At 57.0% G+C, this 57671-nt stretch carries 55 protein-coding genes (2 of these 55 only partly in view); 32 read left to right on the forward strand and 23 right to left on the reverse strand.

Annotated features, from left to right (window positions below):
- On the forward strand, positions 1-122 hold the 3' end of the coding sequence (gene yjgA, locus ABFX35_RS13265) for a ribosome biogenesis factor YjgA (RefSeq protein WP_095847065.1). It extends 427 nt beyond the left edge of the window; the window shows 122 of its 549 coding nt (coding positions 428-549); the start codon falls outside the window, past its left edge; it ends in the stop codon at positions 120-122.
- Positions 123-161: 39 nt separating this feature from the next.
- On the opposite strand, the gene ABFX35_RS13270 is transcribed toward yjgA, so the two are convergent.
- The 5 genes from ABFX35_RS13270 to aaeX form a co-directional block, all read right to left on the reverse strand.
- A complete protein-coding gene (locus ABFX35_RS13270; RefSeq protein WP_095847064.1) occupies positions 162-458 on the reverse strand; it encodes a barstar family protein in 297 nt (98 codons plus the stop codon).
- 5 nt (positions 459-463) lie between these two features.
- Positions 464-916, reverse strand: a complete 453-nt coding sequence (locus ABFX35_RS13275) for a ribonuclease domain-containing protein (RefSeq protein ID WP_279025680.1) — start codon at positions 914-916, stop codon at positions 464-466.
- Positions 917-1084: 168 nt separating this feature from the next.
- On the reverse strand, positions 1085-3052 hold the full coding sequence (aaeB, locus tag ABFX35_RS13280; RefSeq protein WP_279025682.1) for a p-hydroxybenzoic acid efflux pump subunit AaeB: 1968 nt from the start codon (positions 3050-3052) through the stop codon (positions 1085-1087).
- 34 nt (positions 3053-3086) lie between these two features.
- A complete protein-coding gene (aaeA, locus tag ABFX35_RS13285; RefSeq protein ID WP_279025684.1) occupies positions 3087-4022 on the reverse strand; it encodes a p-hydroxybenzoic acid efflux pump subunit AaeA in 936 nt (311 codons plus the stop codon).
- Positions 4023-4029: 7 nt separating this feature from the next.
- Positions 4030-4233 (reverse strand): p-hydroxybenzoic acid efflux pump operon protein AaeX, encoded by a 204-nt coding sequence (gene aaeX, locus ABFX35_RS13290; RefSeq protein WP_095847060.1) that lies wholly within the window; start codon positions 4231-4233, stop codon positions 4030-4032.
- Positions 4234-4558: 325 nt separating this feature from the next.
- On the opposite strand from aaeX, the gene aaeR reads away from it, so the two are divergent.
- Positions 4559-5470 carry an HTH-type transcriptional activator AaeR gene (gene aaeR / locus ABFX35_RS13295; protein ID WP_346081580.1) on the forward strand — a complete coding sequence of 304 codons (912 nt, stop codon included), beginning with the start codon at positions 4559-4561 and terminating at the stop codon, positions 5468-5470.
- A 10-nt stretch (positions 5471-5480) separates the two neighbouring features.
- On the opposite strand, the gene ABFX35_RS13300 is transcribed toward aaeR, so the two are convergent.
- The 5 genes from ABFX35_RS13300 to ABFX35_RS13320 form a co-directional block, all read right to left on the reverse strand.
- Positions 5481-6722: a pyridoxal-phosphate-dependent aminotransferase family protein gene (locus ABFX35_RS13300; RefSeq protein WP_121525368.1), complete on the reverse strand. Its 1242-nt coding sequence runs from the start codon at positions 6720-6722 to the stop codon at positions 5481-5483.
- A gap of 45 nt (positions 6723-6767) precedes the next feature.
- A complete protein-coding gene (locus ABFX35_RS13305) occupies positions 6768-7505 on the reverse strand; it encodes an amino acid ABC transporter ATP-binding protein (RefSeq protein ID WP_095847057.1) in 738 nt (245 codons plus the stop codon).
- A complete protein-coding gene (locus ABFX35_RS13310) occupies positions 7483-8172 on the reverse strand; it encodes an amino acid ABC transporter permease (RefSeq protein WP_095847056.1) in 690 nt (229 codons plus the stop codon). The genes ABFX35_RS13305 and ABFX35_RS13310 overlap by 23 nt, the downstream gene beginning before the upstream one ends.
- A complete protein-coding gene (locus ABFX35_RS13315; protein WP_095847055.1) occupies positions 8172-8840 on the reverse strand; it encodes an amino acid ABC transporter permease in 669 nt (222 codons plus the stop codon). Before ABFX35_RS13315 ends, ABFX35_RS13310 begins: the two co-directional genes overlap by 1 nt.
- Positions 8841-8914: 74 nt before the next feature.
- Positions 8915-9733 (reverse strand): transporter substrate-binding domain-containing protein, encoded by an 819-nt coding sequence (locus tag ABFX35_RS13320; protein WP_095847054.1) that lies wholly within the window; start codon positions 9731-9733, stop codon positions 8915-8917.
- Between the two features lie 167 nt (positions 9734-9900).
- On the opposite strand from ABFX35_RS13320, the gene ABFX35_RS13325 reads away from it, so the two are divergent.
- From ABFX35_RS13325 to ABFX35_RS13350, 6 genes are read left to right on the forward strand one after another with little or no spacing between them, the layout of a single operon-like run.
- Positions 9901-10179 (forward strand): (2Fe-2S)-binding protein, encoded by a 279-nt coding sequence (locus ABFX35_RS13325; protein ID WP_121554220.1) that lies wholly within the window; start codon positions 9901-9903, stop codon positions 10177-10179.
- Entirely contained in the window at positions 10172-11596 is a 1425-nt protein-coding gene (locus ABFX35_RS13330) for an FAD-dependent oxidoreductase (protein WP_346081585.1), read from the forward strand. Before ABFX35_RS13325 ends, ABFX35_RS13330 begins: the two co-directional genes overlap by 8 nt.
- Positions 11593-12762 (forward strand): NAD(P)/FAD-dependent oxidoreductase, encoded by a 1170-nt coding sequence (locus ABFX35_RS13335; protein WP_346081587.1) that lies wholly within the window; start codon positions 11593-11595, stop codon positions 12760-12762. Before ABFX35_RS13330 ends, ABFX35_RS13335 begins: the two co-directional genes overlap by 4 nt.
- A complete protein-coding gene (locus ABFX35_RS13340) occupies positions 12756-13715 on the forward strand; it encodes a dihydrodipicolinate synthase family protein (RefSeq protein ID WP_279025700.1) in 960 nt (319 codons plus the stop codon). The genes ABFX35_RS13335 and ABFX35_RS13340 overlap by 7 nt, the downstream gene beginning before the upstream one ends.
- Positions 13715-15142 (forward strand): dihydropyrimidinase, encoded by a 1428-nt coding sequence (gene hydA, locus ABFX35_RS13345; protein WP_279025702.1) that lies wholly within the window; start codon positions 13715-13717, stop codon positions 15140-15142. Before ABFX35_RS13340 ends, hydA begins: the two co-directional genes overlap by 1 nt.
- 10 nt (positions 15143-15152) lie before the next feature.
- Positions 15153-15398 (forward strand): FmdB family zinc ribbon protein, encoded by a 246-nt coding sequence (locus ABFX35_RS13350; protein ID WP_346081589.1) that lies wholly within the window; start codon positions 15153-15155, stop codon positions 15396-15398.
- Positions 15399-15516: 118 nt separating this feature from the next.
- On the opposite strand, the gene ABFX35_RS13355 is transcribed toward ABFX35_RS13350, so the two are convergent.
- From ABFX35_RS13355 to ABFX35_RS13375, 5 genes are all read right to left on the reverse strand, one after another.
- Complete coding sequence (locus ABFX35_RS13355; protein ID WP_346081591.1) at positions 15517-15828, reverse strand: helix-turn-helix domain-containing protein; 312 nt, start codon at positions 15826-15828, stop codon at positions 15517-15519.
- Positions 15828-16121 carry a toxin gene (locus ABFX35_RS13360; protein ID WP_346081593.1) on the reverse strand — a complete coding sequence of 98 codons (294 nt, stop codon included), beginning with the start codon at positions 16119-16121 and terminating at the stop codon, positions 15828-15830. Before ABFX35_RS13360 ends, ABFX35_RS13355 begins: the two co-directional genes overlap by 1 nt.
- A gap of 341 nt (positions 16122-16462) precedes the next feature.
- Positions 16463-17113 carry a GntR family transcriptional regulator gene (locus ABFX35_RS13365; RefSeq protein WP_346081595.1) on the reverse strand — a complete coding sequence of 217 codons (651 nt, stop codon included), beginning with the start codon at positions 17111-17113 and terminating at the stop codon, positions 16463-16465.
- 132 nt (positions 17114-17245) lie between these two features.
- Positions 17246-18688 (reverse strand): 6-phospho-beta-glucosidase, encoded by a 1443-nt coding sequence (locus ABFX35_RS13370; protein WP_279025708.1) that lies wholly within the window; start codon positions 18686-18688, stop codon positions 17246-17248.
- A gap of 222 nt (positions 18689-18910) precedes the next feature.
- Positions 18911-20794, reverse strand: a complete 1884-nt coding sequence (locus tag ABFX35_RS13375) for a beta-glucoside-specific PTS transporter subunit IIABC (protein ID WP_428832194.1) — start codon at positions 20792-20794, stop codon at positions 18911-18913.
- A gap of 584 nt (positions 20795-21378) precedes the next feature.
- Between ABFX35_RS13375 and ABFX35_RS13380 the strand changes: the two genes are divergently transcribed.
- The 7 genes from ABFX35_RS13380 to ABFX35_RS13410 all read left to right on the forward strand — a co-directional run bounded on the left by ABFX35_RS13380 (position 21379) and on the right by ABFX35_RS13410 (position 27943).
- Positions 21379-22944 (forward strand): BglG family transcription antiterminator, encoded by a 1566-nt coding sequence (locus ABFX35_RS13380; RefSeq protein WP_346081599.1) that lies wholly within the window; start codon positions 21379-21381, stop codon positions 22942-22944.
- Between the two features lie 295 nt (positions 22945-23239).
- On the forward strand, positions 23240-23710 hold the full coding sequence (locus tag ABFX35_RS13385) for a PTS sugar transporter subunit IIA (protein ID WP_095847044.1): 471 nt from the start codon (positions 23240-23242) through the stop codon (positions 23708-23710).
- Between the two features lie 22 nt (positions 23711-23732).
- Complete coding sequence (locus ABFX35_RS13390; protein ID WP_346081602.1) at positions 23733-24047, forward strand: PTS fructose transporter subunit IIB; 315 nt, start codon at positions 23733-23735, stop codon at positions 24045-24047.
- A 24-nt stretch (positions 24048-24071) separates the two neighbouring features.
- Positions 24072-25163: a PTS fructose transporter subunit IIC gene (locus tag ABFX35_RS13395; RefSeq protein WP_346081604.1), complete on the forward strand. Its 1092-nt coding sequence runs from the start codon at positions 24072-24074 to the stop codon at positions 25161-25163.
- 11 nt (positions 25164-25174) lie between these two features.
- Positions 25175-26026 carry a class II fructose-bisphosphate aldolase gene (locus ABFX35_RS13400; RefSeq protein ID WP_346081606.1) on the forward strand — a complete coding sequence of 284 codons (852 nt, stop codon included), beginning with the start codon at positions 25175-25177 and terminating at the stop codon, positions 26024-26026.
- A gap of 90 nt (positions 26027-26116) precedes the next feature.
- Entirely contained in the window at positions 26117-26977 is an 861-nt protein-coding gene (locus ABFX35_RS13405) for a ketose-bisphosphate aldolase (RefSeq protein ID WP_346081607.1), read from the forward strand.
- A 54-nt stretch (positions 26978-27031) separates the two neighbouring features.
- Positions 27032-27943 (forward strand): ROK family protein, encoded by a 912-nt coding sequence (locus tag ABFX35_RS13410; RefSeq protein ID WP_121525379.1) that lies wholly within the window; start codon positions 27032-27034, stop codon positions 27941-27943.
- A 51-nt stretch (positions 27944-27994) separates the two neighbouring features.
- On the opposite strand, the gene ABFX35_RS13415 is transcribed toward ABFX35_RS13410, so the two are convergent.
- The 5 genes from ABFX35_RS13415 to ABFX35_RS13435 form a co-directional block, all read right to left on the reverse strand.
- Entirely contained in the window at positions 27995-29479 is a 1485-nt protein-coding gene (locus tag ABFX35_RS13415; protein WP_121525380.1) for a sugar ABC transporter ATP-binding protein, read from the reverse strand.
- Positions 29480-29681: 202 nt separating this feature from the next.
- Complete coding sequence (locus ABFX35_RS13420) at positions 29682-30491, reverse strand: SDR family oxidoreductase (protein WP_346081610.1); 810 nt, start codon at positions 30489-30491, stop codon at positions 29682-29684.
- Positions 30491-31405, reverse strand: coding sequence for a myo-inosose-2 dehydratase (iolE, locus tag ABFX35_RS13425; protein WP_346081612.1), 915 nt, complete (start codon positions 31403-31405; stop codon positions 30491-30493). The genes ABFX35_RS13420 and iolE overlap by 1 nt, the downstream gene beginning before the upstream one ends.
- Before the next feature lie 15 nt (positions 31406-31420).
- Complete coding sequence (iolD, locus tag ABFX35_RS13430; RefSeq protein ID WP_346081614.1) at positions 31421-33265, reverse strand: 3D-(3,5/4)-trihydroxycyclohexane-1,2-dione acylhydrolase (decyclizing); 1845 nt, start codon at positions 33263-33265, stop codon at positions 31421-31423.
- 138 nt (positions 33266-33403) lie between these two features.
- The gene (locus ABFX35_RS13435; protein WP_095847035.1) at positions 33404-34351 is read right to left on the reverse strand and encodes a MurR/RpiR family transcriptional regulator; all 948 of its coding nucleotides are present in this window, start codon (positions 34349-34351) and stop codon (positions 33404-33406) included.
- Between the two features lie 414 nt (positions 34352-34765).
- Between ABFX35_RS13435 and ABFX35_RS13440 the strand changes: the two genes are divergently transcribed.
- The 9 genes from ABFX35_RS13440 (at position 34766) to ABFX35_RS13480 (ending at position 44624) form a co-directional block, all read left to right on the forward strand.
- Complete coding sequence (locus ABFX35_RS13440; protein WP_346081616.1) at positions 34766-36199, forward strand: NAD-dependent succinate-semialdehyde dehydrogenase; 1434 nt, start codon at positions 34766-34768, stop codon at positions 36197-36199.
- A gap of 10 nt (positions 36200-36209) precedes the next feature.
- Positions 36210-37028 (forward strand): HpcH/HpaI aldolase family protein, encoded by an 819-nt coding sequence (locus ABFX35_RS13445; protein WP_346081618.1) that lies wholly within the window; start codon positions 36210-36212, stop codon positions 37026-37028.
- A gap of 1 nt (position 37029) precedes the next feature.
- Positions 37030-38022, forward strand: a complete 993-nt coding sequence (locus ABFX35_RS13450) for a hydroxyacid dehydrogenase (RefSeq protein WP_346081620.1) — start codon at positions 37030-37032, stop codon at positions 38020-38022.
- A 30-nt stretch (positions 38023-38052) separates the two neighbouring features.
- Complete coding sequence (gene iolG, locus ABFX35_RS13455; protein ID WP_095847031.1) at positions 38053-39048, forward strand: inositol 2-dehydrogenase; 996 nt, start codon at positions 38053-38055, stop codon at positions 39046-39048.
- A gap of 11 nt (positions 39049-39059) precedes the next feature.
- Positions 39060-40175: a Gfo/Idh/MocA family protein gene (locus tag ABFX35_RS13460; RefSeq protein WP_279026799.1), complete on the forward strand. Its 1116-nt coding sequence runs from the start codon at positions 39060-39062 to the stop codon at positions 40173-40175.
- Between the two features lie 79 nt (positions 40176-40254).
- A complete protein-coding gene (locus ABFX35_RS13465; RefSeq protein WP_346081623.1) occupies positions 40255-41286 on the forward strand; it encodes an ABC transporter permease in 1032 nt (343 codons plus the stop codon).
- 108 nt (positions 41287-41394) lie between these two features.
- Positions 41395-42321, forward strand: a complete 927-nt coding sequence (locus ABFX35_RS13470) for a sugar ABC transporter substrate-binding protein (protein ID WP_121525389.1) — start codon at positions 41395-41397, stop codon at positions 42319-42321.
- Between the two features lie 67 nt (positions 42322-42388).
- A complete protein-coding gene (locus ABFX35_RS13475) occupies positions 42389-43459 on the forward strand; it encodes a sugar phosphate isomerase/epimerase family protein (protein ID WP_346081625.1) in 1071 nt (356 codons plus the stop codon).
- A complete protein-coding gene (locus ABFX35_RS13480; protein ID WP_230472599.1) occupies positions 43452-44624 on the forward strand; it encodes a Gfo/Idh/MocA family protein in 1173 nt (390 codons plus the stop codon). The genes ABFX35_RS13475 and ABFX35_RS13480 overlap by 8 nt, the downstream gene beginning before the upstream one ends.
- Positions 44625-44672: 48 nt before the next feature.
- On the opposite strand, the gene ABFX35_RS13485 is transcribed toward ABFX35_RS13480, so the two are convergent.
- On the reverse strand, positions 44673-45689 hold the full coding sequence (locus ABFX35_RS13485) for a substrate-binding domain-containing protein (RefSeq protein WP_346081627.1): 1017 nt from the start codon (positions 45687-45689) through the stop codon (positions 44673-44675).
- 159 nt (positions 45690-45848) lie between these two features.
- Here ABFX35_RS13485 and ABFX35_RS13490 point away from each other — a divergent pair, with 159 nt between their 5' ends.
- The gene (locus tag ABFX35_RS13490; protein ID WP_279028344.1) at positions 45849-47000 is read left to right on the forward strand and encodes a phytanoyl-CoA dioxygenase family protein; all 1152 of its coding nucleotides are present in this window, start codon (positions 45849-45851) and stop codon (positions 46998-47000) included.
- A 225-nt stretch (positions 47001-47225) separates the two neighbouring features.
- Here the strand turns inward: ABFX35_RS13490 and ABFX35_RS13495 are convergent, their stop codons facing one another.
- Positions 47226-47810 carry a helix-turn-helix transcriptional regulator gene (locus ABFX35_RS13495; protein ID WP_279028347.1) on the reverse strand — a complete coding sequence of 195 codons (585 nt, stop codon included), beginning with the start codon at positions 47808-47810 and terminating at the stop codon, positions 47226-47228.
- Positions 47811-48284: 474 nt separating this feature from the next.
- On the opposite strand from ABFX35_RS13495, the gene ABFX35_RS13500 reads away from it, so the two are divergent.
- The 6 genes from ABFX35_RS13500 (at position 48285) to ABFX35_RS13525 (ending at position 55246) form a co-directional block, all read left to right on the forward strand.
- Positions 48285-48821 (forward strand): fimbrial protein, encoded by a 537-nt coding sequence (locus tag ABFX35_RS13500; RefSeq protein ID WP_279028348.1) that lies wholly within the window; start codon positions 48285-48287, stop codon positions 48819-48821.
- A gap of 80 nt (positions 48822-48901) precedes the next feature.
- A complete protein-coding gene (locus ABFX35_RS13505) occupies positions 48902-49636 on the forward strand; it encodes a fimbrial biogenesis chaperone (protein ID WP_346081631.1) in 735 nt (244 codons plus the stop codon).
- 20 nt (positions 49637-49656) lie between these two features.
- Positions 49657-52191 (forward strand): fimbria/pilus outer membrane usher protein, encoded by a 2535-nt coding sequence (locus tag ABFX35_RS13510; RefSeq protein ID WP_346081633.1) that lies wholly within the window; start codon positions 49657-49659, stop codon positions 52189-52191.
- Positions 52192-52217: 26 nt separating this feature from the next.
- Positions 52218-53552: a fimbrial protein gene (locus ABFX35_RS13515; RefSeq protein ID WP_346081635.1), complete on the forward strand. Its 1335-nt coding sequence runs from the start codon at positions 52218-52220 to the stop codon at positions 53550-53552.
- A 9-nt stretch (positions 53553-53561) separates the two neighbouring features.
- A complete protein-coding gene (locus tag ABFX35_RS13520; protein WP_279028356.1) occupies positions 53562-54305 on the forward strand; it encodes a fimbrial biogenesis chaperone in 744 nt (247 codons plus the stop codon).
- A gap of 50 nt (positions 54306-54355) precedes the next feature.
- Complete coding sequence (locus tag ABFX35_RS13525; RefSeq protein ID WP_346081638.1) at positions 54356-55246, forward strand: hypothetical protein; 891 nt, start codon at positions 54356-54358, stop codon at positions 55244-55246.
- A gap of 440 nt (positions 55247-55686) precedes the next feature.
- Here the strand turns inward: ABFX35_RS13525 and ABFX35_RS13530 are convergent, their stop codons facing one another.
- Positions 55687-56370, reverse strand: a complete 684-nt coding sequence (locus ABFX35_RS13530) for an O-methyltransferase (protein ID WP_346081640.1) — start codon at positions 56368-56370, stop codon at positions 55687-55689.
- A 172-nt stretch (positions 56371-56542) separates the two neighbouring features.
- On the opposite strand from ABFX35_RS13530, the gene ABFX35_RS13535 reads away from it, so the two are divergent.
- Positions 56543-57671, forward strand: partial view of a TonB-dependent receptor domain-containing protein gene (locus tag ABFX35_RS13535; protein ID WP_346081642.1) — the 5' portion only. It continues 836 nt past the right edge of the window; only the first 1129 of its 1965 coding nucleotides appear in the window; the start codon lies at positions 56543-56545; the stop codon falls past the right edge of the window.

Below are 57671 nucleotides of genomic sequence, written 5' to 3' on the forward strand. Positions count from 1 at the left end.
ATCGCCAGCAGTTGCGCGCGCTCGTACGCAACGCGCAAAAAGAGAAAGCCGGCAACAAGCCGCCTAAGGCTTACCGCCAGATCTTCCAGTATCTGCGCGAACTGGCCGAAGCCACCGACTGATCCCCTGCCGCACTGCCGCTGCGGGATGAACGCTGCCGTTCATCCCCGGTGGTGAGCCGGCTCACGGCTTTCATGCATATTAAAATGCAGGCTGCCGTCCAGCTCTTCTTCGGCTTCTTCAAACAGCAAAATGATCGCGCCGAAGCGGCGTTTGCTACGGGTGCTCAGATTGGTGAACTCGATCTCCACCGGCAAACGGATCTCCCCGGTCACCACGTCCCACAGCGCATCCAGATTGGCGCCAAAGCCTTCATCCAACGCGAATTTCTGCGCAAAGGCACGGTAGAACGCCGGCAGATCGGCTATCTGATTAAAATCGAACTCTACTTTTGCCATCAGACTTACTCCACCCGAATGAAGTTTTTATAATGGTCATGCGTGACGAAAATCAGCCCGTCATTAGAGAACAATAGGCGTTCTGCGCCGCGCCGGCCACAGCGGTAGTTGATATCCGCTTCACGCCAGATGCGGTTACTGGCCGCCGGCAGTTGCCCTTCGCGGTTGGAGAAACGATCGCCGCCAATGGCTTTGCCTGGCAACACCGCGCACAAATTGCCGTCGCGTGCATCCCATCCCTGCTCACGCGCCTGCTTTTTGCTGATGTAATAATCCGGCAAGCGCTGGCGCTGTTTCAGATAGCTCACCACCCGCTCCTGCTGCGTTAACCGATCGATACTTTCCGCCGCTGCCGTAGCCGGCACGTTAGCCGGCGCTGGCTGCTGGGGCGCACGCAGCGCGCTGAAACCGGCTATCACCACAGCGATCGCCATCGCCACCAGGATCCGCTTGTTCATAAATTCCCTGAAAATAGTTACCGCTGGCTATGGCACCTGCCAGATATATAGCCAAAACTGATGAATGAATGATTAACAAAATATAACGTTTTTACTGCAGGCTGGCACCCGGCAATATCCGAAAGCGCACGGCAGGGTTAGCGGGGCCGCTACCGTGCGCCACAGTGGCTAATCAATCAGGGCGTGGCGATAGCGGTGCAGCATTTCCGCCAGACGCCTGACCGGCCCGGTGACGCTGAGCGGCGCCTGGCTTTCCACCAGCTTTTGCTGGTATTCGTTCATTTCGCCCAGCAGGCGATCGTAGTAATACGCCCGTTTAACGTCGTTTTTCGCACTCACCACGCTGTCGGCGGTTTTGCGGATCTGCCGGTGAAAGGCGGCAAGCGCTTCGCTGGCCGGGATCTCCGTGCGCTGCATACGCTGGTGCGCGATGATCAAGTTCAGCGCCAGGCGGTACTTGGCGATGTCGTTGGGGAACATCATCAACAGTTGGTTCAATTGCTGATACAGCGCCGGCAGGTGGTTTTCCCGGCGTTTGGCCGCTTTGGTGGTCAACGCCGACACCGCCCGGCTGACCAACTGGTTCAACAGCGTGCGCCCGGTGCGTTCACGCGAATTATCACGAATTAGCAGCAGCACCATCAACCCCACACAGCTGCCGATAAACTGGCCGAAGGCCGAATCCAGAAACAGCGGTACGTTAAATACCATCGGGTTGCTCAACACCAGGATATTGATGGTGCCGGCCAGCAGCCCCAGGGTACCCAGCCGCCGTTTCTGCACTTCGATACCGATAAAAAATGCCATCAGCCCCAGGCTCAAACAGAGCAACAGCAGGCTCTGCTGCGTCGCCGGGATGATCACCATAAAAAACAGCCCGCCCACTGGAATGGCGGCCATCATGCCGATCACAAAGTCCATCGCCACCATGCGCGGATTAGGGGTGCGCATCGCCAGCGAGGTGATCACCGTAATGATTACCATAAACGCGCTGCCGGCGGTCCAGCCGCTCCACAGCCACAGCGCGCAGCCGAAGACGGTGGCGACAAAGGTGCGCAGGCCGTTGATCATCGCATGGTGCCCTTCTGCCGAGGTGGGTTTCACCACCACCTCGCCGCGCAAGATGTCCTCTTCCACCGCGCTGATGCTGCTGTTGGTGTGCGCGCCCTTCGCCAGCAACAGATAGCGCGTGGCGGTGCCGATCCACCCGGTGACGGTCGGCAGCGTGTCCTGCGTGCGGTGGGAAGCCAACACCTGGCGCAGTAGCTTCAGGCGCTGGTGAACCTCCTGCGGCGTTTGCGCCGGCGCCAGCAACAGCTCGCGCAGCCTTTCCGATACGGCGCCGGGGTGATCCTGCAAAATCAGGTAGCTTTCACACGACTGGGTGATCAGCGTCAGCGACAGGGTATGCAGCGCCCGCACCCGGCGGTTCATCTTGTGCCAACGCGAGGACTCCAGCATCAGATTGTTGCGCATGCCGTTGAGCGCCGTGGTGCCCTTCACCAGATTGCTCCAGGCACGATCGATTTCCTCTTTCGGCGCGTTGCTCAGGCACATCTGCATCAGTTGGTAGTGATCCACCAGCAGTTTATCCAGCAGCCGATCGATATCCTGTTTTATCGAGCGCGGGGAAAACAGCAAATCCGCCAGCACGGCGCTGACGATCCCCAGCACAATCTCGCTACAGCGCTCAATGGCAAAGCGCGGCGCTTCCAGCAGGTGAGATTCGCTGGTGGCGACGGTCACAATGATGATCAGCGCGGTATAGCCCGCCAGGCCCCAGGCGTAGGAGTTCTCGACGCGGATTAATGAAGAAATCCAGCTGCAAAAACCGGCCCAGGCGCAGCATAAAAACAGCATCACCACCGGCGCCCGCGCCGTAGTGACGATAATCGCCAGGCCGACGAAACAGCCGATGAAGGTGCCGATAATCCGCAGCCAGCCGCGGTAGCGGATTGCGCCGGAGAAGGGCTCGCCGCCGGCGGCAAATGCCGGGCCGGCCGCGACGATAGCCGCGGTCATCACCGACCAGCGTGGGGTTTCCAGGTTGAGATGAAAGCCGACAAACAGCGCGAAGACGATCGCGAAACTGAGCTTGCAGGCAAACCTCAACCGAATAAAAGTAGCGCCGAACATAACAACATCCTTTCGGAAACGGGCGAACGCGGCCTTAACCGAACTCGCGCAGCCGATGCATCAAGCGGGTAAACGGCGAGCCATCATTGGCGGGACGATCCTGTTTGCCGGTAATCACCACGGTAGCGGTGGTGCCCGCCGGGTACGGGTGCTGCTGGTCTTTATCATCCAGCACGATTTTAACCGGCACGCGCTGCGCCAGGCGCACCCACTCCAGGTTGCTGTCAACGGAAGCCAGCCCTTTATTGTTGCTGGTGCTGCTGCTGTTGTTCACCGCCGCCGCCACGCTGTCCACGGTGCCGTGCATAATGCGGTTGCTGCCCAACGGGGTAATTTCCGCGCGGTCGCCCTTATTCAGGCCATGTAGCTTGGTTTCTTCCAGGTAGGCCAGCAGGTAGAAGCTGTTTTTCTTCACCAACGCCACGGCCGTGGCGCCGCGGGTAATAAACTCGCCGGTATGCACGTTAAGGTTGGTCACCCAGCCGTCCGCCGGGGCGCGCACCACGGTGCGTTCCAGATCGAGCCGGGCCAGATCGCGCACTGCGATCGCTTTCGCCAACTGCTGCTGCGCGGTCAGCAACGCATTGCTCGCCTGCTCAATCTCTTCGCGCGACATGGCATCCGGCCCCAGATTCACACGGCGGCTTGCTTCACGCTTTTTCTCCGCAACCAGCGCCTGATAGTAGGCCACATCGGCATTCGCCTGATCCAACGCCTGCTGATAGCGCGGCTGATCGATGACAAACAGCGTCTGCCCCTTCGTCACCAGTTGGTTATCCACCACCGGCACAGCAGTCAACAGGCCGCTGACGTCCGGGGCGATCGCCACCACATCGGCAGAAAATTTGGCGTCGCGCGTCCAGGGCGATTCGGTATAGAACATCCAGACCTTAAACACGGCGACGATCCCCAACAGCACCAGGAGCAACGTAATCGCGATACGGATTATTTTTATTAATAACGTTTTCACAGCGGCCTCAGAAAAAAAGACATGAAATCAAATAAAACAGGCAACAAAACAGCGCGGTATTAAACAGTGCCGGATGCCAGACAACATCATAGATCCCCGTTGGCTGCAGCACGCGGCGCAGCACAAAAAAAACCGCCAGCGAAACCAGCAGCAAAAAAAATACCGGGGGGAACGACAGCCCGAAAATCACGATGACCGGAAGCAAACTCATACCTTTTTCCTTGATTGTTCACAATACCGGGATGCTGCACCTTTTGTATCACATCCTGTTTACAATTTAACACAGGCATGCCCTACGCCGTAGCCTGACGGCGCACCGGGCCGCAAAGCTGAAAAGGGGTTAAACTCTTGGGACAGGTATCCATGAAAGGGAATACGAGGGCACCGGCAGAGTTGCCTGCGGCGACGCGGCCGCCTTACCTCATTGGCCACGCTCAGGCGTACGCGGGCATCACCCAGCGAGCATTATATTAGCGTGCTTACTATCACCCAATCAACAAACTGTGATCTAAATCACTTTTAAGCCAGAGTGAATAATGGAAAGACTAAAAAGGATGTCGGTATTCGCGAAAGTCGTTGAGTGCGGCTCATTTACCGCGGCGGCGCGCCAACTGGGTATGAGCGTTTCATCGATCAGCCAGACCGTCTCCAAACTGGAAAATGAACTCCAGGTCAAGCTGCTCAACCGCAGCACGCGCAGCATCGGCCTGACCGAAGCCGGCAAGATTTACTATCAGGGCTGCCGGCGCATGTTGCAGGAAGTGAGTGAAGTGCATGAACAGCTGTACGCCTTCAACAATACGCCCACCGGCACTTTGCGCATCGGCAGTTCCTCTACCATGGCGCAAAACGTGCTGGCCACCATGACCGCCGACATGTTGAGAGAATACCCTGGCCTGACGGTTAACCTGGTGACGGGCATCCCGGCGCCGGATCTGATCGCCGATGGGCTGGACGTAGTGATCCGCGTTGGCGCGCTGCAGGATTCCAGCCTGTTTTCCCGCCGCCTGGGCTCTATGCCGATGGTGGTCTGCGCCGCCAAAAGCTACCTGGCGCAGCACGGCACGCCGCAAAAACCGAGCGACATGGTGAATTTTTCCTGGCTGGAATACAACGTGCGCCCGGACAGCGAGTTTGAGCTGATCGCCCCGGAAGGCATCAGCACGCGCATTTCGCCCCACGGCCGCTTCGTCACCAACGATTCACAAACCATGATCCGTTGGCTGAAAGCCGGCGCCGGGATCGCATATGCGCCGCTGATGTGGGTGATCGAGGAGATCAAACGCGGCGAGATCGAGATCCTGTTCAGGCGCTATCAGTCGGATCCGCGCCCGGTCTATGCCCTGTACACCGAAAAAGACAAGCTGCCGCTGAAAGTTCAGGTGTGCATCAATTACCTGACCGACTATTTCAAACGGGTCGCCAAGGTGTATCAGGAGTATCGTTGAACGCCGCGATTCAGGCGTTCCCCTCCTGCGCGTAATGATCCCAGGCCGCCTGCATGGCCGCCCCCTGCACGGTGTTGAAGCCCAGATGGTTCAACACCGCTTCCAGTGCCGCCAGCGTTTGCAGCACACAGTCCTTGCGCGCGTTGTAACCCATGGTGCCAATCCGCCAGACCTTGCCGATCAGTGGCCCGAACGAGGTGCCGATCTCAATCGCGAAGTCTTCCAGCAACAGCTTGCGCACCTGCTCGCCGTCGATACCCGGCGGGATCATCACCCCAAGCACATTGTTCATCCGGTGAGCCAGATCGCCGAAGGTCGCCAGCCCCATCGCCTGGATCCCTTTGAGCAGCGCGTCGCCATGGCGCTTGTGGCGCGCAATGCTGTGATCCAGCCCTTCCTGCAGCAGCAGCCGGGCGCATTCGCGGGCGCCGAACAGCGCGCTGGTGGCTTCGGTGTGGTGATTCAGCCGCTCCGGCCCCCAGTAATCCATGATCATGCCCAGATCAAAGTAGTTGGAGTAGATCATTTCTTCTTCGCCATCCTGGTGCGCCGCGGTGCGGATGCCGGCTTCCACGCAGCGCCGCCGGCGGATCGCCGCCTCCATCCGTGGGCTGAGGGTGACCGGCGCAGTGCCGGAAGGCCCGCCCAGGCATTTTTGCATGCCGGCAGACACCGCATCCAGCCCCCAGGCGTCGGTTTCCAACGCGTTGCCGCCAAACGACGCCGTGGCATCGGTATAAAACAGCACGTCATAGCGGCGGCAAATTTCCCCCAGTTCCGCCAGCGGCTGCAGCATGGTGGTCGAGGTATCGCCCTGCACCGTCAGCAATAAACGCGGGCGCAGGCGTTTAACGGCGTCCTCGATGCGATCCGGCGTGAACACCGTGCCCCATGGCGCTTCAATGGTGTGCACCTCGGCGCGGCAGCGGCGGGCGATTTCACACAATAGGTGGCCAAAGCGCCCAAAGACCGGCACCAGCACCTTGTCGCCGGGGCGGATCGCCGACAGCAGAATGGCTTCGATACCGGCGCGCGAAGTGCCGTCAATCAGCATCGTCCAGCGGTTTTCGGTGCGAAACAGCGCACGATACAGCGCCATCACCTCATTCATATACTGCGTCATCGCCGGATCGTACTGGCCGATCAACTGCGCCGACATCGCACGCAGCACGCGCGGATCGGCATTAATCGGCCCCGGCCCCATCAGCAACCGTGCCGGTGGATTAATTTGCGGATATTGGGCGATATCCATCTGACTTCTCCTTATTGATAGTGATTGGTCTTTCCGCATGGCGGATCAGTGGCGCAGGATTTTCCCGACGAAGTGACGCGTGCGCGGCTGCTGCGGCGCATCGAAAATTTGCTGCGGCGCCCCGGTTTCCACCACTGCGCCATCGGCCATAAACACCACTTTGCTGGACACTTCGCGCACAAAACTCATCTCATGGGACACCAGAAACAGGGTGATGCCTTCCGATGCCAGCTCGCGGATGGTATCGAGCACTTCGTTGACCATCTCAGGATCGAGCGCCGCGGTGACTTCATCAAGCAGCAGTACCGTTGGCTTTAGCGCCAGTGCGCGGGCGATCGCCACGCGCTGCTGTTGGCCGCCGGAAAGCTCGTCCGGGTAGGCATGCAGCCGGTGCTCCAGCCCCACCCGGGTCAGCAGTCGCCGGGCGTCGGCCTCCACCTGCTTTTTCGGCCAGCCTTTGATTTTGGTCGGCGTGATCATCACGTTCTCCAGCACCGTCATGTTCTGGAACAGGTTGTACTGTTGAAACACGATGGCGATGGAAGAGCGCAGCGCACGCAGTTCGCCCTTGTGGGCGTAGTTCACGGTTTTACCATCGAGCCGTACCGTGCCGGCTTCTGGAGGAAGCAGCCCCATCAGCACGCGCAGCAGCGTGCTTTTCCCCGATCCGGAAGGGCCGATCAGGCTGACGATTTCGCCTTTCTCAACGGAAAGGTTGACCTGCTCCAGGACGCTCTGCTGGCCGTACGAGGCTTTAAGGTTAACGATTTCGAGTTGCGGCAATTTTCTTCTCCAGGCGCTTACCAAAGCGCGATAGTGGGTAAGAGATCAGGAAATACAGGACCAACACCGTGGCGTACACCAACGCGGCGGAAAACCCTTTGTTGGTGAGCACCTTGCTGGCGGAGGTCAGCTCCATTACCCCGATTTGCGAGGCCAGCGCCGTGTCTTTGATGTACATGATGAAAAAACTGAACGTCGGCGGGATCACCACCTTCAACGACTGCGGAATAATCACGTAACGCAGGCTTTGCAAGTAGGTGAAGTTCAGCGTCTGCGCGGCCTCCCATTGATTCTTGTGCACCGAATCAATACCGCTGCGGATGATTTCCCCCAAATAGGCCGCGGCGATAATGCACACGCACACCAGCGCCACCGAGAAGGTGGAAAGCGACAGCCCGACATATTGGCTGATAAAAAACACCAGCATCAGCGTCACCAAAAAGGGGATACGGCGGAACAGGAAGCAGTAAACAAAAGCGGCTGCGCGCAGCGGCGCCACGGCTTTCGACCGGGTGGTGCGGATAATGGCGATCAGAAAACCGGCCAGGAAGCCAATCAGGCACCCGCCCGCCGACAGCAACAGCGTACTGAGCAACCCCTCGAGCAGCAGCAACACGTTATAGTAGGAAAACAACTGTGCCAGTTCAGGCAGATCCAGGTAGTTCATCAGAAGGCCTCTATTTTAGCGCGGAAGAGGAAACGCCCGACGACTGCCAGAGCCAGCGTGGCCATGATAGTAATGATGATGTACAGCACGGCTGCGATAGAGAAAGCTTCAACCGATAAATATGTTTCCGAACTCAGGTTATAGGTGCGCCCCGTCAGCTCTTCCACACCGAACATCGAAGCCATAGAAGTGCCAAGCGTCATCACGATGAACTGATTGGACAACGGACGGAACATCACTTTCATCACGTGCGGTAAAATCACGTAGCGGATGATTTGCATGCGTGAAAACCCCAGCACCTCCGCCGCTTCCACCTCCAGGCGGTGCACCGAATCAAACCCGGCGCGCTGGATCTCGCACAAATAGGCGCCGGCGTTAAAGGTGGCGCCAATCAACACGGCGGTAAAAGGCGACAGCAATATCCCCACTTCCGGCAAGGCGAAAAACAAAAAATAGATTTGCACCAGTTGCGGAGTGTTGGTGGCGAAAACCACATAGGCATTCACCACCTGCCCCGCCAAACGCGGCCCATAGCGCAGAATGGCCGTGCAGCACAGGGCAATGATCATGCCGAAGGCAAATGCCAGAACAGCGATCTGTAAGCTCACCCACGCCCCACCCAGCAGGTAAGGCAGTTGATCAAGCAAAGGTTGAAAATTCAGGTTCATCTGAGCATTTTTCTCGTCAAATAATTGACGCCGTATACCAGGTATAAGGCGTCATGGCTCATTGCAGAGCAGGGTTATTGTTGCGTTGGCGATTGCGTTGGATCGTGCAACATCGGGTGGCCAAACCATTTGGTCCAGCTGTCGGCGATAAAGCCGGACTTATGCTGTTCCGCAATGATTTGGTTGAGCTTTTGCGTCAGCGCCGTGTTGCCCTTGCGCACGCCGATGCAGTCATAATCCACCTCTAACGGATCGTCCACCACGCGCCATTTGGTCGGGTAGTTCTTGGTGTAGCCGAACATGAAATCGAGCACGTCGATCAGCGCATCGGCGCGTCCCTGTGCAATGGCGCGCACCGCATCCGGATAGTTATCCAGAATCAGCAGTTGAGCCTTCGGAATGTTTTCCTGAATAAACTTGATCGGCGTGGTGCCGCGCACCTGAACCAAGCGCACCGCCGGATCGTTCAGTTGATGCCAGTCTTTATAAGGCTTGCTCTCGGTGGTCAGGATGCCGAGCACTTCGGTATTCACCGGATCGGTGAAGTCCACCACTTTCATGCGATCGGCATTGCGTGTCATGCCGCCCATCACCGCGTCAATCTTGTCCGACAAAATAAACGGAATGCGATCGTTTGAACCGATAGCCACCAGCTCCAGCTTCACCCCCAGCGAATCGGCAATCTTGTGCGCCACGCTGGCGTCAAACCCGGAAATTTCGTTCTTTTCGTCATAAACCCCCAGCGGCGGCAAGTTGGGATTCACGCCAATGATGATTTTCTTTGAATCAAGTATCTGCTCCAGCGAGCGCGCATTGGCCTGCGTGGCGCCAAACAGGGCGCAGGCAATGCAGCTAACGGCCATTAACCGGCTGAATGTTCCGGATCGCTTCATGTGTGTAATCCCCAGTCAAAGTGTGAAGTGTGGCAAGACCGCGATAAGGCGAGACAAATATCGCCGCCCTTTCGCATACTTTACGTATACGATTCGTATATGATACTATGCTGAAAAACTTGTCAAGCATCATTGGTCAGTTTTCACACCGTTTAGAGGACGTGCCCATGCCAAATTCCACACCCAAAGTCGTCGGCTTCTCTTTCGAAGGGAAGCCCTACTCCGCCCTGCAGGGCCAGAGTATCGCCGCCGCCCTGTTTTCGCAGGGTGTCAGAACATTGCGCTTCAGCCCGCAGCAACGGCAGCCACGCGGCATGTTCTGCATGATGGGGTCGTGCCAGGAATGCCTGGTCATGGTTAACGGTAGCCGAGTACTGGCTTGCAAGACCGAGGCCAAAGCGGGGCTAACCCTCTCTCAGGTACCGGATGTGAACCGCCATGAATGACTTTGACATCATCGTAATCGGCGCGGGCCCGGCCGGTATCAATGCCGCCCTGACGGCCGCCGACGCCGGGCTGCGCGTGGGCTTGTTTGATGAAAACGGTGCGGCGGGCGGCCAGGTTTACCGTGCCCCGGTGGTCGCCGCCGATAATGAACGCAACGCCGATTTTCTGGCAGGGGAAAGTCTGCGCCATCAACTGGCAAAAAGCCCGGTGCGGGTGTTTATGGGGCACCAAATTTGGGCAATCACCGAAGACTACCGCATCGATGCCCTCGGCCCGCAGGGGCCGGCCAGCTATCGGGCGCGTATTTTGATTGTCGCCGCCGGCACCACCGAGCGGGTCGTGCCGTTTGAAGGCTGGACGCTGCCGGGCGTCATCGGGCTGGCTTCTGCCACTATCCTGTTGAAATCGCAGAAAACCCTGCCGGGTAAAACCACGCTGGTGGCTGGCTGCGGCCCGCTGCTGGCGGCGGTGGCCGGCGGCACATTAAAAGCTGGCGGCGAGGTGACAGGCATCGTGGATATCGCCGGCATCGGCGACTGGCTGCGCACCGCGCCGGCGATGCTGGCGCGGCCGGACATCCTGCGCCAGGGCGCCGGCTATGCCTGGGCGATCAAAAAAGCCGGCGTGCCGATCTTTTCACGCCACACGCTGGTGCGCGTCAGCAGCGCCGGGGAGCAACTGTGTGCGGAACTGGCCCCCTGCGATGCGGCCGGCCGACCGATTGCCGGTGAGAGAAAACGCATCCTGGCGGACTGCGTGGCCGTGGGCCACGGGCTCACCCCGTCGACCGATATTACGCGCCTGCTGCACGCGCAACACCGCTATTCCCGCCGGGCCGGCGGCTGGATTGCCGTTACCGACGCCAACGGGCAAACCTCGCGCGAACGTCTGTTTGTGGTCGGCGATGCCGCCGGCATTGCCGGCGCCGCCGCCGCGGGAATTCACGGCACGCTGGCGGCACTGGCCTGCATCCAGCAATTAAAACCCGGCGCGCCTTCGGCCGGGCTGGCGGCATCCGCGCGGGCGGCCGGCAAGCAATACGCGCGCGCCGCCCGCTTCGGCCGCACCATGGCGGGGCTGATGGCGCTGCGTGAAGGCCACGTGGACAGCATTGAACCGGCAACCGTGGTCTGCCGCTGCGAAGACGTCACCCGCGCCGATATCGAAGCGGCTTGCAACGCGGGCGCCCGGGATGTCAACCAGTTGAAAGCCTGGACGCGCTGCGGCATGGGGCCGTGCCAGGGCCGCACCTGCGGCGATGTGGCGGCCGAACTGCTGGCACGCCAGCAGCAGGCGCCGCGTGAAAAAGTCGGGGTGTTCTCCGCGCGCACGCCGCTGCGCCCACTGACGATCAAAGCCCTGACCGGCGACTTCGACTATGACGACATCCCGATTCCCAAGGCGGCCCCACTGTGAATATTTCAGTCAATAACAGCCAAAACGTCGACGTGTGCGTCGTCGGCGGTGGCGTCATGGGGTGCAGCACCGCCCTGTTTCTCGCCAAAGCCGGCATGCGCGTAACCCTGCTCGAGCGCCACGCGCTGTGCCGCAGCGCCTCGGGCGTCAACGCCGGGACGCTCACGCTGCATATGACGCGCGCCGCCCTGGTGCCCTACGCCATCAAGGCCTGGGAGATGTGGATGAACCCCGGCGCCTGGTTGGGTAACGGCGTGCTGGCAACCGCCGCCCCCGGCCTGTCGCTGGCGTTCACGGAGAACGAACGGGAAATGCTGGCGGCCCGCGCCGCCGCCCGCCGCGAATATGGCGCCGATATCAAGCTGCTCACGCCGCAGGCCGCGCGGGCCATTGAACCCGGCCTGAATCCGGCGGTGCTGGAAGCCGCCTACTGCGAGATCGACGGCTTCGCCAGTTCCTACCTCACCGGGCGGGCGTTCCATGCCGCGCTGCGCGCTGCGGGCGTCACGATCGCGGAACACACACCGGTCAGCCATATCGCCCGGCACGGCAGCGGCTATCAGATCCGCTCGCAGGACAGCCAACACAGTATTAATGCCGCGCGCCTGGTATTGGCCGGCGGCGTGTGGCTGGAACCGATGCTGGCGATGCTGGGCGTGACCATCCCGGTGAAAACGCTGATTAACCAGTTGATCGTCACCGAAAGAATCCCGCCGGCGATGCGTTCTGTACTGAGCATCGCCAACGGCCTGCTGTCGATGAAGCAGTTCGCCAACGGCACTGTGGTGATCGGCGGTGGCTGGCAGGGCCGCGGCGACCGCGAGCGCGGCGGGGTGGAGACCATCCCGGACAACCTGATCGGCAATCTGCGGCTGGGCCAGCATGTGATTCCGGCGCTGGGCGATGCCCGCGTCGCCCGTATCTGGCTGGGGCTGGAATCGGAAACCGCCGATGCGATGCCGATGATCGGCGAACTGCCGGATCACCCCAACGCCTGGGTCATCGGCTGTGTTCATTCCGGTTACACCAGCGGCCCTTATATGGGCAAGCTGCTGGCGCAGCAAATACTCGGCCAGCAGCCTGAAATGCCACTCTTCGATCCGGCCCGGCTATATCCATCCGGGGCAAATGGTCAACATACCAAGACAGAGGCCAAGACATGTTAACAGCACATCCTTTTCATGGCGTCTATGCGGCGACGCTGTGCCCAATGGACGCCACCGGGCGCAACATCGACGAAGAGAGCCTGGCGACGCATATGCAGGAAATCTCACAGGTTGAAGGCATCCGCGGCCTGTTGATTAACGGCCATGCCGGGGAAAACTTTGCCCTGACGCGGGCGGAGAAACGCCGCGTAGTGGACATTGCCCGCCAGGTGTGCCCGGCGCACAGCATCCTGATTGCCGGGATCAACGCCGAAGACAGCTTCGATGCCCAGGCCCAGGCCGACGACGCCAAGCAGGCCGGCGCCAACGCCCTGCTGCTGTTCCCGCCGTACTCCTGGACGCTGTCCACCGACGCCGCCACGGTGCTCAATCACCACCGCATCACCAACGCCAACGCCCAAATGCCGATGATGCTTTACCAGTCCGGCGTCGGCACCGGCGGCATGGCCTATACGCCGGACATCCTGCGGGCGCTGGTGCAGTTGCCGAACATCGTCGCGGTGAAGGAAGGCAGTTGGGAAACCGCCGCCTACGACGCCAACCGCCGCCTGATGCAGCACATCGCCCCGCACGTAGCCGTGATGGCTTCGGGCGACGAGCACCTGTTCACTTGCTTTGCGCTCGGCACCGACGGCAGCTTGGTCAGCCTGGCTGCGGTGATCCCGGATCTGGTGGTGGCGCTCTACCGCGCCGTCCAGGCGATGGATCTTGGCGAAGCGCGCCGGCTGCATGAATACATCTATCCGCTGGCCAAGGCGATTTACGGCACCCAGCCCGGCACCCATGCCAATGCCCGCCTGAAGGCCTGTTTGCACATGCTGGGGCGCTTTCCCTTCGCCACCACGCGCGCGCCGATCCCGCCCCTCGATCGCGCACAGTACCAACACCTTGAAGCGGCACTGGCCCACGCCGGTGCTTACCAACGCCCCAGCACCCCAGAACGGAGGTTATAATGTCTTTGACCCTGATACGCGGTGGCCGCATCGTTACCGCCGTGGACGACTATGAAGCGGATATCCTGATCGACGGCGAACGGATCGCCTGCATCGGCCTTAATCTTCCCGCCGCTGAAGGCACCAAGGTGATTGACGCCGCCGGCATGCTGATCTTCCCCGGCGGTGTTGACTGCCATACCCATATGGAAAACACCTTCGGCCCGTCGACCACCGCCGATAATTTCGATTCCGGCACCCGTTCGGCCGCCTGGGGCGGCACCACCACCATCATCGATTTTGCGTTGCAGAACCCCGGCACCACGCCGCTGCAGGCGATTGAACGCGCACAGTCGAAGGCCGACTGCGTGGCCAATATCGACTACGGCTTTCATGTGATCGTCACCCACGTTGACCATCAGGTGCTGGAAGACATGCGCTACGCGATCCGCCACGAAGGCGTCTCCAGCTTCAAAATGTTCATGGCTTATCCGGGAACGGTGATGTCCGACGACGCGGCGATCTTCCAGGCGATGCGGATGGTCGGCCAGCACGGCGGCATGGTCGCTCTGCATGCGGAAAACGGCACCGTGGTGGAACTGCTGATCAAAGAAGCGCTGGCGCAGGGGCACACCTCACCGCGCTACCACGCCCTGACGCGCCCGGCGATCCTTGAAGGCGAGGCGACCCACCGCGGCATCAAGCTGGCCGAACTGGCGGAAGCGCCGGTCTATTTTGTTCACCTTTCGGCGAAAGAAGCGCTGAAACACGTGATCGAAGCCCGCGATTTGGGCATCCCGGTGTTTGCCGAAACCTGCCCGCACTATCTGTTCTTCGATGAATCGGCCTACGCCGACAGCGACGACGAAGACAGCTTCGACAACGCCCGCTTTGTCATGAGCCCGCCGCTGCGCTCGAAAGAATCGCAGAACGCGCTGTGGACGGCGCTGAAAACCGACGATCTGCAGCTGATCTCCACCGATCACTGCCCCTACTGCATGAAAGAGGGGCACCAGGGCAGAATCAACCAAAAACCGTTCGGCGCGGACGACTTTTCCAAAATCCCGAACGGCATCCCGGGGGTGGAAACCCGCATGACCGTGGTGTATGACGGCGGGGTACGCACCGGGCGCATCTCGTTGAACCGTTTTGTGGAGCTGATGTCCACCGCGCCGGCGAAACTGTTTGGGCTGTTCCCGCGCAAAGGCACCATCGCCGTTGGCAGCGACGCCGATATCGTGATCTTCGATCCTAACGAAACCCAGACCATCAGCGCCGAAACCCAGCACAGCGACTGCGATTTCACGCTGTTCGAGGGCCGCCAGGTGCAGGGAAAAGTGAAACAAGTGCTGCTGCGCGGCCAGTTGCTGATCGACGGCGGCCTGTGGCTGGGCAAAAACGGCCAGGGGCGCTTTGTGCCCCGCGGCGAGCTGGGGAAATACTGGTGAGGTAACGACGATGCCGTTCTATGAATATGCCTGCGAATGCTGCGGCCTGTTTGAATGCCGGCGCCCGGTGGTCGAACGGGATGCGCCGCTGGCCTGCCCCCAGTGCCAACGCCCCGCACAGCGCAAAGCCAACTATCAACCGGTGCTGCTGCGCCGGCAAACGGCGCCCACGCCGCCGCCGGCCATCAACCCGCATGGCGCAGGCTGTAGTTGCTGTGCACCGGCCTACCGGGGAAATAAAACTCCCGGCCGCTAAACCAAGCGGCGCGGGCAAATAAAGATCCGTCTTTAATAGCAATGATGACCCGTTGATGGCCTTATCCCTGATAGTCATCGCACAGAGTCGCTTCACACGAGCACAACGCTTGGCGGCGCTACAGCGCCGCCAGCTCGTTCAACATATGCGGATTTCGTTCGACCATCTTGATGAGCAAGACGGCCTGTTTATTGGGTTTGGCCAATCCCTGCTCCCAATTCTGTAGTGTGGTTACTCCGGTATGCAGGTACTGTGCGAAAACAGCCTGCGACAACTTCAGTTTTTCACGTACCGCTTTCACCTCTGCTGGCGTCATGGAGACAGGCTTAATGCTGACACGGTGTGTGCGCAGCGTTTTCTTCCCCTCATTAAACTGCCCCCACGCCTCCATGCCTTCTTGCAGTTCGCCAAAAATGTCACGTTCTTTCATCACAGCCCTCGTTTCTTGGCCAGTTCAAGCATTTCACGCAAGCTATCGCGCTGCGCTTTCGTTAAATCGTCTTCCTGGTCTTTGTCATACAGGGTGAACAGCAGGAAGTGGGACTTTTCCAGATACCAGTGGTAGATCACCCGAATCCCGCCACGCTTCCCTTTGTTACGCCTCGCATCGCCACACGCCGGGTTCTTCAGCAGCATCTGCTGAAAATCACGAAATTCATCATCGGTGAGATACTCGGCACGATGCCGCTCGAACGGCGGTAATTCAATAAATAAGGCTTCCATACCCCCCAAAAACCCCCTTAACCTGGGGATACAATACCCCCAATATGGGGATAGTACAACCTAGCCTAAAGCACAATTTTTCCCCCTATCCCAATTCCGCACGTTTATCGTGCATCCAACCGTTGTGGGCGTTAATTCAATGAAGTAGTGCAAGAATGGTCAAGGTAAAAGTTGGGGAGATGGGCCTATCCGTTGCGAGAACGTGAACAAATGAGGCTTTCCAGGTGTGTGTTATTGAGGTTTATCGAAATCCCATTCGGGCAAGATGCCACAATGTAGAACAACTCCGCTACCAAAGAAAAACGGCGCCGCAGGCGCCGTCATCGCCATAAAAACCTGCGTTACAGACCGCCGCTCAGGCGGTTTAACACAAAGCTGCTCAGGTTCTTCAGGTGAGTACGCACCGCCTCACGGGCGGCCTGCGTATCGCCGGCCAGATAAGCCTGCAGGATAGCCAAATGCTCCTGGCGATCCTCTTCAATGCGGTTAAACGGGCTAACCAGCTCGAACAGCCGGCTGTGAGTGCGCGCCTGGGCGATCATGCGGGCCAAAACCGGGTTGCCGGAGGCGTCGGCAAACAGGGTATGCACCTGATCGTCCACCTGCCAGTGGGCGTTTTCCTGCTGCCCCTGGCTCAACCCGTTGATCTTTTCAATCAACGCGTCGATCTCGCTTTTATCAATTTTATGCATCGCCAGCGCGATGGCTTCCGGCTCCAGCAGCTCGCGCACTTTCATCAGTTGGAAATATTCCTGCGCGCTGACGAAACGCACGGAATAAGAACGCGCGCCGGAGCGAACCAGCAAACCTTCGCCTTCCAGGCGCAGCAACGCCTCACGCAGCGGCGTTCTTGAAATATTCAACTCTTCGACCAGCCGCCCTTCCACCACCGGGCCGCCGCTACGCAAAGTTTTTTCCAGAATCATTCTGTGCAAGGCCTGATAGGCCAATTCCCCAAGTTTTTCCGGGGGGTTAGTGTTGTTAGCAGCCACCTGATTACCAACCTTTATGGAAACGTTCGGGGAAGTATACATAATGTGTACAGAAATGAAAACTGAACCGGGCCATAGCAAAGCGGCTCCCCCACCCCTGTTGGTTTGGGGTGGGGATACCGCCGGCAACGGTTAAAGCGCTTCGCCGTTGGAGGCGATCACGCCTTTATACCAATAGAAAGATTTTTTCGGCGTGCGGTTCAAGGTGCCGGTGCCGTCATCGTGCTTATCCACATAGATAAAGCCGTAGCGCTTCGCCATTTCACCGGTGGTAAACGACACCAGATCGATACAGCCCCAAGGGGTGTAGCCCATCAGATCCACACCGTCGATCGCCACCGCCTTTTTCATTTGCTCAATGTGCGCGCGCAGGTAATCAATGCGGTAATCATCCTGGCAGTAGCCGTTGGCATCCGGCTTATCGGCGGCACCCAGGCCGTTTTCCACGATGAACAGCGGCACTTCATAGCGTTCATACAGCGTCGCCAGCGCATAGCGCAGGCCGGTTGGGTCAATCTGCCAGCCCCAATCGCTGGCCTGCAAATAGGGGTTTTTCACCGAATGCGGCGAGCTGCCATCCATACTTTCCGCCGTATTGGTGTTGGCCACATCCGCCTTCACCACATTCGACATGTAGTAGCTAAAGCCGAGGTAATCCGCCTTGCCTTCACGCAGGATCCGTTCGTCTTCCGGTTCCATCTGGATATGGTAGCCCTTGGCCGCCCACTCTTTTTTCGCGTAGGAAGGATAGTAGCCGCGGATGTGTACGTCGGAAAAATAGAACCGATCGCGCATCGCGACTTCGGCCAGCATCACATCGTCGGGATTACAGGAGTACGGGTAGTAAGGCACGAACGAACACATACAGCCGATGCGCAGATCGGGATTGATTTCATGGCCCTTTTTCACCACCAGCGCGCTGGCGAGGAACTGATGATGCACCGCCTGATACATCGCCTCTTCCGGCTTCGGCTTTTGGGTAAACTTCACGCCCGAGCACATCCAGCCAAAAATATCGGCATCGACGTTTTTCTGATTGTTGATTTCATTAAACGTCATCCAGTATTTCACTTTGTGTTTGTAGCGCTCAATCACCGTTAGCGAGAACTTCACAAAGAAATCGATGGTTTTGCGGCTCATCCAGCCGTCGTAGTGGGTTGCCAGGTGGTACGGCATTTCAAAATGGCTGAGGGTGATCACCGGCTCGATATTGTATTTCAGCAGCTCGTCAATCAGATCGTCATAAAACTGCAGCCCGGCTTCGCAAGGCGCATTTTCATCGCCGTTAGGGAAAATACGCGTCCAGGCGATACTAGTACGAAAGCATTTGAACCCCATTTCCGCGAATAGCTTAATGTCCTCTTTATAGCGGTGGTAAAAATCGATCGCCTGCTGGTTCGGGTAGGCTTCACCGTCGAGCACGCCATCCGTGATCTTTCTCAGCTTGCCGTGGGCGCCGGCGGTCAGCACGTCCACCACGCTCACCCCTTTGCCCGCCTGATCCCAACCGCCCTCCAACTGGTGCGCGGCCACGGCGCCGCCCCACAAGAAATTATCCGGTAATTGGCTTTTCATATTTTTCTCCCTTACTTAGAGCCTATCCCAGTAGGCGTTATTGTCGCAGCCAGTTTGGACACGGACAGCGCGCAGACAACATGCCGCGCATGTTGAACGGACTTCAGTCCGGCCCGTAGGGCGAGCGCAGCGAGTAAACCGGAACGTACACGGAGTACGTGAGGATTTCGAGCACTGCCCAGGGCCAAAATGGCAAGTAAAATAGCCCTAATGGTAAGGCTCTTAGATAACATTCATTAATGGCTGCCCGCAGGTAACCGGCCCTTGTGGCCGTTCCTGGGTCAGCGTGAAATCATCGCTATTGACCACCAGCACCGGCGTGGTCAGGTCGTAGCCTTCACGCGCGATCGCCGCCAGATCAAAGGCCAGCAGCGGCGTGCCCGCCTGCACGCGATCGCCGGCTTTCACCAGCGGACGGAAATATTTGCCCTGCAACGCCACCGTATTCAGCCCAACGTGGATCAGCAGCTCCGCGCCGTTATCGCACGCCAGGCCAATGGCATGGTGTGATTCAATCAACGTCATGACGGTGGCATCGCACGGGGCGGTTATCGTGCCCTGGGTCGGCTTGATCGCCACGCCGTCGCCCAACAGTTTCTGGGAAAAGGTTTCATCCGCCACGCTTTCCAGCGCCACCAGTTTGCCGCTAACCGGGCTTAACAGTGAAATACGCGGGTGGCTAAGCGGTGCCGCAGCGGGCGCCGTTGGCGCGCCAACCGCCGGGCCGGCTTCGTTTTCGTTTTGCGGATCGTCAAAGCCGACGATTTGGATCAAGCCGATGCTGACCACCATCGCTACCGCGCTGCCGGCAAGCTCGCCGATAAACGACATCGGCGCCGCCGGGCTAATGGCATTCACCAACGTAAATAGGCCGGGCAAGGCGGCATAGGCGTAGTACAGCGAGCCAAAGAAGCTGGCGACGACGGCGCCGATCGCCCCGCCGATACAGCCGCAGATAAAGGGTTTTTTCAGCCGCAGCGTCACGCCGTAAATCGCCGGTTCGGTAATACCGAATATCGCCGTTACCCCAGCCGACAGCGAGGTGGTTTTCAACTGCCGGTTTTTGGTTTTGATAAAGCAGCCGAACACCGCCGCCATTTGCGCCACCACCGCAATGGTCTGGTAGGCCTGGAACGAGTCATAGCCCTGGGTATCAAAGTTGGCCATCACCACCGGCGTAATGCCCCAGTGCACGCCAAAAATCACAATGATCTGCCATACGCCGCCAATCACCGCCGCCGCCAGAGCCGGAAAGGCGTTAAACAGCGCGTTGTAGCCGCTGGCGATGCCCAGCGCGGCATAGGTAGTAATCGGGCCGATCACCAACAGCGTCAGCGGCACGATAATCAGGAAACAGATAAGCGGGGTAAACAGGGCGCTGACCACCTCCGGAATAGCCTTTTCCACCCGCCGCTCCACCCAGGATAACGCCCAGACCAGGAACAGCGGCGGCAACACGGACGAGGTGTAAACGGTTTCCGCCAGCGGGAAAAACAGAAAGTGAATACTCTCACCCTGAGCAATCCGCCCGGCCATTGCCGTCCATTCCGGGTTGATCAGGGCGCAGCAGCACAGCACGGCAATATAGGGGTTGCACTTGAAATGGCGCGCCGCGGTGATAGCAATAAACACCGGCAAAAAGGCGAATGGCGTCCAGGACATAAAGTTCAGCACGCCGTAGGTGCCAGTGTCTTTAAAGGTTTCAGCAAACAGCGTAATCACAATCAGCACGCCCTGCAGAATACCTGCGGCGGCCAGGATATACACAATGGGGGCGAACACCGCGGACATAGTGCCGATCACCGCGTCCAACCAGCGCTGTTTCGGCGCCGCTTGCTGCTGACGCTGCGGACCAACCAAACCGGACATGGCGTTGAACACATCGGCAACGTGGGTACCGATCACCACCTGGAACTGCCCACCGCTTTCCACCACGGCGATCACGCCCGGCAGGCTCTGGATCGCCTGTTTGGCGCTGGCCGGGGTTTCATTCAGTACCAACCGCAGCCGGGTTGCACATCGGGAAAAACCAGCAATATTTTTTTCACCTCCGACTTCCCGGAGGATATCTGCCGCCAACTGAACGTAATCCCTGATTGCCGCCATCATGTCACCTCTGAGTGGTTACGCTGCATCCCCAATGGGTATCAATCACAAATGAAACCGGTTTCAGTAACAGGATTGCGCAAAGCGCACCGCGTCTGCAACCGGTTTCAATCAGCAATGCGGGCTAGATCACAACGTGGCAGGCAGGCTAAAAAATGGGATGAAAGACGCCGTTTTTGTACGGCAGACAATATATTTTGTTAGCAGATAATATTATTATCGGCCAAGATGAGATCGCAATCACACTTAATGGCCAGAAAAGTGTGATCCAACCGAAATTAATCCCCTACAGCCGCCAACCTTTTAATCTTGTCCCAACCACGGGACAGTTTTTAGTATTGTTGTTATTTACGCCAACTTCTATATTCATTATTACGGAAAAGCGGTAAGCAAGAGCAAATGGAAATTTAACGAATAATAATTAACATCTTGTATATACCCAAAATAATTCGAGTTGCAGGAAGGCGGCAACGCAGCGAGTCCCCAGGAGCTTACAGGAGTAAGTGACTGGGGTGAGCGAGGAAAGCCAACACACCTGCAGCTTGAAGTATGACGGGTATAGCGAAGCATAAAAGGGTTATATTATGCACCCACTTACCTCGCGACAGAATAGATTATTGAAATATTTGCTGCAACACCAAACGCATATACCGGTTAAAAATATTGCACAGTATCTGGCTGTCTCAGAAAAGACCATTCACCGCGACATGCAGTTTATTGAAGATTTCTTGGCGGCCTGGAATATTTATCCGGAAAAGAAGGTGGGCGCGGGGATTTTGCTGATCGCCGAAGATGCGAAAAACCTGATTCAACTGGAGCAGCAACTCGCCGCTGACGATGGCTATTCAGACGCGCTGGCCAACAATGCACGCCGGGTGAAAATCGCCTCGCAGTTGCTCAGCGACACGCCGATGGAAACCTCCATCAGCAAGTTAGCCGAGCGCTACTTCATCAGCAATGCCTCGATCGTCAACGATTTAAAGATTATCGAAAGCTGGATCCAGCCGCTGGGGTTGAGCCTGATCCGCAGCCAGAGCGGCACCCATATTGAAGGAAACGAAAACCAGGTGCGCCAGGCGATGGCAACGCTGATTAATGAAGTGATGAACCACAAAGAACCGGGCAGCCTTAACCACTCGCGCCTTGATCCCGGCAGCTACCATGCGCTCATTCACTATTTTGGCGAACCGGACGTGGTGTTTGTTCAGCAGCTACTACAGGAAATGGAACAGCAGCTCTCTTACCCGCTGGGGGAGCCTTATTATATTAATATCTTCACCCATATATTAATTATGATGCACCGTATGGCGCTGGGGAATTCCCTGCCGCTGGGCGAAGAAACGCTGAAAAGCCAGGTCGACCGCCCTATATTCAGCATTGCGGAAAACATGGTTCAACAAATAGAGCAGCGCATTAATAACCGCCTGCCCAATGATGAAGTATGGTTTATTTATCAATATATTGTTTCTTCCGGCATCGTTATTGAAGAACATGGCGATCATTCCGCCGCCAGGCAGCAATTATCCAATGGTGAATCGCGGCGCATGACGCTGAGCCTGATTGATATCTTCTCCGATATGATAAATATCGATCTGCGCTCAGACACATTATTGTATGACGGCCTGCTGATTCATATTAAGCCGCTGCTTAACCGCCTGAAATACCATATTCGCATCCGCAATCCGCTGCTGGAAGATATAAAAAACGAGCTGCACGACATTTATCACATTACCGCACGGGTGACGCAACAGCTGTGCCAACGTTTTCAACTCCAGCCGATCGCCGAAGACGAGGTGGGCTATCTGACGGTGCATTTCCAGGCGGCGCTGGAGCGGCAAATCGCCCACCGGCGCATTCTGGTGGTGTGTTCCAGCGGCGTGGGCACCTCGCACTTGCTGAAAAGCCGCATCCTGCGCGCCTTCCCGGACTGGATCATCGTCGGCGTGGTTTCGGCCAGCAATATGGCGGCGTTTTGCCTGCAGGAACAGGTGGATTTAGTGATCTCCACCATCCACCTGAAAGAGCAGCAAACGCCCATTGTCTATGTCTCGGCGTTTTTTAATGACGACGACATCAAGCGCGTCACGGAAAAGGTGATTGCCAGTCAACTGCATCAGGCGGTGAATTTACTCCCGGCGGCTGAATACTAGGCTGTGTCCCGTAATAGGTCGTGGTGCCGTCGTTGCGTCCAAAGCCCGTCATCAAGGCAGAGGGCGCAGGGCATAGTGGGCCTATGTTCAAGCCCGATAACACAGAGGACGGGCTTTGGGGGCACGACCCTCCGGGCTGGGGCCATGGGGCCGCGCTTCTGCGTTGCTCACCGTTTATTTGGGCCCGCCAAACTGTACGGCTCGCGCCTTGACGCGCAGCCCAATGACCGCCAGCGGCACTCACGCACTATTGCGGGATACAGCCTGGTTCCTTTAATTGTTTGAGGTGAAGTGGATGGACATTAACAAGATTCTCAATGCCAATCGCGTCAAATTAGCCATGACGGCGAAGAACAAAGAAGAAGTTATTCAGGAACTGACCGAACTGCTGTATCAGGACGGCGCCATTACCTGCAAAGACGCCTTTATCCGCGATGTTTGGCTGCGCGAAGCCGAAGGCTCCACCGGTTTTGAAAATCATATCGCCATCCCGCACGGAAAATCCGCTGCGGTGACGCAAACCACGCTGGCCATCGGCCGCACCCGCCAGGACATTCCCTGGGAGACGCTGGACGGCAGCAACGTCCGCTGCATCATTCTTTTCGCCGTGCGCCTGGAAGACCAGAACACCACGCATATCCGCCTGCTGTCGCAGGTTGCCAGTGCGTTGGCCGATGAGCAGGTCATTGCCCGGCTGCTAGACGAGCCAGACCCGGAAAAAATTATTCAACTGTTCAGCTTGTACGCGGAAACAGACCTCTGCTAACCCGGAAAACACGAGGCATAACATGAAAATAGTTTGTGTAGCCGCCTGCACGGCAGGCATCGCGCATACCTACATCGCGCGTGAAAAACTGATCAAGGGCGCCAGGGCGCTGAATCACGACATCAAGGTGGAAACACAGGGCACCATCGGCACGGAAAACGCGTTATCCGCCGAGGATATCGCCGCGGCCGACGTGGTGATCCTGGCCATCGACATCAAAATCAACGGGGAAGAAAGATTCAAAGACAAACCGATTGTGCGGGTAAAAACCGACGTGGTGATTAAGTCTCCGGTGAAGTTTCTGGAAAAAGTGGCAGGCTCGCTGGAACGCGCCTGAAGACTAACTTTCGGGAATAACATTATGAACGACAGCAAACATAAACTAGGCCAGGAAATAAAGGGGCACCTGCTCACCGGTATTTCCTGGATGATCCCGCTGATCGTCGCCGCCGGTATCTGTATCGCCCTCGGCCAGGTGATTGGCGGCACCAACGTAGGGGAAAAAACCGGCAGCTTCGCCTGGATGCTCAACCAGATCGGCGGTTGGGGCATGGGGCTGATCGTGCCGCTGATCTGCGCGGCGATCGCCTACTCGATCGCCGATCGCCCCGGCTTTGCTCCCGGGCTAATCGTCGGCTTTATCTGCGGGCAGATCCAAACCGGCTTTATCGGCGGCATCCTCGGCGGCTTTCTGGTGGGCTACACCGTGCTGCTGCTACGCCGCTATATCAAACTGCCGGCCTCGATGCAGGGGCTGATGCCGGTGATGATCCTGCCGGTGCTCAGCACCATCATCGCCGGCTTGCTGATGATGACGTTTATCGGCCAGCCGATCGTCTGGCTGCAAAAGGCGCTGATCCACCTGCTGGAATCCATGCAGGGCGGATCGAAGTTCCTGATGGGCGCGATCCTCGGCGCCATGGCCACCTTTGATTTTGGCGGCCCGGTGAACAAAACCATGTCGCTGTTCGCCGACGGCATGCTGGTAGACGGCATCTACGGCCCGGAAGCGGTGAAGTTTGTCGGCTCGATTATCCCGCCGTTCGGCATCACCCTCTCCTTCCTGCTGACGCGCCATAAATACACCAAAGCGGAGAAAGAAGCGCTCAAGGCCGCCTTCCCGATGGGGATCTGCATGATCACCGAAGGGGTGATCCCGATCGCCGCGCGCGATCTGCTGCGCGTCGTCGCCAGTTGCGTGGTCGCTTCGGCCATCGCCGGCGGCCTGATCATGGTCTGGGGAGTGGAAGCGCCGGTGCCGCACGGCGGCATGTTCGTGGTGCCGTTGTTCACCAAACCGCTGATGTTCTGCCTGGCGTTGGGCATCGGCACGGCGATCTGCGGCGTGATGCTGTCGTTGCTGAAAAAACGCGTCACGCAGGCGGACGAAGAGTTCGACGATACCGATGACAGCAGCGTGCGCGATGAAGACATCAAATTCACCCTTGAATAACAGGAGTGGCTATGTACGCCTCAATGAAAGCCGTTATTGCCGACGCCTATCAACGGCGGTATGCCGTGCTGGCGATCAACTGTTTCAACCTGGAAACCGCGCGGGCCGCCATCAGCGCCGCCGAACAACAACGGGCGCCGCTGATCCTCAACGTTTATCAGGGGCACAGCGCGCACTTTCCGCCCCCGGTCGCGGTGGCGGTGGTCAGCGCGCTGGCGCAGCAGGCCACGGTGCCGGTGGCGCTCAGCCTGGATCACGGCAACGCGTTTGATCTGATCGGCCAGGCATTCCGCGCCGGTTTCAGCGGCCTGATGATCGATGCCTCCAGTCACCCGCTGGCGGAAAACATTCGCCAGACCCGCCAGGTGGTGCAGATCGCCGCCACCGCCGAGGTGTGCGTGGAGGGTGAACTGGGCCATATCGCCGATGCGCCGGTTTACGATCTGGCCGATGCCGCCGTAAAGATGACGCAGGTGGCGGACGTGCAGCCGTTTATCAACCAGACCGGTATCGATCTGCTGGCGGTTTCGGTCGGCACCGCGCACGGGCTGTATCCGCCGAACGTCACGCCGCAGATTAACTTTGAGCGCCTGGCCGCGCTGCATGAGGCCTCGTCGGTGCCGCTGGCGCTGCACGGCGGCAGCGGCACCCGCGCCGAAGATATTCGCCGCGTCAGCCAGCACGGCGTGGCGAAGATCAACGTCGGCGCCGCGGTGTTCGCCGCCGGCAAAAGCGCGCTGCAACAGGCCCTGCAACAACACCCGGCCAGCGAACTGGCCGATCTGATGGCGGTGATGGAATCCGCCTGCCGCGAAGTGGTGTTCGAGTACCTAAGCTGGTCCGGCTCCGCCCAACAAGCCTAAGCCGCGTTTCACACGTTCACGCAAGACCATCGGTGCCCCGCACCGGTGCGGGAAAGCTTTACCCTTAATCAGACACTGAAGGAGAGTAACATGTTGATTTCAATGCACGAAATGCTAAAACCCACCCGCGAGCACCATTTCGCCATTGGGGCTTTCAACGTGGCGGACAGCTGCTTTATCCGTGCGGTGGTGGAGGAAGCGGAATCCACCCATACCCCAGCGATTATTTCGATCCACCCCAGCGAACTGGAATTTGTTACCGACGAATTCTTTGCCTACGTTCGCGAGCGCACGCTGCGCAGCCCGGTGCCCTTTGTGATCCACCTGGATCACGGCGCGTCGATCGCCCATGTACTGCGTGCCATCCAGTGCGGCTTCACCTCGGTGATGATCGACGGCTCGCTGCTGCCCTATGAGGAAAACGTGGCGCTGACGCGCCAGGTGGTGGAGCTGGCGCACGCGGTGGGCGTTTCCGTGGAAGGTGAACTGGGCACCATCGGCGATACCGGCACCACGATCGAAGGCGGCGTCACCAAGGTGATCTATACCGATCCGGCGCAGGCGGAAGATTTCGTCAAACGCACCGGTGTGGATACGCTGGCGGTGGCGATCGGCACCGCACACGGCATCTACCCGAAAGATCTGAAGCCGGCGTTGCAAATGCACATTCTGCGCGACATTGCCGAACGGCTGTCGATCCCGCTGGTGCTGCACGGCGGCTCCGCCAACCCGGACGCTGAAATTGCCGAAGCGGTCACGCTGGGGGTGGGCAAAATCAATATTTCCAGCGACATGAAGTACGCTTACTTCCAGAAGGCGCGCGAAATCTTAAGCCGTGAAACCTGGTGGGATCCCAATGCCATCTACCCGGAACCGATCAAAGCGGCCAAAGCGGTGATCCGCCACAAAATGGCGCTGTTCGGCTCCACCGGCAAAGCCAGCCTATACTAAGCCCGCGAAACCCTGGGCAGGCAATCCGCCGCCTGCCCTCTACAGGAGGAAAAAATGCTGCATTTAGGCCTGGATATCGGCGGCACCAAAATCGCCGCCGCAGTGCTGGATGGGGATGGTGCGCTGTTGCTGCAACAGCGCACCGCCACGCGCAAAGAGAGTTACGCGCAGTTCCTGCACGACGTTTGCCAGCTAATCACCACGCTGCAGGGCAAGTTTAACGTTCCGTTATCGATCGGCATTGCCTTGCCGGGCAGCATTTCGCCGCAAAGCGGTTTGATCAGGAATTCCAACATTCTGCCGCTCAACGGCCAGCCGCTGCAGCAGGATTTGCAGCAGCGGCTAAAGCAGCGCGTCGCTATCGCCAACGATGCCAACTGCTTCGCCCTGTCTGAAGCCACCGACGGTGCCGGCAAGGGCCATAATAGCGTATTCGGCGTGACACTCGGCACCGGCTGCGGCGGCGGGCTGGTGATCAACCAGCAGTTGATTACCGGCGGCTACGGCAACGCGGCGGAATGCGGGCACAACCCGCTGCCCGGGTACGATCCGGCCAACGATGGGCCGCCCGTCCGCTGCTATTGCGGGCAGTTCAACTGCGTGGAGTCTTTTGTTTCCGGCACCGGGCTGGCCGAACGCTATAAGCTGGCGACCGGCCGGCAAGCCACGCCGCAGGAAATTATCGCGCGGGCGGAAAGCGGCGAAGCCGAAGCGGTACAGCAATGCGCACGCTATCGCGACCGCCTGGCCAGAATGCTGGCGACGATCGTCAACCTGATCGATCCCGGGGTGATCGTCATCGGCGGCGGGCTTTCCAACGCACCGGCGCTGTATCAGGATCTCGCCCCCAGCGTCGGCGCCTACGCCTTTACCGACCGGTTTTGTACCCCGATCGTACCGGCACAGCATGGTGACAGCAGCGGTGTGCGCGGCGCCGCGTGGATCGGTGCGCAGACGGGCCAATGAACTCGTATTATATGCTGCGCCCACCGATGACGGCGGCCGCAGCAGCCTCGATCAACGGGATGCCAACGACAAAATGGTTTCCTGATCCGCCTCTTCCCGGTCAAGAATGCCAGTGATACGCCCTTCATGCATGACCATCACACGGTCGCTCATCCCCAAAATCTCGGGTAATTCAGAAGACACCATAATGATGGCGACGCCGCGGTTCGCCAGTTCACTGATCAGGTGATAAATTTCCGCCTTTGCCCCTACGTCAATGCCACGGGTTGGTTCATCCAGGATCAGGATTTTCGGCTGCGCCAATAGCCAACGGGAAATTAACACCTTCTGCTGGTTACCGCCGCTCAGGTTATTAATGATCTGATCCATGGTCGGGGTTTTTATATTCAGCCGATGGATTTGGTTCATGCAGTCCTGGGCCATTTTCACGTGTTTGATAAACCCGCTCTTGCCGACATATTCCGGCATATTGACGATACTCATGTTCTCTAATACCGACAGCACCAGGAATAAACCGGACTTTTTACGATCCTCAGTCAGCAGCGCCATGCCGTTATCAATCGCCACCGAAGGAGAATCAATATTGACCGGAACGCCATCAATCAGCACCTCGCCGCTGTCAAAGCGCTCCATGCCAAACAGGCTTTCCATCACCTCAGTACGGCCGGCTCCCACCAGGCCGGCGACGCCGAGGATCTCCCCGCGCCGGACGCTGAAGTTGATATTCTGGAAATGCCCTTGGCGGCATAGATTACGCACCGTCAGCACCTCTTCGCCAATGGTGTTATTAAATTTGGGGAACAGCTGGGTTAATTCACGGCCGACCATTTGGGTGATCAACGACTGGCGGGTAAACTCCGAAGTCTGCTTACTGCCGAGCCAGGCGCCATCGCGAAACACACTGATTTCATCGGTAATGGTAAATATTTCATCCATTTTATGGCTGATATAGATAATGGCTTTTCCCTGCTTGCGTAAATCACGAATAATATTGAAAAGGTGAACAACCTCGCTTTCCGTTAATGCAGAGGTGGGTTCATCCATAATAACCACGTCCGCATCCCATGACATCGCTTTGGCAATTTCCACCATTTGCTGGGCAGCGATGCTCAGCTCGCCCACCATCTTCTGCGGCGATAAACGAATATTCAGCTTATCCAGCAGTTCCTTGGTCTGCTGATTGAGTTTGCGGTGATCGACAAAGCCATACCGCGTGGGCTCACGCCCCAGCCAGATATTCTCCGCCACCGTCATATGGGTGACCAAGTTTAACTCTTGGTGAATCATCGAAATACCGGAGCGCAGGGCGTCCATCGTATCCTGGAACTTCACCGGTTCGCCCTTGATGCGAATAGAACCGGTGTCGGGATGGTATATCCCGATCAGGCATTTCATTAACGTGGATTTACCCGCACCGTTTTCGCCCATCAGGGCATGCACCGTTCCGGGGCGCACGCGTAATGACACATTATCAAGCGCCTTCACGCCGGGGAAAAATTTACTGATGCCTTCAGCTTCAAGGGCAAAAACGTTCATGGTTCAACCTCCGCATAAATCAATGAGCAATGATGATTCTGGTTGAGGTAACTAAACTGAAATCGGTAATCGCCAATAACACCGTGAGAATAAATGCCGAGAATACAAATTGCAGTTGCACGGCCCTATTTCCCATCCGTTGATAAAACAGCGGTGCTGCGGGATATTTTTCTCACCGTCAAAGAAACATAAGCAATCAGCCTCAGAGCGGCGCCGCGGGCGCCGCCGCCTGATCGTATCCGCCCCAGACCGACTGATCGAACTCCACCACCGAGCCGGTCATCAAACCGGACTCATCGCTCGCCAGGAATGCCACGGCGCGCGCCACCTCTTCTGGCTGGATCAACCGGCCAAACGGCTGCGCCGCCGCCGCTTTCTCCAACCAGTTATCCTCGGCATTGTGATACGTCTTCATGATGCGGTCTTCGCCTTCCGACGCCATCCAGCCGATATTCAACCCATTGACACGGATGCGGTTGCGCAGCAGCGCATAGGCCGTATTGCGCGTTAGCGTCGCCAGCGCCCCCTTCGAAGAGCAATAGGCGGCAATAAACGGCTGGCCGGCGAGCGCGGACATCGAGCAGATATTCACGATGCTGCCGTTAATCTTTTCGCGCCGCATGACCTTAATCGTTTCCTGCATCAGGAAAAAAGGGCCGCGCACGTTAGTAGCAAAAATGCTATCAAACAGCTCAGGTTCGGTATCAAGAATCGTGCCGCGGTCGGTCATACCGCCGGCGTTAACCAGAATATCCACCCTGCCATACCGCTCATCTGCCGTGGCGATCACCCGGCGGCAATCTTCAACCTTGGACAAATCCGCACGGACGAAAGCGACGCTGCCGGCGTTTTCATTATTCAGCCGTTGTGCGATCTGTTCGCCCTTCTCCTGATTACGCCCACAAATGATCACTGCGGCCGCACCCTGTTGTGCAAAATGGCGCGCTATCGCGGCGCCGAGTCCCTGCGTGCCGCCGGTGACGACGGCGACTTTACCGTGCAACTGCCCCATTAGAATGCTCCTTTAATCAGGGTGTACCCTGCTTTGTCCAACGCAGAACAAAGCGTCTTGTAACCGATTTGCGCATACTCCAGCGGCGGCGCCTTGGCCGGATCCTGCTCCGCTTCCACCACGAACCAGCCGTCATAGCCTATTTGCGCCAGCTTGTTGATAATGGCGCTGAAATCAATCATGCCGTCGCCGGGCACGGTGTAAACGCCTTTTAAGACGGCATCAAGGAAAGAGTCACGCTGCCAGTTCAACGCTTGCAACACAGCCGCGCGCACGTCTTTGGTGTGGACGTGGTTAATACGCGCGCCGTGTTTTGCCAGAATGGCCAGCGGATCTACACCGGCAAACACCAGGTGGCCGGCATCAAACAGCAGCCCCACCTCCGCCGAGGTGGCCGCCATTAGACGATCGATGTCGTGTTCGTCTTCAATGGCGGTGCCCATATGGTGATGGAACGCCAGCGGGACGCCAAAATCACGACAAAATGCGGCAAAGCGCGACAGTTTTTCCGCATACGCCTGCATCTGTTCGTCGTTAAGACGGCGGCGCTTCGCCAACGGCACATCCTGCCGATTCTGTATGGTTCCGGCGGTTTCGCCGTAAACCAGGCACGCCGCGCCGCAATCGCGGAATAACTGCAATTGCGGCAACGCCTTTTTAATCTCTTCTTCGACGGTATTGTCCAGCAGTGTGCCGGAGTACCAGCCAGAGACCAGTTCAAGCTGATATTCGCGCAATACGGCGGACAGTTCGGCCGTGGTTTTAGGGAATTTGCCGCCCGTTTCAACGCCCTGGAAACCGGCCTGGCGACTCTCCGCCAGACAGGTGATCAGCGGCGTGTCGCCGCCCAGTTGCGGGAGATCGTCATTAGACCAGGCGATAGGGGCAATACCCAGTTTTGCTTTAAGCACCATGTGAAGTTCTCCCGATTAAATACCTATACGTTGTTTTTGGCGGCCTTGAAGATGTTCCGCATACGCCTGATTCACGCTTTCGCGGGCGCTGACTTCAGGTACGCCGACATCCCACCACGCGTCGCCCGGCGTCCAGTCGGCCGGATGGGTGACAATCGAAATCACCGTCGTGCGATCGTTGCCTTTCGCCCAGCGGATCGCCGCCTCCAGCTCATCCAGTGAGGTGACTTTCCGCGCCAGCGCCCCCATGGCCTGCGCATGGGCGACAAAATCGACGTGGAACGGCTCCTTCACGCGGCAATCTTTCAGTAAGTTATTGAACGACGCGCCGCCTTTGGCGTTCTGCAGGCGGTTAATCACGGCAAAGCCGCCGTTATCGCACACCAGCAGAATGAATTTATGGCCGGCCAGCACGCTGGAATAGATATCGGAATTCATCATCATGTAGGTGCCATCGCCAATCATCACGAAAACGTCCCGATCCTGCCGCGCCATGGCCGCCCCCCAGCCGGCGGAAAGCTCATAGCCCATGCAGGAAAAACCGAATTCGCAATCGAAGGTGCCGGCATTTTTCACCCGCCAGCCTTTCACCAGTTCCCCCGGCAGGCCGCCCGCCGCGCTGATGATGTAGTCTTCCGGCGCGGCAGCCGCATTCACCACGCCAATCACCTGCGCATAGGTAGGATCGCCTTCCGTCACCGTGCGCGCCTGCCTTTGCGCAATCAGCGCATTCCATTTGGCGAATTCCTCACGCCCCTTCTCCAGCCAGCCATCGCCAGCCTGCCACTGCCCTAACGCCTGGTTCAACTCGGCAATCCCTTCGCGGGCATCGCACACCAGGGGGATGGCAAAGTGCTTATGCGCGTCGAAACGGGCCGCATTCAGCGAGATAAATTGTGCTTTATGATCAAAGACCGTCCAGGAACCGGTCACGAAATCCATCAGCCGCGTTCCCACGGCGATCACCACATCCGCGCTGGCCGCCAGGGCGTTGGCCGAGGTGGAGCCCAGAATGCCAATCGGCCCGATATGCACCGGGTTATCGTGCGAAAACGTCCCCTTTCCGGCGATGGTTTCCGCCACCGGAATGCCGTGGGCGACAGCGAACTGTTCCAGTTCAGCCTCAGCCTGCGAATAACGCACGCCGCCGCCGGCAATAATCAGCGGCCGCTTGGCGCGCTTCAGGCATTCCACCGCGCGGGCAAGCAGTAAACGGTCAGGCCGTGGGCGCGGCATCAGGTGCTGGCGCGGCGCGAAGAATGCTTCCGGGAAATCCCATGCCATCTCCTGCACATCCTGGCAAACGCCGATAAAAGCCGGGCCGCAATTCCCCGGATCCAACAGGGTTGCCACCGCCTGCGGCAGGGAAGAGAGAATTTGCTCGGGATAAGTGATGCGATCCCAATAGCGCGAAACGCTTTTAAACGCATCGTTGACGGTTTGCGTCGGATCGCTGAAGTGCTCCACCTGCTGCATAACCGGATCGGGATGACGGCGGGCAAAGCTGTCGCCGCAAATCATCAGCAGCGGCAGGCGGCTGGTATGCGCGACGCCCGCTGCGGTCAACAGATTGGTAGTCCCAGGGCCGATTGACGCCGTCACCACCATAATCTGCCGGCGAACCATCGCTTTGGCGAACCCCACCGCCGCGAATGCCATCGACTGTTCATTCTGGCCACGCCAGGTCGGCAGCGTGTCCTGCGCGGCTTCCAGCGCTACCCCCAAACAGGTCACATTGCCGTGGCCAAAAATGGCGTAAACACCGGGGAATAGCGGCACTCGCTTGCCGTCTATTTCGGTAAACTGGTTGCTCAGATAGCGAACTATTGCCTGAGCCGTCGTGCAACGAATCGTAGCCATATCTTCACTCACTCTTAGTAGATGCCATGCAGCAGCATCGCGTTTCGATCGGCAACATAAATTGCCGAATACTAGACACGGCAATAAAAGTTGCAATTTCTGGCGATAAAGCTCCCGCATGAGCGCGGGCGGGAGCGGTTAAGACGGATTACTACGTTTGCGTTTGCGCTGGGTTTCCGCGCGTTTTTCGCGTTCCGTAATGGTTTCAATGCGCGGCTGCGTGCCCGCAGGCTGCAGCACCGCCGCCAATGCCATCGCAATGCTTTGCACCAAACAAACCGGCGCCGCCAGCGAACGTGAGAAGCTGTACTCCTCTTCCGGGATGGTGAACAGCACCTTGGCGTTCTTCGCCAATGGCGATAACGGGCTGTCGGTGATCGCCACCACCGGTATGTGGCGGCCGCCGGCATCATCGGCAATGGCGACCACCTCTTTGGCATAATGACGAAACGCAATGGCGATCAGCACATCGTTGTCGCGCATACATTTCGCCATCTGCGGCGCCAACCCGCCGGCGGAATCCAGCAGGATCACCTGGCGATTGAGCATCGTCAGCAGATAGCGCAACAGCGAGGCGATCGGCTCAGAACGCAGTTGGCCAGCGATATAGATAGTCCCTGCCGCCTTCAGCAAGGCGGCGGTGGTATCCAGATCGGCCTGCGTCACGCTACCCAGCAGTTCCTGCAACGTTGCGATATCGCGGATCACCAGGCTTTGCAGAAAACCATGGCTGCCCTTTTGTTCATTCTTGCGCAGGTCATTTTCCAGCGCGGTAATCCGCTCGTTATACCCCGGCGCGGCGGTTGCAAGGCGCGTCTGAAAGACGCTTTGCATCTGCTTAAAACCGCTGTAGCCAAACACCTGCGCAAAACGCACCAGCACCGAAGGGTGCACGCCGCATTTCGCGGCAACGGCATTAATCGACTCCAGCGCCACGGTGTTCGGGTTCTGGGTGATGTACCGCGCGGCCTGCTGATGGCGTACCGACAGCTGTGGATAGCGCTGAGTAATTTCATCCACAATCTGCTCGTAGTTTTCATGGGGCAGTGATTTCGCTACGGCCTCACGCTTCTCGCTTTTACTCATCAATCATTCCTTTGCAGCTCAACTGCTCAACTCACCGGCCCGCAAACGCAATAAAAATTGCAATTTAAAGTTTTATGCAATTAGTTCTAACGCATTTGCAACAACCTGGGAAAAACTCTTCGCGATATTTGTGATTCGCTTCTAAAAATTAACATTTCATTATCATTTTTATGCCAAATCAGGCCAGTAAAAATGACATTAACGATTGATTAATAAATGAAAAAATTCAAAACACCTCAATTTGACCTCATCGCTCGCACCACGTTGCAATTTTTATTGCCAAGAAACTAGTATTGCAACTATTGATGCTTTTGCGGTTTTTTTGCTCAGTCGGCGAACCCCAACAGCGAACCCGTATTCAGGTTTATCGCATATCGGCGACGCCTGAAACAGATGCCGGAGGATCGAAACATCATGTATCAAGATTTTGGACAATTCATCAATGGCCAGTGGTGTACAGGCAGCAGCCAAGAAGCCGTGATCGTGACCGATCCGGGCAATGGCAAATCGCTGGGAGAGATTCCGGCAGCCACCGCGGCGGACACACTGAAAGCGCTTGCCAGCGCAGAACACGCCCTGGGCAGTTGGAAGGCGACCCAGCACTGGGCGCGCGCCGATTTACTGCAAGACGTGGCGCACCACATGGCGCTTTGCACCAACGACGCTATTGAGGTGATATCGAAAGAGAGCGGAAAACCGCTGGCACAGGCCAAACGCGAGTGGGAATTGTCCATCGATCAGTTCGTTTGGTACGCCGAAGAGGCACGCCGCATTTATGGCCGCATTGTTGAAAGCCGCGCGCCCGGCGGGCGTTGCGAAGTGCTGCACGAACCGGTCGGCGTTGTCGCCGCCTTCACCGCCTGGAATTTCCCGGTGGTGCTGGTGGCACGCAAGCTTGCCCCCGCGTTGGCGGCCGGTTGCACGGTGGTGCTGCGCCCGTCCAACGAAGTGCCCGGCTCCGCCATGATGATTTTTGAATGCCTGCGCAAAGCCGGCCTGCCCGCCGGCGTGGCGAACCTGGTGGTCGGCGCCACGGCGGACACCTATGAACCGCTGATCGCTTCACCGATCGTCAAAAAAGTCTCATTAACCGGTTCCACGCAGCTAGGCCAACAGATGATTCGCGATTCGGCGGCCACCATTAAGCGCCTAAGCATGGAGTTAGGCGGCAACGCACCGGTCATCATCTATGAAGATGCCGATCTGGAAACGGCGCTGGATCTCTCCGTCGCAACCAAATTTGCCAACTGTGGCCAGGTTTGCGTCACCTGCGATCGCTTTTATGTCCACGCAAGCCGTTATGACGACTTTGTGCAGGGCTTTGCCGAGCGCGCCAGCAAGCTGAAAGTGGGTTACGGCCTGAAAGAAGACACGCAGGTTGGGCCGCTTATCAATCTGCGCCGCCTCAAGGCCATTGAAGCTATCGTCGAGGATGCCCGCAGCAAGGGGGGCCGCATCGTCACCGGCGGCCAGCGCATCGCCCTGGAAGGAGGGTTCTTCTATGCTCCCACGGTGATCACCGACGTGCCGGACGACGCGCTGGCCATCGCGGCGGAAAACTTCGGCCCTATCGCCGCCATCACCTCATTCAGCGACAGTGAAAATTTATGGCACCGGGTGAACAACTCTGAGTTTGCCCTCGCTGCCTACGCCTTCACCCGCGATCCGGCCCGCATCCGCGAAACCGTCGCACGCCTGGAATCCGGCATGGTGGGCATCAACAGCTATGCATTGGCCGCCGCCGAAGTGCCTTTTGGCGGCATCAAAGCCAGCGGCATGGGGCGCGAAGGCGGCAGTGAAGGCATTCATGACTATATGAACGTCAAGCTGGCCCAAATCGTGGTGTAAGGAGCGGGTGATGAAACAGAACAACATCAAAACATGCTGGAATGACGGGCGCACAGTGCTCAACGGCTGGTTGAGCATCGCCAGCGCCTTCACGGCAGAGATCATGGCGGAACAGGGTTACGACGCGCTCACCATTGATTTGCAACACGGTTTCGTCGGCTACGAGCAGGCGACGCATATGCTGCAAGCCATGCGCGCCAGCGGCGTGGCGCCAATGGTGCGCGTGCCATGGCTGGAGCCGGGCATCATCATGAAAGCACTCGACGCGGGCGCCTGGGGCATCATCTGCCCGATGGTGAACACTGCGCAACAAGCCCAAACGCTGGTTTCCTGCGTGCGCTATCCACCCACCGGCAGCCGCAGCTTCGGGCCAACGCGCGTCAGTTTCTCCGCCGGCCAGGATTACGGCCAACACGCCGACGATCAGGTGGTGTGTTTCGCCATGATTGAAACCGCCGAAGCGGTGGCAAACCTTGACGAGATCGTCGCCACGCCCGGCCTTGACGGCGTGTATATCGGCCCTGCCGATTTAACACTGGGACTGACCGGGCGGAAATACCGCACGGGGTTTGACCGCACGGAGCCGGAAATCGTCGAAACCATCCAACATATCCTGCACACCGCGCACCGCGCCGGCAAAAAGGCCGGCCTGCACAACGGTTCGGCGGCCTACGCCGCGCAGGCGGCGGAATGGGGGTTCGATTTGGTCACACTCTCCAACGATGTACAACTGCTGCGTTCCGCCGCAGCGGCCAGCGTGCAGCAATTCCGCGAACGCAACGGCAACGGGCCTGCGGCCGGCCGGCATGACCAGCCGGGAGGATATTGAGATGGCTAATATTCTGGTCGCCGGCAAAATCCATCAGGCCGGCCTTGAGATTCTGCACAATGCCGCCGGCTTCCACATAAAACAGGTTTCCGAGATCAGCGTGGATAGCTACGCGCCGTTCCTCAACGACGCCGATGCGTTACTGATTCGCACCCAGCCGTTAACCGCACGCGAAGTCAACGCCGCGCCCAAGCTGCGCATCGTTTCCCGCCACGGTGTGGGCTACGACTCGGTGGATGTTGACGCCTTAACCGCCCGCAATATCCCGCTGACCATCGTCGGCGACGTCAATTCGCTCTCGGTGGCCGAACATACCCTGTCGCTGCTGCTGGCGCTGGCAAAACGCGTCTGCTATTTCGATCGCAGTGTCCGCGAGGGGCATTGGAATCGCCGCAACAGTTTTTCCGCCGTGGAACTGGCGGGAAGAACGCTGTTTATCCTCGGCTTTGGCCGCATCGGCCGGGAGGTAGCGAACCTGGCAAAAAATTTCCGCATGCAGATCATCGCTTACGATCCCTTCCTGCCTGACTCGGTGTTCGCCGAGCACGGCGTAAGGCGGATAACCGAGATCGCGGCCGGCTTGCAACAGGCCGATGCCGTGACGGTGCATCTGCCGCTGAGCGGCGATAAGCCCCTCCTCGGCGCGGCGGAACTGTTGCAGATGAAGCACGGCGCGCTGCTGATCAACACCGCGCGCGGCGGGATTGTGGATGAAGAGGCGCTCGCCAGGGCGTTGCAAAATGGCGCGCTTGGCGGCGCAGGGCTGGACGTGTTGCAGGACGAACCGCCCCGCCTGCACTCACCCCTGCTGGCGCAAACCGATCGCCTAATACTCAGCCCGCATTCGGCGGGCCTGACCGAAGAAGCGGCGATCCGTATGTCGGTGTGTGCGGCGACAAACATCGTCACGTATTTCAACGGCCAACTGGATACTGAACTGGTGGTGAATAAGCAGGTTCTGCAGCTTAACAAGCTGATGAGTCAACAGCCCTGAGAACAATAACGCCTCTTACCGGAGAATATCATGCTCAAGATTGCCATCCTCGGCGCCGGCCGCATCGGCCAGGTACATGCAGCGAACGTTGCACGCCATCGCGATGCTCAACTGGCGCTGGTTGCCGATCCCTTGATCGACAACGCCAGAGCCCTCGCCGCGCACTATGGCGGGACGGCGGTGAACAACCCGCTTGATGCGATCAACCATCCCGATATTGATGCGGTGGTGATCTGCTCCCCTACCGATACCCACGTCGAACTCATGTTGGCGGCCGCCAGCGCCGGCAAAGCCGTGCTGTGCGAAAAGCCGGTCGATCTCGACATCGGCAAAGCCCTGGAAGCCGAACGTGCGCTTGGCCAGCACGCCCGGCGTGTCATGCTGGGGTTCAACCGCCGCTTTGATCCCGGTTTTAACGAAATCCATCGGCGTATCCGCAACGGCGACATCGGCGATCTGCATCAGGTGATCATCACCAGCCGCGATCCGGGCCTTGCGCCGATGAACTACCTGAAACACTCCGGCGGCATCTTCCGCGACATGGTGATTCATGATTTCGATCTGGCGCGCTGGATACTCGGTGAGGAACCGGTAGAGGTATTCGCCACCGGCAGCCGCCTGTTCGAACCGGCGCTGGAAGCGTTGGGCGACTACGACACGGTGATGGTGCAGTTGCGCACCGCCTCCGGGAAACAGTGCCAGATCAACTGTAGCCGCCGGGCGGCGTATGGCTATGACCAACGCCTGGAGGTTTTTGGCGCCGGCGGCATGATGCTGAACGACAATCAGCGCGAAACCACCGTGCGCCACTTCGGCGCACAGACGACGGAAGCCCGCGGCCCGCTGCTTAACTTCTTTATGCAGCGCTACAGCGAGGCTTATCAGCTTGAAATGGAATCATTCATTTCTGCCATCGGCAACGATGGCGCGGTACCGATAACCGTCCACGACGGTTGTCAGGCGTTAAAACTGGCGGATGCCGCGCAGCGCTCTGCGGACACGCTTACGGTTGTCAACGTGAATTGAGGAACACCACGATGCGCAAGTTAGGTATTGGCCTGATTGGCACGGGCTTTATGGGGCGTTCACACGCCATGGCATGGAAATCGGCCGCTTCGTTTTCGGGCGATGTGCAGCCGGTGCTGGTCAGCGTGGCGGACATTGATAGCGACGCGGCGCAGCGCGCCCAGCGACAGTTCGGCTTCCAGCGTTGGACGAATAACTGGCAGGATCTGATTCACGATCCGGAGATTGACGTCATTTCCATCACCACGCCCAACCGTTTCCACGCCGAACAGTCTCTCGCCGCGATTGCCGCTGGCAAACATGTGCACTGCGAAAAGCCGCTGGCGCCGGACAGCGCCACCGCGGAACGCATGTATCGCGCCGCCGAGCAGGCCGGCGTGGTCACCCAGGTGGGGTTTAACTACATCAAAAACCCGCTGCTGAAGCTGGCCAGGAAGATGATCGCCGAGGGCGATCTGGGTGAGATTACCGGTTTCAGGGGCATTCATGCCGAAGATTTTATGGCAAGTCCGGCGGTTCCGTGGTCGTGGCGGGTCGATCCGGCCGGCGGCGCAGGCGCGGTTGCCGATCTGGGCAGCCATATTCTCAGCATGGCGCGTTTTCTGCTCGGCCCGGTGGCGGAACTGTTCGCCGATCTGGAAACGGTGATCACATCGCGCCCGGAAAGCCCCGGCGCTACGGCGCGCAAAGCGGTGGAAGTGGATGACATCGCCCGGCTGACGGTGAAATTCGCCCGCGGTTGCAGCGGCCATATCGAAGCAAACTGGATCGCATCCGGGCATAAAATGCAGTTGGGCTTTGAAATCACCGGCACCCAAGGCGCGCTGATCTTCAATCAGGAACGCTTCAATGAGTTGCAATATTTCCGCTTCTCGGAAACGGAAAGTACAAACGGCTTTATCACGCTGGTAGCGGGGCCGGAGCATTATCCTTACGGCCTGTTCTGCCCGGCACCGGGGCATCAGCTTGGCTTTAACGATCTTAAGACGATTGAAATGCTGGAATTTATTCACGCTATCACCGATGGCAATATTGCCGGCCCGGATTTCAAAGAAGCCTTTGAAATTCAGAAACTGGTTGATGCCGCGATTGCTTCTTCCCGAGAAAGAAGCTGGATAACCCTCTAATTCACGCATCACGTCAGGCAGGGAGGTCTGGCTCTGGCTTTATGCTTCTGCGTACTGAAAGAAATACGAGGAGAATGTTATGTCTGACAGTAATTCAACTGAAGTCAATGAAGTAAAACCTTCATTTAACTGGCAGTCTTTGCGCCGTAGCCTGCCGAAAGATACCGGCATATTTGTTGTTATGGTATTAATCGCTCTCGTATTTGAATGTGCGGGATGGTATTTACGCGATCAATCTTTTCTGCTGAATACCAACAGATTGCTCCTGATTATTTTGCAGGTCGCCATCATCGGTATTATCGCCGTCGGGGTGACTCAGGTTATTATTACCGCCGGCATTGATTTATCCTCAGGCTCATTGATTGCGTTAACGGCCGTTATTTCCGCCAGCCTGGCACAAACCTCGGACAGTATCTCACCGGTTTATCCTTCACTGGTGGATTTACCCGCTATCGTTCCGATCGCGGCCGGTATTGGCGTTGGGATTATCTGTGGCTTTATCAATGGAATATTAATTACCCGAACGGGCATTCCTCCCTTTATCGCCACCCTGGGGATGATGGTTTCCGCCCGCGGCCTGGCGCAATATTACACCCAGGGCAACCCGGTCAGTTTTCTTTCCGACAGTTTTACCGCTATTGGTCAGGGGGCGATGCCGGTGGTGATATTTCTGCTGGTGGCCTTCGTATTCCATGTGGCGCTGCGCGCCACGCGTTACGGGAAATACATCTATGCCATTGGCGGGAATATTGTTTCGGCGCAGGTTTCCGGCATCAACGTGAAGAAATACCTGGTGCTGGTGTATACCATTGCTGGCGGGTTAGCCGGTTTAGCCGGCGTGGTGCTTGCCGCACGCGTCAGCAGCGGGCAATCCAGCATGGGGGTTTCCTACGAACTTGATGCGATCGCCGCCGCGGTGATCGGCGGCAGTAGCCTGATGGGCGGCGTTGGCCGCATCACGGGGACGCTGATTGGCGCGTGCATATTGGGTTTAATTAAGAGCGGTTTCACCTTTATTGGTATTGATGCTTATATTCAGGACATTATTAAGGGGATTATTATTGTGAGTGCGGTCTCTGTTGATATGTATCGTAACAAGAAAAATCGCTAAGTCGTCGGCATGGTAGTCAAAGCAGTAAACCCTACGAAACGTATTTTGATAATAAAACCTGAGACGTCAGATCTATTCTGGCCTCCATAATTACGGTAGATAACCATCATGAAAAGATTAATTTTATTTTGTCTTATTCTCTTATCTCTCAGCCCTGCTGTATTTGCAGTACAAGTCGGCGTCAGTATTGCGCAAATGGATGATGTGTTCCTTTCCCGCCTGCGTGGTTACATTATCGAGCAAGGGAAAACATATCCCGACATGAAAATTCAGTTTGAAGATGCACAGGGCGCCGTCGATAAACAGCTAAGCCAGGTACAAAACTTTATTAACGGCAAAGTGGACGTAATTATTGTTAATCCGGTTGATACCCAAGGCACCAAAAATATGACCGATGCGGCGCGTGCGGCCAAAATCCCGCTGATATATCTCAACAGGATGCCCTCCGATTCGAAAATGGGCAACGGCGTAAGCTACATCGGCAGCGATGAAATTGAAGCCGGACGCCTACAGATGCAGTACCTGGCCGATAAAGTGAAAGACCGAAAAAGTGTGAATGTCGCCATCATGAAAGGGTTGTTAAGTAATGATGCGACCCGCTTCAGAACCCAAGGTGCAAAAGAAGTGATTGCCAAACACCCGAATATGCACGTGATTGTTGAAGATACGGCGAAATGGATGCGTGAAGACGGGATGAACCTGATGAATAACTGGATTTTATCAGGCGACAAAATCGACATTCTTTCCGCAAACGCCGATGAAATGGCTATCGGCGCCGCCATGGCGATAAAAAGCAACGGCATAAAAATCGGCACGGATATTTTAGTCGGCGGTACCGATGGCGGCCCGAACGGTCTGCAGGCGATAAAAACCGGGCTATTAACCGTTACCGTGTTCCAGGACGCCAAATCACAAGCTTATGGCGCGGTGGATATGGCGGAGAAAGCCGCCAAGGGCGAAAGCATACAGGATATCCACTTTATTCCGTTCCAACTGGTAACACCGGAAAACTACCAGAAGTTTATGACCAATTAACCAAGGTGCGTTCTGCGGCCTGCGCAATAGCGTGGGTTGCAGCCCCTGTTTTGACTTAGGAGAGGTTATGAAAACGGTTAAAGGCCCGGCGGTTTTCTTGGCGCAGTTTGCCAGCGACGAAGCGCCGTTTAATACCCTAAGCGGCATGGCCGCCTGGGCGGCGGAAAAAGGCTTTAAAGGCGTGGAAATCCCCAGTTGGGATACGCGGCTAATCGATCTGAAAAAAGCGGCGGAAAGCCAGAGTTACGCCGATGACATTATCGGCACGCTGCAAGAACACGGGCTGGTGCTCACCGATCTCGCCAGCCATCTGCAGGGGCAGCTGGTGGCCCTGCACCCGGCGTTTGATTTGCCGGCGGATAGCTTCGCCCCGGCCTTCGTGCGCGCCAACCCGCAGGCGCGCCAGCAGTGGGCAACGGAACAACTGTATCTCGCCGCGCGGGCATCGCGCCGCCTGGGGCTGGCAAAGCACGTCACCTTTTCCGGTACGCTGCTCTGGCCGTATCTTTATCCCTATCCGCAATGGCCAGAGGGCTTAATTGATGAAGGCTTCAATGAGTTGGCGCGCCGCTGGACACCACTCCTGAACGCCTTTGATGAACAGGGGATCGATCTGTGCTACGAAATCCATCCCACCGAGGATCTGCATGACGGCCTGACCTTTGAGCGCTTCCTGGAAAAAACCGGCAATCATACACGCTGCCAGATTATGTACGATCCGAGCCATCTGGTACTGCAGGGCATTGATTATCTGGCTTATATCGATCACTACCACGAGCGTATCAAAGCCTTTCACGTGAAAGACGCCGAATTCCGCCCGAACGGCAAGACCGGCGCTTATGGCGGCTATCAACCCTGGAGCAGCCGTGCCGGCCGCTTCCGTTCGCCCGGTGACGGGCAGACCGACTTCACCGGCATTTTCTCAAAACTCACCGGCTACGGCTTTGATGGGTGGGCGGTGCTCGAATGGGAATGCTGCTTTAAAAATCCGGAAGATGGCGCGCGTGAAGGCGCGCAATTCATCAGCGATCACATTATTCGCGTGACGGATAAGTCCTTTGACGATTTTTGTAAATCCTATGCGGATCGCTCGCTCAACAGAAAAATATTGGGTATTGAAGGAGGCAGTAATGAGTAAGTCATCACTGAAAGGCCGGCGTATTCGGCTGGGGATGGTCGGCGGCGGTACTGGCGCTTATATTGGCGGGATCCACCGCTTCGCCGCCCGCCTGGACGATCAGTTCGAGCTGGTGGCGGGCGCATTCGATGTTGACGCCGAGCGCGGCCACCGTTTTGCCGCGCAGAACTTTATCGCGCCGGAACGCGCCTACGACGATTACACCGCCATGATCGCGGGCGAAGCCGCGCGCGACGATGGCATTGACGTGGTCGCCATCTGTACCCCCAATTTCACCCATTACCCTATCGCCCGCGCCTTCCTTGAGGCGGGTATTGACGTGATTTGCGAAAAACCGCTCACCACCACCTTACAAGATGCTGAAGCCATGGCGGAAATGGTGAGCCAGACGGGGCGTTTTCTTGGCGTAACCTACACCTACTCCGGCTATCCGCTGATCATGGAGGCCCGTTCGCGCGTTCAGGCGGGCCTGATCGGCAAGGTGCGCACCGTGCAGGTAGAGTATCCACTGGAATGGATGGCGACCGGCGTTGAACTGAAGAACAATCAACAAGCTGCCTGGCGCGTTGATCCTAAAAAGAACGGGCGCGGCGGCGCTATTGGCGACATCGGCACCCATGCGTTTCATCTTGCCGGCTTTGTCACCGGCCTGAAAGTGGACAGCGTGATGGCGGATCTGGCCACTTTTGTCGAAGGGCGAGCGCTGGATGACAACGCGCATGTTCTTATTCGCTATGAAGGCGGCGCCCGCGGCATGCTGTGGGCATCGCAGGTGGCGATCGGCTGTTCGAATTCGCTGCGGCTGCGCGTGTTCGGCGAAACCGGCAGCCTGACCTGGGCACAGGAACAGCCCAACGAATTGCTCTACACGCCGCTGGAAGGCTACACGCAAATCATCAAGCGCGGCCGCGACGATCTTGATGCGCTGACCCAGGCGCGAACCCGCACGCCGCCGGGCCATCCTGAAGGCTATATCGAAGCGTTCAGCAATCTCTACAACGGCTTCGCCGCGGCGCTCCGCGCACGCGATGCGAACCTGGCTCCGCAAGGCATCGGCGCGGTGATCCCGCAAATCGCCGATGGGTTGAAAGGCGTTGCTTTCGTGGATGCAGTCGTCGACAGCCACGAACAAGGGGCGGTGTGGATCAAACCCAAGTATGGTTAAACGCCGGCAACAGCATAATAAAGCCTGATTTTTCAGGCTTTTTCCCCTTCAGGCATACATATTAAAGCGCATAATGATGTTAATGCGGGAATAGGAAGCATGGTTGCTCTCGGCAGGCAAAAAACCGTGAAACTCCAGCAGGGTTTTAAACGCGTGCTGTGCATCAAGCTGCAGATTATGGTCGATCAGCGCATCGATTTTCCCCGCTTGCATTAACGCCCTATTTTCACGATCGAGATCGTGGCCGATCACGGCTTTTAGCTGAATATTCCGCTCGCTAAAGGCACGCAAAATACCGCTGTTGCCGCCGCCGACGGTGTATACCGCATCAATCTGGGGGTGCTCACGCAGGAACGTTTTTAAGCACGCGTACATCAGATGATCAATGCCAAAACCGTCGGCAATGATCTTGATTTCACTCTGTGGCGCAAACACCTTCATCCCTTCTACAAAGCCCTGGATTCTTTCCTGCTCGCCGATGAAATCCTGGCTGCCGGTGATGGCGGCAATCGTGCACTTATCGTTAGCCAGCCATTTGGCCATCAGAAACGCGGAAGATTTCCCTGCGTTAAAATTATCCATGCCGATATACCGTAGCCGGGCGCTACCGATGATATCCGTCACGATGGTCACAACCGGGATGCGTTGTTTAATCAGGTTATTAATCACCGGGATGAGCTTTTCCGAGTTCATCGCCTTCAAGATGATACCGTGCGTGTTTAACGAGCATTTTTTTAATAGCTGCTCGGCCTCGTCCACCGACATATGTTCCCTACAGTGAAAACGCAGCTGAATTTTAAACGAATTAAAGCTGGATATCTGGCTGCTGAACGCCGCTTTCACCAGCTCGCTGAACCGTTCGGGAGCGTGAATAATCACATCAAAATAGAGGGTTCTTCCCTGCGCCAGGCTGATTTTTTGCTGCAATTCAAGATCGACTATCGCTTGCTGAATGCGGTGCAACGTTTGTGGATGCACGTGCCCGCGGTTGTGCAACGCGCGATCTATGGTCGCCAGGCTTAAGCCTGACTGAGCGGAAATCTGTTTCTGCGTAAACTTAGGCATAGATCACATGACGTATTGATGAGGTTTTTTTGATTTAATGTTAAAAGAATGTAACTGCTAATGTTGTAGACATCAATCCTGTCATGCCGCTGAAACAGCCTTTCACGGCGCATGATTAATTTCATTTTATCTAATAAATATCAAAATGATGAGGTCATTATGACAGCGCTCTACTTTATGCATGAAGACCAGATCTCTATTGAAGATTTCAAAGCCTTTTGTGATCAAAGTGTCAATATTTCAGAGTATCCTTTGGCGAGCGAAGCCGTATCCGATGTCCTTATTTATAATCGGCTAACGTTAGCGGCGGCGGCTAAGCGGGATAAAAAAGCGGTCTTGAGCGAACTTCACCGGGCGCTCTCTTATGGCCCAGGCGTTTTTGTTGTGCGCGGGTTGTACGGCGACGAAGAAAGCGTTGATCGCACTTCGCACGTTTTTGAAGAGATTATGCGGGCGGAAGCAAAAGCGAAAATTCGGGCCAATCGTTTCCCGCAGGCCGGTGCCGGTAATAGCCAACGCATCTTGCTGGCGCTGCAAAAACTGGCCGCAACCAGCCCTGAAGCCTTCGTCGAGTATTATGCCAACCCCATGTTGAACTTGATTTGCCAGGCGTGGCTCGGCCCCACCTGGCTCATGGCCTCGCAGGTACATCAGGTGCGCCCTGGGGGCGCAGTGCAACCGCCGCAGCGCGATGATCACCTCAGCATTCAGCAAAGCGCATTTGCCGCGCAATTCCCCATTCCGGTGCAGCTTTTGTCGCAGTATCTGACGCTACGGGGCGTCATCGCGCATACTGATGTGCCGCTCGCCTGCGGCCCTATGCGGCTGCTGCCCTGGTCGCATCAGTACGAACTGATCTATATGGCGTATCAGCGCGCGGATTTTAGCGAATATTTCGCCGAGCATTACGTGCAAGTGCCGCTCAATAAAGGTGACGGTCTGTTTTTTAATCCGGCGCTATTTCATACCGAGGGCAATAACGCCACCACCGATCGGGTGAGAACGACCAACCTGTTGCAAGTGTCTTCTGCCTTTTGCGTTCCGCGGGAAGAGATCGACCATGAACAAATCCTGCACAACATCTACCCGCTGTTAAAAAACAGCACACTGGCCGCAGATGCGCTCAATAGCGTGATCAACATAGCGGCACGCGGATATGCCTTCCCCACCAGCTTTGACGCCGAGCCGTCGTTAGGCACCCGAGAGCCTAAAAACCAGCAGGCGTTGGTACGCGAAGCCCTGAGTAATGCGTGGAGCCTGGAAAAATTCCAGCATAATCTGGCGGAAAACAGAGAAAAAAGGGCCATGTAAACTCACTGCCTGAAAGCCACCGGCCCGAGACAAGCCAGCACACAGAAAGCAATAATCGATGCAGTTCAATGTTTACAAGCGTAATGAGAGAGATACGAACATCCTTCTGGCCAACGCGTGATACTTGCGTAGCCTACTTCTTAATTTCCTGGATTTGTTGATGGCCGGCATTTAATAGGCGCCCTCTCGATATTTTCCAGGCCAACCCGTTCCCCAGCATGGGGGCTAACGACACGATGCCATCATTTTGAGCAGTTCCACACGGTTGCTCAGGCCGAATTTCCGCGCGGCGCTGGCCAAATGGGCATAGACCGTTTTTGGGCTTAGGTTTAATCGCCGCGCCACGGTGGCAACACTGGCACAACGGGAGGTTTCGCACAGCACCAGCGCTTCGCTACGGGTGATCGCAGCAGGCTTCGGCATCCCCCGCAACCGCCCACCGCCCGCTGGCTTCTTCTGCTGTAACAATCCCAGGCAGGCAGCACGTACCGTCAGCAATTTTTCCCCCTTGTGCAACAGGGCATCCGGTGCCGTTCTGGCAATCAGCGACAGCACCAGGGGAGTGGCATTATCGATAAAGAATAACGTCTTAAGATTCGGATTACAGCAACGGAGATAATTTAAAAATAAGATGTATTCATGGAACAGGTAAATTTTTTTCGGAAAATCCATGATAACCAATTCAGGTAATAAACCCAGAGAGCTTAACTGATTAACACTGGGGAATGGCAATGAAAATACTTTTATTGGCAATAATGACCTTATTCCATACCAACACAACGGCGATTGATCAACATAAATCACACACACATTGGATCTCCTATCCAAATATTTAAAACACTCCTTCATAACCCATTATTATGCTTTCTGTCATGGCTCATTTTTGGGGTTATTATCCTTAACACAAAGCATTAACAATTACCTTTGATATTATCATTTTTTTAACAACCAGGGCACCGATAAAATCGGACCTAAAATAGTACGAATGTTTCAAAATATTTCATAAAGATAAACACAGAGCCCAACAAAAACGTAACGTAGTGATATAGATCTATTTTTTCCATTCACAACATTAGCGCCAATGTAACTAAATGTTACATTGGTTTGTGTTAATTTCACATGCTAAAAAAATCAAGTTTTGGGAAAATTCTCACTCTGCTAAGATGCCCCAGCATTCTGCATGAACAAACATATACGTAACATGCTTTATATAAATGCAAACACGGCAGTATGCGAATACTGTCAGGACTGCTTTCACAAAAAGTAAATTAAAAGGTATTTCTCATGAAACTGAAATTAGTTGCACTCGCCTTGATCGCTTTCTCTGGCGCCGCTTTTGCAGACTCTGCAAACACAGTTCAATTTAGAGGTGAGGTCAGCACCCAGACCTGTTCTGTTAATATTAATGGCAATGAATCTAACCCAGTAGTATTACTACCAACGGTTGCCGCAAGCACTCTGGCTACCGCAGGTTCAGCGGCTGGTGCTACTACTTTCACGGTAAACGTAACGGGTTGTACTGCGGATGCTGACAACAGCACAGCGATCAAAACGGTATTTGCCGGCAACAACATCACCAGCAACGGCAACCTGGGCAACACCGGTACCGCTACTAACGTTTCTATCCAACTGTTGGATAGCGACGCCAGCTCGCCGCTGTCTTTCTCTTCGGGTTCCGTGACGACCAGCACCGCCATGACGCTGGCTTCAGGCACAACGTCCACCTCACAGGATCTGGTTGCCCGTTATTACGCGGAAAGCACCGGCGTGACCGCGGGTTCAGTCATCGCAACTGCGCAATACGCCATCAGCTACCAATAAAACGTAAATCATTAATAACGCCAGCGCTGCCTGCCCCATGGGCAGCGCTGATTTATTAGCCTCACCAATCGGTTTATTTTATGGCGCACACAGCACGCACAGCTACTCATCTGGTGGTACTTTTGTTATGCCTGCTATTTACCACCTTAAATACCGCTTCCGCCAGCGTAACGCTGCTCGGCAACCGGGTGATTTACCCCGCCCAGACGCGTGAGAAAACGCTGCAATTCAGCAACGACGACGCCACGCCGGCGTTGATACAAATCTGGCTGGACATTAACAACCCGAAGTCCACGCCGGAAACCGCAGACGCACCTTTTATTGCCTCGCCGCAGATCTTCCGTATGGAACCGCACAGCGGGCAAATGGTCCGCCTGGTCTTTTCCGGGCAAAAGAAACTGCCCACCGACCGCGAATCGCTGTTTTACCTCAATTTTCTGCAGGTGCCCGCCGTCAAGCAAACAGACAGCGATAAAAACAAGCTGATGCTGCTGTTGACCAACCGGCTGAAAGTTTTTTATCGCCCAGAAGGGCTGGCTGGAGAGGCCAATCACGTCGTTGACCAATTAACTATTCAGCGTGCCGGCAAGGCGCTGCGGGTCAGCAACCCAACGCCGTATTACGCCAACATCAGCTATGCCGCAGTTGAAACGGGCGGCAAGCACGCCAGGATCCCGCAGGCGGAGATGATCGCGCCCTTTTCAGAAGCCACTTGGCCGCTGGCGCAGTTTCCGGCAGGGGAAGTGAAGATCACGCTGCGCGTGGTCAACGATTACGGAGTTGAGGTTACGCGCACGCTCACACCATCACACTAAACAAGGACAGGGACGTTCTAATGATTATGCTTAACACAAGGTTATCGTTGCTTGCCCGCAGCCTGTTTTTAGCATTGCCTTTCAGTTGCCTGGCGCAGGCCGCCGATGACGGTTACACCTTCGACGCTTCACTGCTGCGCGGCAGCGTACTCAGCAATAGTGAACTGAGCCAATTTAACCAACAAGACACGGTAAAACCGGGCCACTACTTGGTCGATCTGTTCATCAATGGCGTTTTCATTGAACGCTCACGGGTGCAGTTGGTGCGCGGAGAGGAAGAAAAAGTTCAGCCCTGTTTTGATCCCAGCCAACTGGCGCGCTTCGGGCTGAAAAAGCAGCCCGAGGCGGCGGCGAACGCCTGTCTGCAACCCGGCCTGGATTTGAAAGACATCACCGCGCAGGTGAATATTGCCCAACTCCGCCTGGATCTGAGCATCCCGCAGGCGATGATGAACCGCCCGCCGCGCGGCAGCGTTAGCGCCGACAGCTTGGACAGCGGCGAAACCATGGGTTTTTTCAACTATAACGTCAGCCAGTATCACGTCAGCTACCGGCAAACCCAGGCCAGCGATCTGAATTCCACTTACGCCAGCCTTAACGGCGGCCTTAACCTGGGGCTATGGCGCTATCGTCAGCAGTCCAACTTCCGTTACGACAAGGAAAACGGCAACCACTGGAACACCAGCCGCCGCTATGTACAGCGCGCCATTCTGCCCTTGCGCAGCGAAATCCTGCTGGGTGAAGGCTTCACCAGCGGCCGTTTCTTCTCCGGGCTGGGGTTCCGCGGCCTGCAGCTCAGCTCAGACGATCGCATGCTGCCGGACTCCCTGCGCGGCTATGCGCCGGTAGTGCGCGGCATCGCCAAAAGCAACGCCCGGGTAACGGTGTTGCAGGGCAAAAACACGTTGTATGAGACCACCGTGGCGCCGGGCCCGTTCAGCATCAACGATCTGTACGCTACCAACTATGCGGGCGATCTGACGGTGGTGGTCACCGAAGCCGACGGCAGCAGCAGCACCTTTACCGTGCCTTTCGCCGCCGTGCCGGAATCCATTCGCCCCGGCCTTTCGCGTTATGCCGCCACCCTGGGCCGCTCACGTTACGTCGGGGATAACGATTTGTTCAGCGAAATCACCTGGCAACAGGGGCTGACCAACGCGCTAACCTTCAACGCAGGCAACCAGTTGGCCGACGGCTACCAGGCCTTCATGCTGGGCGGCGTTTACAGCAGTTGGCTCGGGGCGTTCGGCATGAACACCACCTATTCGCACGCCAGCCTGCCGGATGGCAGTACCAGCGGCTGGATGATGCACCTGTCCTACAGCCGGACATTCACGCCGACCAATACCACGCTCTCTATCGCCGGCTACCGTTATTCCACCGAAGGGTTCCGCGATCTGAACGACGTGCTTGGCGTCCGCCATACCGCCTATGGCAAGAGCTGGACATCCGATACCTATCGCCAGCGTTCGCGCTTTGAAGTGGCGTTCAACCAAGGGATCGGCCCGCTGGGCAACCTGATGCTATCCGGCTCGACCCAGGATTACCGCGACAAACGCGGCCGCGATAACCAATTACAGTTCGGTTGGAGCAAAACTTTCAACAATGGCGTGGCGCTTAACCTGTCCGTGACCAAAACGCGCACGCTGGGCAACAGCTACAGCACCGGTGCCTATAGCTATGACAACATCTACGGCAATGCGCAGACCAGCACCACGAAACAGACCGTCACCGCGCTGACGTTCAGCTTCCCGCTGGGGCGTTCCTCTTCGGCGCCAAGCGCTTCACTGCTGGCCAACCACAGCCAGGGGCAAGGTAGCAACTATCAGGCCGTGCTTTCCGGCAGCGTTGGCGAAGAACAGCCCGTCAGCTATGGGCTTAACTTCTCCACCGACGACGACACCCGGCAAAGCCTGTGGGGCGGCAACCTGCAAACCCGCCTGCCGTATGCCAACGTGACCGGTTCAGCTTCCACCTCGCGCCAATACTGGCAAGGTTCGGCATCGCTGCAGGGCGCCGTAGTGGCACACCGCGGCGGCGTAACGCTTGGGCCGTACGTGGGCGACAGCTTTGCGCTGATCGAAGCGCCAGGCGCCAACGGTGCGAAGGTGATGGATGGCCAGGGCGCACGGATCGATCGCTTCGGCTATGCGCTGGCGCCGGCATTAACCCCTTATCACTACAATACCGTGGCCCTGAACCCAGAAGGGATGAATAGCAAAGCAGAGCTGGAAGACGGGCAAAAACGCGTGGCGCCCTACGCCGGCGCAACGGTAAGGCTCCACTTCAACACCGTGCGCGGCCAGGCGCTGCTGATTACCGCGCAGCGCCCCGACAACGGCACCATCCCTATGGGAACCGCCGTGTTGGATCCCGCCGGCAAGAACATCGGCATGGTTGGCCAGGCCAACCAACTCTATCTGCGCAGTGATAAAACCGAGGATACGTTGACGCTGCAATGGGGCAAACAGGCAAACCAGCAGTGCCGCCTGCATTACCACGCGCCAGCGGCGGAAGATACGCCGATCCAACGGTTGAGCGCACCATGCCGATAAACCGTCAATACCAGGAGAGATTGATCATGAAAACTATTGCTTACCTGCGGGCGGGGCTATTTTTGCTGCTCCCTTTCGCTGCGGCGCCCACCTTTGCCACCTGCACCCGCGTCTCACCGGCGATCGACGCCGGGTGCGACGCCTGCGGCGTCGGCATCGGGCTTGGCCGGGTGAACCTGACCAGCACCTATCTGCAGCCGGTGGGCACGCTACTCGGCAGCAGCGTGTTCAACTTTACCACCGGCGTGCGCTATCCCGATCCGGAAAAAGTGCTGTACGAGTGCGACGCCAGCGACGCCGGCGATATCTATGAAGTGTTCGCCACCAACGGCGACGATCGGGTGGGCGGCTATTACGATCTTGGCGCGTTGGACGGCTACCCTAACTATTTCGCCACCTATTTTCCTTATGTCGGCATCAAGCTGACCCATTTGAATTCCGGCCTGGAGTTCACGCGCTACTGGCAACAAACACCGATCACCAGCTACGTGACCACCGACGCCGGCAAGATCCAGATCCGGGTAAAAGACCTCAGCCCGATCCGCGCCGATCTGATCAGGATCAGTTCCCTGCCGGGCCAGGGTGCCAGCTATTATTGCGGCTACAGCGCATCCGACCCCACCTACGGCATGGCCTCTACCAGCGCAGCAGCCAGCTATAGCTGCACCCAGCCAAACGGCTATGTCCTGTTTAAAGGCCCCGGCATCGATGCAGAAACGATCGGCAGCGATTCGGCCACCAACTTCACTACCTGGGGCACTGGCCGCTGGAACGCCATGGGAATGGGCACCTCACCGGTCTCTACGCTTTCCTATACCGCCACCTGCGTGGCGCGCAACGTCACGCCTCTGGTACTGCTGCCCACGATTTCCGTCAGCCGGTTGAACGCAGGCGAGACGTCTCAGGCGCCGTTCACCATCAATATTGAATGCGATAACGCTGCGGTTTCCGGCGTCGCTTCCGATGGCACCGCCCTCGGCCTGCAAGTGCCTTATGACGCCTATACCAAAGCGCAAGAGCTTGGCCTGGTTAACGCCAGCGGCGGGGTGAGCTACCTGCTCTCTACCGGCTATGGCACCGACAGCAGCGTCGCCACCGGCGTTGGCATTGCACTTTCCAACGCCAGTACCGGCTCTGCGATGAATTTTGTCGGCTGGCTGGCCAGCAATCCCGCCAGCCCAAGCGGCAACGCCGGGGGCTGGTATTCGGTGCTCGACGGCGCCAGCAGCAACGGCAGCACCACCTCCGGATACACTCACTACACCACCCAACTGACGGCCACCCTGACCCGTTTGCCGGGGGAAACCGTTACCGCAGGGAGGGTGGATGCCAAAGCCTATGTTTGGGTTAAGGTGCAATAAACGATGGGTATGATGAAAAAAATAAGCGCACTGCTGCTGTGCGCGTTGTGCGTAATCAGCGCCGGGGCCAAAGCGGGGATTATCGCTTCGGCAACACGGGTGGTGTTCAACCAGGGTGAAAACGAAAAAAGCCTGATGCTGGTTAACACCAATGCGTATCCGATCATGGTGCAAACCTGGGTGGACAACGGCGACGTTAACGCAGCGCCGGAGCTGTCGAACGCACCATTTGTTTCTCTCCCCAGCGTGTTTAGCATGCAGCCCGGCACCCTACGCGGGCTACGGCTCATTTACGGCGGCCAGGCGCTCCCCACCGACAGGGAATCGGTTTTCTGGCTGAACCTGTACGAGATCCCCCCGAGCCAGCCGATTACGCCGCCGCAGAAAACGCGCGTAACTTTGGCAATGAATACGCAAATGAAGATCTTCTACCGGCCGAAAACGCTGGCAGGCCAGGCCGCCAGCGCGCCGGACAAGATCACCTTTACGCTAAGGCAAGCCGGCAAGCATTATGAATTAATCTGTAAAAACGCCTCTGCATTTTATCTTTCTTTCGCGCAGCTTAGCGTGCGCCTGGGGAACAAAGATTATCCGGTGCGCCAAGAGAGCGACATGATGACCGCGCCGTTTAGTAGCAAACGTTACTTTATTGATAACCTCAACGGCGCTGCCGCCTTGCCGGGCACCACCGTGAAAGCGGCGATCATTAACGATCTCGGCCACCAAATAAAAAGGCAATATTTCACCCTTTAGCCACTATAAGAAGTATCATAGGAATTTTCTTACTATGGATAGGGTAAATAATGAGTCAGAGCCGATTTAAAATACAACGTTATCTCGAACAGTCCGCCAATGACATTAGAGAGTCAGCGCTATTTCACTCTGCGATTATTAACCATGGTAAACTAATAAAAGATGCTTATAAAAAACACCCATTATTCTATAAAGTTATTTTCAGGAATAGCAGATTCATTATCTGCTCAAGCATTCTTTCAATCTATTTCACCTGCCCCAATGCCAGGCTGAAAGATATCAAGGAATTTTTTAAAGGCAAAGACATCGTCAGTGAGAATTCACTGGATTCTTTTCTGTTGTTTTTGCGTGTCGGCCGGCGGTTGGAAGTCAGCCGCATCGCTCAGGACAAGCGCCAACTGTACTTCAAACCAACGGACAGCGCACTGCGCGAAACCCACGCACTGATAAGCTCAGTGGCGCGGCCCTACCAGATGATATTTCCTGATATCCCGGTCGCCGAGCTGCTCGAGCTACCGGATTTTATCCCGGTATTTTTTGGCACTTATGGTCAACTGATGATGAAAGAAATTTATTTGATCGAACTGGTGCCACAAGCGGCGCTTTTCATCAGTAAAGATGCCGGCCATATGGTGTTGCTGATGCTGTTAACAGAAAGCATAAAGCAGAATTCACATACGCTGCTGCTTTCCTCCGCGACGATTGCAAAATTCTGTGCCGTTTCCCGTGCGCATATCAACCGCATGCTGCTGGCGGCAGAAAAATCCGGCCTGCTGGTGACCACCAATAATGTGATGATTGAGTTGAACAGTTCGTTCTTTATTATGGTAGAGCGTTATTTCAGTTTGTACTTCGCCATGGTGGGGTTTGGTTTGAATACCGTTTGGCAGCACTACGTGGCTGCAGACAGCAAACCAGAGGCCTGCACGCCAGGCAAGTGACCAGTCCAGGCGACATTCCCATAAACAAGTTAACCTCAAAGACAACGCATTAGGTGAGTGGAGCACGGATGTTGAAGCCATTGAAGGCGCCGAACGGCGGAACGTAGCATAGGCGAAACCGCCAGGACGGCGGTTTCAGGCGAGACAGGCAGGGACGCCTGTCGTAGCCGGCCGTTAATGCGCAGTGACACAGTGAGGGTAGCCGCGCAGCGGCCGCCTGATATGGCGCAGGCGCGGGGTCGTTAGGGGCCGCGCCTTCGGCCCCTAACTCGGGCGCGGCTGCGGTGTTGCAAAAATAGCGGCGTTGTGGCGACCGAAACCTTCCACGCCCCCAACAAAGAACGTTACGAAATACCACTCTGCCAGCCCCGGCATAATGATACTCACAGGCTTCCCTGTGACCAAAATCGTCACCAACCCAACCCGATCCAAACGATAAATTATTCAGCCTTAACAACCGCTATCGCAAACCCATCCCAACCTTTTTCACCAACGGTCTGAATCGCAGTGGCATCAAGGCACGGGTAATCAGCGAGCATCTGGAAAAATTCACGCACACCCTGAACGTGCGCATCATTACTTTCTGGATCGATCACCGCTCCCCCACGCACGATATTGTCCGCGATAATCACCGTGCCGGGGCGTGATAACCGCAACGCCGATTGCAGATAATGCGGGTTATTTTTCTTGTCGGCATCAATGAAAATCATATCGAACGGGCCAGCTAGCGTGGGCAACACATCAAGCGCAGCCCCGATGTGCAGATCGACACGTGCAGCTACGCCGGCATGCTCGATATTCGCTAATGCCACCTGAGCATGGTGCTTGTCAGCCTCAATGGTGGTGATCTTGCCATTCGGCGCCATCGCTCGCGCCATCACGATGGTGCTATACCCACCAAGCGTGCCGATCTCCAGCACCCGCGTTGCCTGTAACATCCTGATGAACAGCGCCAGCAGCTTGCCTTGTGTGGCGGATACATCATGCGCAGGCAAACCCGCCTGCGCATTAGCAACAAGAACCGCATCCAGGCCGGCGTCTGAAGGCGCAAGCAGATCCGAAAAATAAGCATCAACGTTCGACCATTTTTCACTCTCTGCCGTGGGGTAGTCTGGGACACGCATAGTTCAATTCCTGTGGTGTTAAGGGCAATGACAATGTAACCCGGCAAGAATGTGCACAGTGATATGTCAATATGATGATAGACGCTGGCGTGCTGTCACACTTTGTCCAATTTTACGTAATGCGGATGAGTATGATTTACGTTTCCTTTACACTTTTGGAGACGCACAGCACATGATCCCTCGCTTCCACCGCCGAACCCTGGCCGCCGTCATCAAACTGGCGTTGATCTGCCCCACCAGCTCCGTTGTCTTTGCCGAAGAACAAACCGATGATCGCACCCGATCTCAGGATACATTGGTGGTCACCGCCGCCGGGTTTGAGCAACATCAGGAAGATGCGCCAGCTTCGATCACGGTCATCAGCGGCGAAGAACTGCGTAAACGCTCCGTCCAGAACCTGGCGGATGCCGTACGTGATGTCGAAGGCGTAGTGGTCAATGGCAGCGCCAATGAAACCGATATCTCAATTCGCGGCATGCCAGCGGATTACACGCTACTGATGGTCGATGGCAAGCGGCAAAGCGGGCGCGAATCCCGCGTTAACGGCAACACGGGCTACGAACAAAGCTTTATGCCGCCCGCCGCGGCCATTGAGCGCATCGAAATTATCCGTGGCCCGATGTCCTCGCTGTACGGCTCAGACGCCATCGGCGGCGTTATCAACGTGATCACCCGCAAGGTATCCCCGAAGTGGGGCGGCTCGGTTTCTTATGATTACTCCGCCCGCCAGCACAGCGATCAGGGCAACGCCGGCCAGACACAGTTTTACCTCAATGGCCCGCTGGTGCCGGCGCGGCTTGGGCTGCAACTGTGGGGGCGCTACCTGGATCGTCAGGCCGATGATAATGTGCAAACCACCAACGGCTTCACCAAGGCTAAGCATAAAAGCCTGACGGCGCGCCTGGCTTTCACCCCCAATGCCAACCATGACATCTTACTGGAGGGCGGCATTACACGCCTGAAAAACGGCGAAGGCACCAGCCCCAACTGGGCCACCCGCGAGCAAAAAAATAACCGCGATCACGGATCGCTGTCACACGAAGGGCGCTGGGGCTGGGCCACTTCAACATTGGTGTTGTCGCAGGAAAAAACCAGCCGCGAAGGCATTGCGAGCGCCAGCCAGACCGACGTGCTGGGGCGCAAACCGCAAATCAAGAACACCGTATTTGACGCCAAACTGGTCGCGCCGACCGATTACCACATCACCACCGTTGGCGCACAGTGGAACCAAAGCACGCTCAATGACTGGAACCAGGGGCTGAACGACCAAAAAAACTATAAGTTCGAAGTGGTGCAAAAAG

Source organism: Gibbsiella dentisursi, assembly GCF_039539505.1.
GTDB lineage: Bacteria > Pseudomonadota > Gammaproteobacteria > Enterobacterales > Enterobacteriaceae > Gibbsiella > Gibbsiella quercinecans.

Bases quoted from the DNA above. Each gene is read 5' to 3' on its own strand.
- ABFX35_RS13320 (WP_095847054.1), bottom strand. From the start codon at position 9,733: ATGAAGCGATCCGGAACATTCAGCCGGTTAATGGCCGTTAGCTGCATT.
- ABFX35_RS13380 (WP_346081599.1), top strand. From the start codon at position 21,379: ATGCACCCACTTACCTCGCGACAGAATAGATTATTGAAATATTTGCTG.
- ABFX35_RS13525 (WP_346081638.1), top strand. From the start codon at position 54,356: ATGAGTCAGAGCCGATTTAAAATACAACGTTATCTCGAACAGTCCGCC.
- ABFX35_RS13340 (WP_279025700.1), top strand. From the start codon at position 12,756: ATGTTAACAGCACATCCTTTTCATGGCGTCTATGCGGCGACGCTGTGC.
- ABFX35_RS13520 (WP_279028356.1), top strand. From the start codon at position 53,562: ATGATGAAAAAAATAAGCGCACTGCTGCTGTGCGCGTTGTGCGTAATC.
- ABFX35_RS13505 (WP_346081631.1), top strand. From the start codon at position 48,902: ATGGCGCACACAGCACGCACAGCTACTCATCTGGTGGTACTTTTGTTA.
- ABFX35_RS13405 (WP_346081607.1), top strand. From the start codon at position 26,117: ATGTTGATTTCAATGCACGAAATGCTAAAACCCACCCGCGAGCACCAT.
- aaeB (WP_279025682.1), bottom strand. From the start codon at position 3,052: ATGTTCGGCGCTACTTTTATTCGGTTGAGGTTTGCCTGCAAGCTCAGT.
- ABFX35_RS13445 (WP_346081618.1), top strand. From the start codon at position 36,210: ATGAAACAGAACAACATCAAAACATGCTGGAATGACGGGCGCACAGTG.
- ABFX35_RS13490 (WP_279028344.1), top strand. From the start codon at position 45,849: ATGACAGCGCTCTACTTTATGCATGAAGACCAGATCTCTATTGAAGAT.
- aaeX (WP_095847060.1), bottom strand. From the start codon at position 4,233: ATGAGTTTGCTTCCGGTCATCGTGATTTTCGGGCTGTCGTTCCCCCCG.
- ABFX35_RS13370 (WP_279025708.1), bottom strand. From the start codon at position 18,688: ATGAAAAGCCAATTACCGGATAATTTCTTGTGGGGCGGCGCCGTGGCC.
- ABFX35_RS13325 (WP_121554220.1), top strand. From the start codon at position 9,901: ATGCCAAATTCCACACCCAAAGTCGTCGGCTTCTCTTTCGAAGGGAAG.
- ABFX35_RS13315 (WP_095847055.1), bottom strand. From the start codon at position 8,840: ATGAACCTGAATTTTCAACCTTTGCTTGATCAACTGCCTTACCTGCTG.
- iolE (WP_346081612.1), bottom strand. From the start codon at position 31,405: ATGGTGCTTAAAGCAAAACTGGGTATTGCCCCTATCGCCTGGTCTAAT.
- ABFX35_RS13510 (WP_346081633.1), top strand. From the start codon at position 49,657: ATGATTATGCTTAACACAAGGTTATCGTTGCTTGCCCGCAGCCTGTTT.
- ABFX35_RS13515 (WP_346081635.1), top strand. From the start codon at position 52,218: ATGAAAACTATTGCTTACCTGCGGGCGGGGCTATTTTTGCTGCTCCCT.
- ABFX35_RS13330 (WP_346081585.1), top strand. From the start codon at position 10,172: ATGAATGACTTTGACATCATCGTAATCGGCGCGGGCCCGGCCGGTATC.
- iolG (WP_095847031.1), top strand. From the start codon at position 38,053: ATGCTCAAGATTGCCATCCTCGGCGCCGGCCGCATCGGCCAGGTACAT.
- ABFX35_RS13270 (WP_095847064.1), bottom strand. From the start codon at position 458: ATGGCAAAAGTAGAGTTCGATTTTAATCAGATAGCCGATCTGCCGGCG.
- ABFX35_RS13530 (WP_346081640.1), bottom strand. From the start codon at position 56,370: ATGCGTGTCCCAGACTACCCCACGGCAGAGAGTGAAAAATGGTCGAAC.
- ABFX35_RS13440 (WP_346081616.1), top strand. From the start codon at position 34,766: ATGTATCAAGATTTTGGACAATTCATCAATGGCCAGTGGTGTACAGGC.
- ABFX35_RS13300 (WP_121525368.1), bottom strand. From the start codon at position 6,722: ATGGATATCGCCCAATATCCGCAAATTAATCCACCGGCACGGTTGCTG.
- ABFX35_RS13475 (WP_346081625.1), top strand. From the start codon at position 42,389: ATGAAAACGGTTAAAGGCCCGGCGGTTTTCTTGGCGCAGTTTGCCAGC.
- iolD (WP_346081614.1), bottom strand. From the start codon at position 33,265: ATGGCTACGATTCGTTGCACGACGGCTCAGGCAATAGTTCGCTATCTG.
- ABFX35_RS13450 (WP_346081620.1), top strand. From the start codon at position 37,030: ATGGCTAATATTCTGGTCGCCGGCAAAATCCATCAGGCCGGCCTTGAG.
- ABFX35_RS13350 (WP_346081589.1), top strand. From the start codon at position 15,153: ATGCCGTTCTATGAATATGCCTGCGAATGCTGCGGCCTGTTTGAATGC.
- ABFX35_RS13385 (WP_095847044.1), top strand. From the start codon at position 23,240: ATGGACATTAACAAGATTCTCAATGCCAATCGCGTCAAATTAGCCATG.
- ABFX35_RS13395 (WP_346081604.1), top strand. From the start codon at position 24,072: ATGAACGACAGCAAACATAAACTAGGCCAGGAAATAAAGGGGCACCTG.
- ABFX35_RS13500 (WP_279028348.1), top strand. From the start codon at position 48,285: ATGAAACTGAAATTAGTTGCACTCGCCTTGATCGCTTTCTCTGGCGCC.
- ABFX35_RS13360 (WP_346081593.1), bottom strand. From the start codon at position 16,121: ATGGAAGCCTTATTTATTGAATTACCGCCGTTCGAGCGGCATCGTGCC.
- ABFX35_RS13310 (WP_095847056.1), bottom strand. From the start codon at position 8,172: ATGAACTACCTGGATCTGCCTGAACTGGCACAGTTGTTTTCCTACTAT.
- ABFX35_RS13480 (WP_230472599.1), top strand. From the start codon at position 43,452: ATGAGTAAGTCATCACTGAAAGGCCGGCGTATTCGGCTGGGGATGGTC.
- ABFX35_RS13470 (WP_121525389.1), top strand. From the start codon at position 41,395: ATGAAAAGATTAATTTTATTTTGTCTTATTCTCTTATCTCTCAGCCCT.
- ABFX35_RS13400 (WP_346081606.1), top strand. From the start codon at position 25,175: ATGTACGCCTCAATGAAAGCCGTTATTGCCGACGCCTATCAACGGCGG.
- ABFX35_RS13415 (WP_121525380.1), bottom strand. From the start codon at position 29,479: ATGAACGTTTTTGCCCTTGAAGCTGAAGGCATCAGTAAATTTTTCCCC.
- ABFX35_RS13435 (WP_095847035.1), bottom strand. From the start codon at position 34,351: ATGAGTAAAAGCGAGAAGCGTGAGGCCGTAGCGAAATCACTGCCCCAT.
- ABFX35_RS13410 (WP_121525379.1), top strand. From the start codon at position 27,032: ATGCTGCATTTAGGCCTGGATATCGGCGGCACCAAAATCGCCGCCGCA.
- ABFX35_RS13465 (WP_346081623.1), top strand. From the start codon at position 40,255: ATGTCTGACAGTAATTCAACTGAAGTCAATGAAGTAAAACCTTCATTT.
- aaeR (WP_346081580.1), top strand. From the start codon at position 4,559: ATGGAAAGACTAAAAAGGATGTCGGTATTCGCGAAAGTCGTTGAGTGC.
- ABFX35_RS13355 (WP_346081591.1), bottom strand. From the start codon at position 15,828: ATGAAAGAACGTGACATTTTTGGCGAACTGCAAGAAGGCATGGAGGCG.
- hydA (WP_279025702.1), top strand. From the start codon at position 13,715: ATGTCTTTGACCCTGATACGCGGTGGCCGCATCGTTACCGCCGTGGAC.
- ABFX35_RS13460 (WP_279026799.1), top strand. From the start codon at position 39,060: ATGCGCAAGTTAGGTATTGGCCTGATTGGCACGGGCTTTATGGGGCGT.
- ABFX35_RS13275 (WP_279025680.1), bottom strand. From the start codon at position 916: ATGAACAAGCGGATCCTGGTGGCGATGGCGATCGCTGTGGTGATAGCC.
- ABFX35_RS13420 (WP_346081610.1), bottom strand. From the start codon at position 30,491: ATGGGGCAGTTGCACGGTAAAGTCGCCGTCGTCACCGGCGGCACGCAG.
- ABFX35_RS13375 (WP_428832194.1), bottom strand. From the start codon at position 20,794: ATGGCGGCAATCAGGGATTACGTTCAGTTGGCGGCAGATATCCTCCGG.
- ABFX35_RS13485 (WP_346081627.1), bottom strand. From the start codon at position 45,689: ATGCCTAAGTTTACGCAGAAACAGATTTCCGCTCAGTCAGGCTTAAGC.
- ABFX35_RS13390 (WP_346081602.1), top strand. From the start codon at position 23,733: ATGAAAATAGTTTGTGTAGCCGCCTGCACGGCAGGCATCGCGCATACC.